67 protein-coding genes (1 of these 67 only partly in view) are annotated in these 55494 nt (G+C 62.8%); 26 read left to right on the top strand and 41 right to left on the bottom strand.

The features are described from left to right. Together rpsI and rplM are read right to left on the bottom strand one after the other, a co-directional pair. A protein-coding gene (gene rpsI, locus RM50_RS15860) for a 30S ribosomal protein S9 (RefSeq protein ID WP_043454698.1) crosses the window boundary here: on the bottom strand, positions 1-149 show its start. Its footprint begins 358 nt before the window's first position; only the first 149 of its 507 coding nucleotides appear in the window; the start codon lies at positions 147-149; its stop codon lies beyond the left edge, outside the window. A gap of 39 nt (positions 150-188) precedes the next feature. Next, positions 189-632: a 50S ribosomal protein L13 gene (rplM, locus tag RM50_RS15855; RefSeq protein ID WP_043454696.1), complete on the bottom strand. Its 444-nt coding sequence runs from the start codon at positions 630-632 to the stop codon at positions 189-191. A gap of 501 nt (positions 633-1133) precedes the next feature. Here rplM and RM50_RS15850 point away from each other — a divergent pair. From RM50_RS15850 to RM50_RS15755, 21 genes are all read left to right on the top strand, one after another. Continuing rightward, the gene (locus RM50_RS15850) at positions 1134-1595 is read left to right on the top strand and encodes a prepilin peptidase (protein WP_346421987.1); all 462 of its coding nucleotides are present in this window, start codon (positions 1134-1136) and stop codon (positions 1593-1595) included. A 279-nt stretch (positions 1596-1874) separates the two neighbouring features. Continuing rightward, entirely contained in the window at positions 1875-2075 is a 201-nt protein-coding gene (locus tag RM50_RS15845; RefSeq protein WP_043454690.1) for a Flp family type IVb pilin, read from the top strand. Between the two features lie 158 nt (positions 2076-2233). After that, on the top strand, positions 2234-2434 hold the full coding sequence (locus tag RM50_RS15840; protein ID WP_043454687.1) for a Flp family type IVb pilin: 201 nt from the start codon (positions 2234-2236) through the stop codon (positions 2432-2434). A gap of 73 nt (positions 2435-2507) precedes the next feature. Then, positions 2508-2903, top strand: coding sequence for a TadE/TadG family type IV pilus assembly protein (locus tag RM50_RS15835; protein WP_043454684.1), 396 nt, complete (start codon positions 2508-2510; stop codon positions 2901-2903). After that, a complete protein-coding gene (locus RM50_RS15830; protein WP_043454682.1) occupies positions 2888-3892 on the top strand; it encodes a pilus assembly protein TadG-related protein in 1005 nt (334 codons plus the stop codon). Before RM50_RS15835 ends, RM50_RS15830 begins: the two co-directional genes overlap by 16 nt. Positions 3893-3913: 21 nt before the next feature. Next, entirely contained in the window at positions 3914-4693 is a 780-nt protein-coding gene (cpaB, locus tag RM50_RS15825; protein ID WP_043454679.1) for a Flp pilus assembly protein CpaB, read from the top strand. Beyond that, positions 4690-5895: an AAA family ATPase gene (locus RM50_RS15820; protein ID WP_043454678.1), complete on the top strand. Its 1206-nt coding sequence runs from the start codon at positions 4690-4692 to the stop codon at positions 5893-5895. The genes cpaB (RM50_RS15825) and RM50_RS15820 overlap by 4 nt, the downstream gene beginning before the upstream one ends. Then, positions 5892-7367, top strand: a complete 1476-nt coding sequence (locus RM50_RS15815) for a CpaF family protein (protein ID WP_043454675.1) — start codon at positions 5892-5894, stop codon at positions 7365-7367. The genes RM50_RS15820 and RM50_RS15815 overlap by 4 nt, the downstream gene beginning before the upstream one ends. Positions 7368-7369: 2 nt before the next feature. Next, complete coding sequence (locus RM50_RS15810; RefSeq protein ID WP_043454672.1) at positions 7370-8320, top strand: type II secretion system F family protein; 951 nt, start codon at positions 7370-7372, stop codon at positions 8318-8320. Positions 8321-8329: 9 nt separating this feature from the next. Continuing rightward, positions 8330-9205, top strand: coding sequence for a type II secretion system F family protein (locus RM50_RS15805; protein WP_043454670.1), 876 nt, complete (start codon positions 8330-8332; stop codon positions 9203-9205). A 9-nt stretch (positions 9206-9214) separates the two neighbouring features. Then, the gene (locus RM50_RS21180; protein ID WP_082007106.1) at positions 9215-9430 is read left to right on the top strand and encodes a Flp family type IVb pilin; all 216 of its coding nucleotides are present in this window, start codon (positions 9215-9217) and stop codon (positions 9428-9430) included. Between the two features lie 163 nt (positions 9431-9593). Then, on the top strand, positions 9594-10433 hold the full coding sequence (locus RM50_RS20735; RefSeq protein WP_156133901.1) for a hypothetical protein: 840 nt from the start codon (positions 9594-9596) through the stop codon (positions 10431-10433). 181 nt (positions 10434-10614) lie between these two features. Next, positions 10615-10818 (top strand): Flp family type IVb pilin, encoded by a 204-nt coding sequence (locus RM50_RS15795; protein ID WP_043454665.1) that lies wholly within the window; start codon positions 10615-10617, stop codon positions 10816-10818. 88 nt (positions 10819-10906) lie between these two features. Further along, positions 10907-11281 (top strand): TadE/TadG family type IV pilus assembly protein, encoded by a 375-nt coding sequence (locus RM50_RS15790; protein WP_043454753.1) that lies wholly within the window; start codon positions 10907-10909, stop codon positions 11279-11281. Beyond that, positions 11269-12324 (top strand): TadE/TadG family type IV pilus assembly protein, encoded by a 1056-nt coding sequence (locus RM50_RS15785; RefSeq protein WP_240471975.1) that lies wholly within the window; start codon positions 11269-11271, stop codon positions 12322-12324. The genes RM50_RS15790 and RM50_RS15785 overlap by 13 nt, the downstream gene beginning before the upstream one ends. A gap of 38 nt (positions 12325-12362) precedes the next feature. Beyond that, complete coding sequence (gene cpaB / locus RM50_RS15780; protein ID WP_240471974.1) at positions 12363-13118, top strand: Flp pilus assembly protein CpaB; 756 nt, start codon at positions 12363-12365, stop codon at positions 13116-13118. After that, positions 13115-14311, top strand: coding sequence for an AAA family ATPase (locus RM50_RS15775; RefSeq protein WP_043454660.1), 1197 nt, complete (start codon positions 13115-13117; stop codon positions 14309-14311). Before cpaB (RM50_RS15780) ends, RM50_RS15775 begins: the two co-directional genes overlap by 4 nt. After that, positions 14311-15795 carry a CpaF family protein gene (locus RM50_RS15770; RefSeq protein ID WP_043454658.1) on the top strand — a complete coding sequence of 495 codons (1485 nt, stop codon included), beginning with the start codon at positions 14311-14313 and terminating at the stop codon, positions 15793-15795. The genes RM50_RS15775 and RM50_RS15770 overlap by 1 nt, the downstream gene beginning before the upstream one ends. Before the next feature lie 10 nt (positions 15796-15805). Continuing rightward, the gene (locus RM50_RS15765; protein ID WP_043454655.1) at positions 15806-16738 is read left to right on the top strand and encodes a type II secretion system F family protein; all 933 of its coding nucleotides are present in this window, start codon (positions 15806-15808) and stop codon (positions 16736-16738) included. 7 nt (positions 16739-16745) lie between these two features. Beyond that, complete coding sequence (locus RM50_RS15760) at positions 16746-17630, top strand: type II secretion system F family protein (protein ID WP_043454653.1); 885 nt, start codon at positions 16746-16748, stop codon at positions 17628-17630. Positions 17631-17723: 93 nt separating this feature from the next. Further along, positions 17724-18206, top strand: coding sequence for an Hpt domain-containing protein (locus RM50_RS15755; RefSeq protein ID WP_043454650.1), 483 nt, complete (start codon positions 17724-17726; stop codon positions 18204-18206). 3 nt (positions 18207-18209) lie between these two features. On the opposite strand, the gene RM50_RS15750 is transcribed toward RM50_RS15755, so the two are convergent. Further along, positions 18210-18983, bottom strand: coding sequence for a response regulator transcription factor (locus RM50_RS15750; protein ID WP_043454647.1), 774 nt, complete (start codon positions 18981-18983; stop codon positions 18210-18212). Positions 18984-19236: 253 nt separating this feature from the next. On the opposite strand from RM50_RS15750, the gene RM50_RS15745 reads away from it, so the two are divergent. Further along, complete coding sequence (locus tag RM50_RS15745) at positions 19237-20904, top strand: sensor histidine kinase (RefSeq protein WP_043454644.1); 1668 nt, start codon at positions 19237-19239, stop codon at positions 20902-20904. 47 nt (positions 20905-20951) lie between these two features. Here the strand turns inward: RM50_RS15745 and truA are convergent, their stop codons facing one another. The 8 genes from truA to RM50_RS15705 all read right to left on the bottom strand — a co-directional run bounded on the left by truA (position 20952) and on the right by RM50_RS15705 (position 26199). After that, entirely contained in the window at positions 20952-21866 is a 915-nt protein-coding gene (truA, locus tag RM50_RS15740) for a tRNA pseudouridine(38-40) synthase TruA (protein WP_043454642.1), read from the bottom strand. 32 nt (positions 21867-21898) lie between these two features. After that, positions 21899-22471, bottom strand: a complete 573-nt coding sequence (rplQ, locus tag RM50_RS15735; RefSeq protein WP_043454640.1) for a 50S ribosomal protein L17 — start codon at positions 22469-22471, stop codon at positions 21899-21901. Between the two features lie 68 nt (positions 22472-22539). Then, on the bottom strand, positions 22540-23550 hold the full coding sequence (locus RM50_RS15730; protein WP_009358719.1) for a DNA-directed RNA polymerase subunit alpha: 1011 nt from the start codon (positions 23548-23550) through the stop codon (positions 22540-22542). A 129-nt stretch (positions 23551-23679) separates the two neighbouring features. Further along, positions 23680-24081 carry a 30S ribosomal protein S11 gene (gene rpsK / locus RM50_RS15725; RefSeq protein ID WP_009358720.1) on the bottom strand — a complete coding sequence of 134 codons (402 nt, stop codon included), beginning with the start codon at positions 24079-24081 and terminating at the stop codon, positions 23680-23682. A gap of 53 nt (positions 24082-24134) precedes the next feature. Further along, the gene (rpsM, locus tag RM50_RS15720) at positions 24135-24509 is read right to left on the bottom strand and encodes a 30S ribosomal protein S13 (protein WP_003803743.1); all 375 of its coding nucleotides are present in this window, start codon (positions 24507-24509) and stop codon (positions 24135-24137) included. Positions 24510-24685: 176 nt separating this feature from the next. Beyond that, complete coding sequence (gene rpmJ / locus RM50_RS15715) at positions 24686-24799, bottom strand: 50S ribosomal protein L36 (protein WP_009358722.1); 114 nt, start codon at positions 24797-24799, stop codon at positions 24686-24688. A 71-nt stretch (positions 24800-24870) separates the two neighbouring features. After that, positions 24871-25092 (bottom strand): translation initiation factor IF-1, encoded by a 222-nt coding sequence (infA, locus tag RM50_RS15710; RefSeq protein ID WP_009358723.1) that lies wholly within the window; start codon positions 25090-25092, stop codon positions 24871-24873. A 171-nt stretch (positions 25093-25263) separates the two neighbouring features. Further along, complete coding sequence (locus RM50_RS15705) at positions 25264-26199, bottom strand: P1 family peptidase (protein ID WP_043454638.1); 936 nt, start codon at positions 26197-26199, stop codon at positions 25264-25266. Between the two features lie 216 nt (positions 26200-26415). Between RM50_RS15705 and RM50_RS15700 the strand changes: the two genes are divergently transcribed. The 3 genes from RM50_RS15700 to RM50_RS15690 all read left to right on the top strand — a co-directional run bounded on the left by RM50_RS15700 (position 26416) and on the right by RM50_RS15690 (position 29712). Then, positions 26416-27375, top strand: coding sequence for a carbohydrate ABC transporter permease (locus RM50_RS15700; RefSeq protein ID WP_205622284.1), 960 nt, complete (start codon positions 26416-26418; stop codon positions 27373-27375). Then, positions 27372-28289: a carbohydrate ABC transporter permease gene (locus RM50_RS15695; RefSeq protein WP_043454634.1), complete on the top strand. Its 918-nt coding sequence runs from the start codon at positions 27372-27374 to the stop codon at positions 28287-28289. The genes RM50_RS15700 and RM50_RS15695 overlap by 4 nt, the downstream gene beginning before the upstream one ends. A gap of 76 nt (positions 28290-28365) precedes the next feature. Then, positions 28366-29712 carry an ABC transporter substrate-binding protein gene (locus RM50_RS15690; RefSeq protein WP_043454632.1) on the top strand — a complete coding sequence of 449 codons (1347 nt, stop codon included), beginning with the start codon at positions 28366-28368 and terminating at the stop codon, positions 29710-29712. A gap of 89 nt (positions 29713-29801) precedes the next feature. Here the strand turns inward: RM50_RS15690 and map are convergent, their stop codons facing one another. The 23 genes from map to rpsJ form a co-directional block, all read right to left on the bottom strand. Continuing rightward, the gene (gene map / locus RM50_RS15685) at positions 29802-30629 is read right to left on the bottom strand and encodes a type I methionyl aminopeptidase (protein WP_043454629.1); all 828 of its coding nucleotides are present in this window, start codon (positions 30627-30629) and stop codon (positions 29802-29804) included. A 72-nt stretch (positions 30630-30701) separates the two neighbouring features. Next, positions 30702-31271, bottom strand: coding sequence for an adenylate kinase (locus RM50_RS15680; protein ID WP_205622286.1), 570 nt, complete (start codon positions 31269-31271; stop codon positions 30702-30704). 5 nt (positions 31272-31276) lie between these two features. Beyond that, positions 31277-32587 (bottom strand): preprotein translocase subunit SecY, encoded by a 1311-nt coding sequence (gene secY / locus RM50_RS15675; RefSeq protein ID WP_043454625.1) that lies wholly within the window; start codon positions 32585-32587, stop codon positions 31277-31279. 210 nt (positions 32588-32797) lie between these two features. Beyond that, on the bottom strand, positions 32798-33283 hold the full coding sequence (rplO, locus tag RM50_RS15670; RefSeq protein WP_013601817.1) for a 50S ribosomal protein L15: 486 nt from the start codon (positions 33281-33283) through the stop codon (positions 32798-32800). Continuing rightward, positions 33284-33490 carry a 50S ribosomal protein L30 gene (rpmD, locus tag RM50_RS15665; RefSeq protein WP_009358731.1) on the bottom strand — a complete coding sequence of 69 codons (207 nt, stop codon included), beginning with the start codon at positions 33488-33490 and terminating at the stop codon, positions 33284-33286. 2 nt (positions 33491-33492) lie between these two features. Continuing rightward, positions 33493-34209 carry a 30S ribosomal protein S5 gene (gene rpsE / locus RM50_RS15660; protein ID WP_043454622.1) on the bottom strand — a complete coding sequence of 239 codons (717 nt, stop codon included), beginning with the start codon at positions 34207-34209 and terminating at the stop codon, positions 33493-33495. Then, positions 34206-34589, bottom strand: coding sequence for a 50S ribosomal protein L18 (gene rplR / locus RM50_RS15655; protein WP_043454620.1), 384 nt, complete (start codon positions 34587-34589; stop codon positions 34206-34208). Before rplR ends, rpsE begins: the two co-directional genes overlap by 4 nt. 2 nt (positions 34590-34591) lie before the next feature. Continuing rightward, the gene (gene rplF / locus RM50_RS15650; protein ID WP_043454618.1) at positions 34592-35128 is read right to left on the bottom strand and encodes a 50S ribosomal protein L6; all 537 of its coding nucleotides are present in this window, start codon (positions 35126-35128) and stop codon (positions 34592-34594) included. Positions 35129-35146: 18 nt separating this feature from the next. Next, positions 35147-35545 (bottom strand): 30S ribosomal protein S8, encoded by a 399-nt coding sequence (rpsH, locus tag RM50_RS15645; RefSeq protein ID WP_043454616.1) that lies wholly within the window; start codon positions 35543-35545, stop codon positions 35147-35149. Positions 35546-35627: 82 nt separating this feature from the next. Beyond that, a complete protein-coding gene (gene rplE / locus RM50_RS15640) occupies positions 35628-36209 on the bottom strand; it encodes a 50S ribosomal protein L5 (RefSeq protein ID WP_043454613.1) in 582 nt (193 codons plus the stop codon). Beyond that, on the bottom strand, positions 36209-36571 hold the full coding sequence (gene rplX, locus RM50_RS15635; RefSeq protein WP_043454610.1) for a 50S ribosomal protein L24: 363 nt from the start codon (positions 36569-36571) through the stop codon (positions 36209-36211). Before rplX ends, rplE begins: the two co-directional genes overlap by 1 nt. Positions 36572-36574: 3 nt before the next feature. Then, positions 36575-36943, bottom strand: a complete 369-nt coding sequence (rplN, locus tag RM50_RS15630) for a 50S ribosomal protein L14 (RefSeq protein WP_003803789.1) — start codon at positions 36941-36943, stop codon at positions 36575-36577. A 912-nt stretch (positions 36944-37855) separates the two neighbouring features. Further along, on the bottom strand, positions 37856-38161 hold the full coding sequence (gene rpsQ / locus RM50_RS15625) for a 30S ribosomal protein S17 (RefSeq protein WP_043454607.1): 306 nt from the start codon (positions 38159-38161) through the stop codon (positions 37856-37858). Next, positions 38158-38487, bottom strand: coding sequence for a 50S ribosomal protein L29 (gene rpmC / locus RM50_RS21175; RefSeq protein WP_018769136.1), 330 nt, complete (start codon positions 38485-38487; stop codon positions 38158-38160). Before rpmC ends, rpsQ begins: the two co-directional genes overlap by 4 nt. A gap of 2 nt (positions 38488-38489) precedes the next feature. Next, entirely contained in the window at positions 38490-38906 is a 417-nt protein-coding gene (gene rplP / locus RM50_RS15615) for a 50S ribosomal protein L16 (protein WP_043454603.1), read from the bottom strand. Further along, the gene (gene rpsC / locus RM50_RS15610; protein WP_043454600.1) at positions 38907-39737 is read right to left on the bottom strand and encodes a 30S ribosomal protein S3; all 831 of its coding nucleotides are present in this window, start codon (positions 39735-39737) and stop codon (positions 38907-38909) included. Next, positions 39738-40103, bottom strand: a complete 366-nt coding sequence (gene rplV, locus RM50_RS15605; protein WP_009358304.1) for a 50S ribosomal protein L22 — start codon at positions 40101-40103, stop codon at positions 39738-39740. Between the two features lie 38 nt (positions 40104-40141). Further along, positions 40142-40423 (bottom strand): 30S ribosomal protein S19, encoded by a 282-nt coding sequence (rpsS, locus tag RM50_RS15600; protein WP_003803803.1) that lies wholly within the window; start codon positions 40421-40423, stop codon positions 40142-40144. A 12-nt stretch (positions 40424-40435) separates the two neighbouring features. After that, positions 40436-41275, bottom strand: a complete 840-nt coding sequence (gene rplB, locus RM50_RS15595) for a 50S ribosomal protein L2 (RefSeq protein WP_043454598.1) — start codon at positions 41273-41275, stop codon at positions 40436-40438. Between the two features lie 29 nt (positions 41276-41304). Beyond that, entirely contained in the window at positions 41305-41610 is a 306-nt protein-coding gene (gene rplW / locus RM50_RS15590) for a 50S ribosomal protein L23 (protein WP_011692807.1), read from the bottom strand. Beyond that, positions 41607-42227: a 50S ribosomal protein L4 gene (rplD, locus tag RM50_RS15585; RefSeq protein ID WP_043454595.1), complete on the bottom strand. Its 621-nt coding sequence runs from the start codon at positions 42225-42227 to the stop codon at positions 41607-41609. The genes rplW and rplD overlap by 4 nt, the downstream gene beginning before the upstream one ends. A 4-nt stretch (positions 42228-42231) precedes the next feature. Further along, positions 42232-42882 (bottom strand): 50S ribosomal protein L3, encoded by a 651-nt coding sequence (rplC, locus tag RM50_RS15580; RefSeq protein WP_043454592.1) that lies wholly within the window; start codon positions 42880-42882, stop codon positions 42232-42234. Positions 42883-42899: 17 nt separating this feature from the next. Continuing rightward, complete coding sequence (gene rpsJ / locus RM50_RS15575; RefSeq protein ID WP_003803825.1) at positions 42900-43208, bottom strand: 30S ribosomal protein S10; 309 nt, start codon at positions 43206-43208, stop codon at positions 42900-42902. A gap of 397 nt (positions 43209-43605) precedes the next feature. On the opposite strand from rpsJ, the gene RM50_RS15570 reads away from it, so the two are divergent. After that, on the top strand, positions 43606-45042 hold the full coding sequence (locus RM50_RS15570) for a GH1 family beta-glucosidase (RefSeq protein WP_043454588.1): 1437 nt from the start codon (positions 43606-43608) through the stop codon (positions 45040-45042). A gap of 26 nt (positions 45043-45068) precedes the next feature. On the opposite strand, the gene RM50_RS15565 is transcribed toward RM50_RS15570, so the two are convergent. From RM50_RS15565 to RM50_RS15540, 7 genes are all read right to left on the bottom strand, one after another. After that, positions 45069-46316 carry an Nramp family divalent metal transporter gene (locus tag RM50_RS15565; RefSeq protein WP_043454585.1) on the bottom strand — a complete coding sequence of 416 codons (1248 nt, stop codon included), beginning with the start codon at positions 46314-46316 and terminating at the stop codon, positions 45069-45071. A gap of 106 nt (positions 46317-46422) precedes the next feature. Then, a complete protein-coding gene (locus tag RM50_RS21170) occupies positions 46423-46548 on the bottom strand; it encodes a hypothetical protein (protein WP_276202738.1) in 126 nt (41 codons plus the stop codon). A 101-nt stretch (positions 46549-46649) separates the two neighbouring features. Further along, positions 46650-47840: an elongation factor Tu gene (tuf, locus tag RM50_RS15560; RefSeq protein ID WP_013601835.1), complete on the bottom strand. Its 1191-nt coding sequence runs from the start codon at positions 47838-47840 to the stop codon at positions 46650-46652. 256 nt (positions 47841-48096) lie between these two features. Continuing rightward, the gene (gene fusA / locus RM50_RS15555; protein ID WP_043454582.1) at positions 48097-50211 is read right to left on the bottom strand and encodes an elongation factor G; all 2115 of its coding nucleotides are present in this window, start codon (positions 50209-50211) and stop codon (positions 48097-48099) included. Positions 50212-50280: 69 nt separating this feature from the next. Further along, entirely contained in the window at positions 50281-50751 is a 471-nt protein-coding gene (gene rpsG, locus RM50_RS15550) for a 30S ribosomal protein S7 (protein ID WP_003803829.1), read from the bottom strand. A gap of 1 nt (position 50752) precedes the next feature. Then, the gene (rpsL, locus tag RM50_RS15545; protein WP_009358312.1) at positions 50753-51127 is read right to left on the bottom strand and encodes a 30S ribosomal protein S12; all 375 of its coding nucleotides are present in this window, start codon (positions 51125-51127) and stop codon (positions 50753-50755) included. Between the two features lie 384 nt (positions 51128-51511). Further along, positions 51512-55411 (bottom strand): DNA-directed RNA polymerase subunit beta', encoded by a 3900-nt coding sequence (locus tag RM50_RS15540; RefSeq protein ID WP_043454579.1) that lies wholly within the window; start codon positions 55409-55411, stop codon positions 51512-51514. Positions 55412-55494 lie beyond the last annotated feature (83 nt).

Here is a 55494-nt window from a genome sequence, read left to right as displayed (position 1 = left end):
TTCCGGCGGCCAACAGCTGCGCCGGCAACGGTCAGGGCCGGGCGCTCCTTCTTGGGAGCAGCTTCAGCAGCTGAGCTCTCAGAGGTGTAGCTGGTCAGGTTTTCCTCGGCCTCGGGGGCCTCGGTGGTCAGTTCTTCGTTCTGAGCCACGATTCTCCTTGTATTAAGTAAGTTGTTTGGTGGCCAGGACTACTGGGCGACCTGGGTGATTTCGAAAGTCTTGGGCTGCTGGGCGGCGTGCGGGTGCTCAGCACCGCGGTACACCTTCAGCTTGCCGAGCTGCTGGGCAGCCAGGGAGTTCTTGGGGAGCATGCCCTTGATGGCCTTCTCAACAGCGCGGACCGGGTTGGTTTCCAGCAGTTCCGCGTAGTTGACGGAGGTCAGGCCGCCCGGGTAGCCGGAGTGGCGGTATGCGCGCTTCTGCTCCAGCTTGGCGCCGGTCAGGGCTACCTTCTCGGCGTTGATGATGATGACAAAGTCGCCCATGTCCATGTGGGATGCGAAAGTGGCCTTGTGCTTGCCGCGCAGCAGGATTGCGGTCTGGCTTGCAAGACGACCAAGGACAACGTCGGTGGCGTCAATGACGTGCCACTGGCGGTTGATATCGCCGGGCTTCGGGGTGTACGTACGCACGGTGTTTGCCTCGTTCTTGTTCTGGCGTTCTTGTTTAGGTGTCACTAACTCGTGCACCTACTGTCTGCGCGCTACCGGAACAGAGGTGAGGGCTCCATGTAACCAGTCATCCTGAAGTTCCGAATGTGCACGTTGAGTAGTTATCCTGCAACCGGATTCTCAAGCGGGCACGCACCATCGGAACAGGACACGCACAACGACTACCAAGATTAGCGCGTCAGGTGGTCTGGGGTCAAAATGGGGGTAGCTGGAGGCCGCTGGGGCCTGAGCGGCCCATCTACGCAGGGGGATGCAGTGTTGTCAGCGGTGAACGGGGACTCCAGGAGCGTGCTCGTCCTAGTCATCGGCGCCGCGCTCCTAGGTGGCGCCCTATCACCCCTCGCGGAGATCCTGATCGCGAAACTGCTTCCGAGACTTGGCGAAGCGCCACGCCCAACGACACGAATTGCGACAGCGGGCCTCACCGCTGTCGCAAGTGTCGCCTTTGCGCTGCATTTTGGTATGTCCTCCAGCCTTCCTGCTTTTATTTTCCTCGCGATAATCGGGGTTCAACTCGCGCGGATTGATGTAGCACTCCACCTACTGCCCAATCCCCTGGTGCTGACCCTTCTCGCCGGCGGTCTTATATTGCTTTTACCGCCTGCACTCCTTGATAAGCAATCTGACCAATGGCTCCGAGCGGCCGTTGGAGCTGCTAGTTTGTTTGCCGCGTATCTGATTATGGGACTCATTTCCCCGGGCGGCATCGGTATGGGCGACGTAAAGCTGGCCGCACCGGTTGGGCTCTACTTGGGGTACCTAGGCTGGACACAGCTCCTCTACGGCGGCTTGCTGGGCTTTGTCCTCAACGGGGTGGTCACGGCGCTTGTCCTGCGCAGAAAGGGCCGCGAACAAGCCACGGAAGTGCCGCACGGCCCCTCAATGCTGGGCGCTTTGGCAGCCCTCGCACTCTTCACCCGCTAGGCATCGTCACCTCAACCCACCGGCGCTACCAAGGCTATCCAACGTCAGCCTCCAAGTAGCCAGCAGAATACCTACGTTCGCTTCTGAGTACTGGCAGCTGCTTTCGAGTACGTACTTTTGCCTCGCCTGCGAAAAGTCGAGTACCACTACGCATTGTTGGTCATTGGCGACAGTGACAATCTCTTCTTAGCGAAGTCCAGCCGCTAAGGAATTATGGGGGCAGCTGGAAATTCGTTGAAATATATATCAATTCCATTTCACCGAATTAAGGACATTAAAATGACTTCTCTTATGGTCTCGATGATGGCATTCGTTGCCGGCGTCAAGGATCGTTTCTCCTCGGAAAAGGGGGCGACGGCCACGGAGTACTCGCTGCTCGTAGCCTTCATTGCGCTAATCATCATCGTCGGTGTTACTGCCTTCGGCAGCGCCCTCAACACTTGGTTCACCAGCCTGGGAACCAAGGTGGGCACCTGGTAGGTGGCAGCCTCCCGAGTGCGCCGCGTCCTTGCAGTCCAGCGGGCGCGGCGCTCTCCGTGGCAGCGGATGAACCTTGAAGCTGCCTCCTTCAGTGATCGCCTGGGGTGATCAGCCGGCGCATTAGCGACCGTGCTAGGACAAGGAACTTAGGAACAAAAATGACTTCATTAATGGTCTCCGTGCTCGCTTTTGTTGCGGGTTGCAGGGAGCGCATCTCCTCGGAAAAGGGTGCAACAGCGACAGAGTACTCCCTGCTGGTGGCGTTCATAGCACTCATCATCATCGTCGGCGTCACCGCTTTCGGCTCAGCGCTCAACACCTGGTTCACCAGCCTGGGCACGACAGTCGGCACCTGGTAGCCAACCCAGCTTCCGGATGTGCCGCCCAACACCCGCGGCACATCCGGAATCGCAACCAACCTCGGGGGATCCGTTGAGAAAGATCCGCAAAGAAGACTCGGAACATAAAAGCCGGGGCGCCGTCGCCGTGGAGTTTGCGCTGGTGGCTCCCATCCTTCTGGCCCTCGTTGTAGGCATAGTTGAGTTCGCCAACGCCTACAACGCCCAGATATCCGTTACCCAGGCAGCTCGTGAAGCAGCCCGGACCATGGCAGTCAAGAACAACCAGACCGACGCGAAAGCTGCTGCAGTTGCTGGTGCACCGGGAGTCAACTCAGCGGCTTTCGCATATACCTTCAGCCCCGCAGCTTGTGCGGCCAACACCACGGCGAAGGTAACTATCACCTATACCTCCTCAACCTTGACCGGACTGTTTGGGAGTTCCGTAACCGTCACCGGAGTTGGAGCAATGCAATGCAACGGAACGTGAAGCCCTGCGAGAAGGAGCGGGGAGCTGCCGGCGTCCTCGTTGCGGTGATGATGGTTGTTCTCATCGGCGCCGGCGCACTAGCGGTCGACACCGGGCAAATCTATGCCGAAAGGGCCCAGCTGCAGAATGCTGCTGACGCTGGGGCACTTGGGGGAGCAAACCTTTGCTTCAAGGGCGGCTGCAGTCAGGCGGACGTAAACGCACTGGCCGCGAACTTGGCTAACAGCAACTCAAACGACGGCAAATCCACTGTTGAGTCCGTTGACCTATCAGTCGCAGGCCAGGTTTCCGTCACAACTTCTACCAAGGATGGAACTACAAACGCTGGCTTCCTGAGCAAGATGTTCGCCAGCGCCCTGAACTCACCACCTGCGAAAGTAGGGGCCACGGCAACTGCGAAGTGGTATTACCCCAAAAAGGGAGTAACAGTGCTCCCTTTGACCTTCGCTTCATGCGAGTTCAAGGACGACGGGGCAGCGCACAAAATCTTTATCCAGGGTGGGGCCCTGGACTGCAATGGGCTTAACCCCTCGAATCAGATCATCCCGGGCGGTTTCGCCTGGCTTGCACCTGACGGCGGAACGGGTTGCACCGTTACAGCCGAAGTTGGGCAGTGGAGCATGACAAGCGCAGGCGCCGCAGTTCCAAACAGTTGCATCGATCTCTTCAACCCATCCCTCAATCCGACGCTAGCGAATTCAACTGTCGCACTGCCTGTCTACAAGTACACCTGCGCCGGCATGCCCGCGGCTCAGTTCGGGACCTGTAACGGCAGTTCGGTGCAGTACTACATCGAGAAGTGGGCTGGTTTCAAGCTGCAGGCTTGGAACCTCAGCGGCCAGGCAAAGTACGACCCGACCAATGTCTTCACGGGCAGTGAAAAGGGCCTCTATGGAACCTTTGTCGGTTACAGCGCAGATCCAAGCATCTTCTCTGAGTACACGACAACGCCTAATGGCAACGTCATTGTCCCAACACTGATCAAGTAGAAAGAACCAAAGGGGAAGAAAGTGAAAGCACGCCTACTGGGAGGCATTGCCGCGCTGCTCGTCGCGATAATCGGCACATTCCTTCTGATCACCTACGTACAAAGCGCGGATGCCCGTGCAATGGCGGGAACCGAGACCTCGGAAGTGTTTGTGGTCCAGGCTGCCGTCCCAGCGGGGACAGCGGTCAGCGACCTGGGCGGGTCAGTCGTTAAGAAACCGCTTCCGAAGTCGACAATCACCGCAGATAGTGTCACTGACTTGAATTCGCTGGGGACAAAAGTCACTTCGGTCGCCCTGGTTCCCGGGGAGCAGCTGCTTTCGAGCCGGATGGTCGAAAAAGAGTCGTTTCTTGGCCCATCAAGGGTTGCCGTTCCGGACGGCATGCAGGAGATCTCGCTGAAGCTCCCTATCGAGCGGGTGGTTGGCGGCAAGATCACGGCAGGTGACACAGTCGGTATCTTCGTTTCTCTTACCGAGACTTCCACCAACGGGGCCGGCCAGGCTGCTACCCAATCCGCAGGTACTCAACTTACCTTTCACAAAGTACTGGTCACGGCTGCCCAGTTGAGTAACGGCAGCCCCGCCCAACAGGATTCGACGCAAAAGTCGGATGGATCCCTGAACTCGGGAAGCAATGCCCAGAGCGACGGAAACTACCTGATTACAGTGGCCCGAAATTCAGTTGACGCGGAACGCCTGGTTTACGCAGCGGAGTTCGGCAAGATCTATCTGTCGAAGGAGCCGACAGGCGCTACTGAGGGCAACGCCGGTGTAGTTGACAAGACGAAGGTTTTCAAATGAGCCGCTTCGTACTCATCACACCGAGCACGGATTTCGAACGAAGGGTCCGTATGGCCACGGCAGGTATGCCGGGTTCCCTTCAGTACTTTCAAGCCGACTATCTCCCCCAGGGGCCGGAGGAAGTCCTGGGACAGCTCCTCGGGGAACCGCCGGAAGTCTTCATCCTCGGTCCGGGCCTGCCTGCCGACGACGCTCTGAAGTTCGCCGCAGTAATGGACCTGCAGTACCCGGAGATCAGTATGATCCTCGTTGCCGGCGAATCGTCAGACGTCGCAATACAGGCCATGAGGGCAGGTATTCGTGACCTGCTGGATCCAGCCGCAGATGTGGACCACATCCGCATCATCGTTGAGCGGGCCAGCCTGGCCTCGGCTGGCCGCCGGCGGGGCCTGGCGCCAAGCAGCTCCGAACATCATGAGCACGCCGCGGGCGGACGAATCATAGCGGTGATATCCCCGAAGGGCGGGGTGGGGAAGACGACAGTCGCTACTAACATCGCCGTCGGACTCGGCAAGATCGCACCGATGGGCGTGGTGATCGTGGACCTTGATCTCCAGTTTGGAGACGTGGCGAGCGGCCTGATGCTGGAACCTGAGCACACCATCACCGACGCAGTGGTGGGAGCCGCAAGTCAGGACTCGATGGTCCTGAAGACGTATCTGACAGTTCATCCTGCCGGGATATACGCACTGTGTGCGCCAAAAAATCCAGTCGAGATGGACAGGATCAGTGGAGAAAACGTTAGCCACCTCCTCTCCCAGCTACGGCAGGAATTCCAGTACGTCGTCGTGGACACTGCACCAGGACTCGGCGAACATGTGCTCGCCACTCTGGAACTAGCTTCCGATGCCGTCTGGATTTGCGGGATGGACGTGCCGAGCATCAGGGGTCTGCGAACGGGGAACCAGATCCTCTCCGAGCTCAATCTTCTCCCGGAAGGACGTCACGTCGTTCTCAATATGGCGGATCGCAGGAGCGGCCTGACCCTTCAGGATGTTGAAGCAACCATTGGAGCGCCCGTTGACGTAGTCCTTCCAAGATCCAAATCGCTTCCGTTTTCAACCAACAAGGGTGTGCCAGTCCTCCAGGACGGGAGCCGGGATTCGGCCGCCAAAGGCTTAAGGCTCCTGGTGGAGCGGTTCAAGCCAAATTGGGAAGCAAGACCACATAAGAAGTTGCACCGAAGGGCGGTAGTTCAGTGAACCTTTCACGCAGGCTCGAAAAGATGAGGGGCACGGAGCCGGAACTGTCAACGGCGGAGCCGGAGCAGGCTAATCCGTTCGCACACCATGCTGCCGTCCCGGAACCGGCAACGTTGGGACGAATCCACGAGGCCAAGTCGGCTGAGGCGGCTGTAGTTGTTGAGCTCGCACCAACAGCAGCTGTTGCCAGCAGCGCTCTCAGCTCGCTTAAGGAACGCGCCAGTCAGTCGCTGTATGAGCGCCTGGGCGCACGCATCACAGACTCATCGCTTGAGGAAAGCGAACTTCACCAGTACGTGAAAGATGAGTTGAAGAGCGTGGTGGATGAAGAACAGGTCCCGCTGACGTCGGCAGAGCGGCAGCGGCTGATCCGGGAAATCATCGATGACGTTCTTGGACACGGCCCGATCCAGCGCTTTCTGGACGACCCGAGCATTACGGAAGTCATGGTCAACCGCTTCGACCAGGTCTACATTGAACGCGCCGGGAAGTTGACGCTCACCGATACCAAGTTCGCCTCGGACGAAGCGTTGCGCCGCGTGATTGAACGCATTGTGTCGAAGGTGGGCCGGCGTATTGACGAGTCATCACCTCTCGTGGATGCTCGGCTGGCTGACGGTTCCCGCGTCAATGCGATCATTCCACCGTTGGCTGTTAATGGACCAGCCCTGACCATCAGGAAGTTTGGCGGGGATGCCCTTACCGTTGACAAGCTAATCGCCTTCGGGAGCCTTTCTCCGGAAATGGCTGAACTCCTCCAAGCTTGTGTCCTGGCACGAATGAACATCATCGTTTCCGGCGGCACGGGGACCGGCAAGACGACGCTGCTCAATGCACTTTCGTCTTTCATCCCTGCTTCTGACCGCATCGTCACTATTGAGGACGCCGTCGAGCTGCAACTCCAGCAGGACCACGTTGTCCGCCTCGAGAGCCGGCCCGCAAACATTGAGGGCAAGGGGGAAATAGCCATCAGAGACCTGGTGAGGAATTCCCTCCGCATGCGTCCTGACCGCATAGTTGTCGGCGAAGTCCGCGGCGGCGAGTGCCTGGACATGCTCCAAGCCATGAACACTGGGCACGACGGGTCCCTCTCCACTGTTCACGCGAATTCACCGCGCGATGCCATTGCGCGACTGGAGACGTTGGTTCTGATGGCGGGAATGGACCTGCCGCTGCGAGCCGTAAGGGAGCAAGTGGCATCTGCCGTGAACCTCATCGTCCACATCTCGAGGCTCCGCGATGGCACCCGACGGGTTACCCATATAACCGAGGTCCAAGGCATGGAAGGGGACATCGTCACGCTTCAGGACGCTTTCGTCTTCGACTACGCAGCCGGCATTGATGCCAGCGGGAGGTTCCTGGGGAAGCCCATTCCTACCGGCGTCCGTCCCCGCTTTACTGACCGCTTCCACGAACTCGGCATCCGCGTTTCGCCACACATTTTCGGTGCTGACACCATAAGGGGCAGGTAGTCATGGCCGGCGAGGTTCCCGTGACTCTCTTCATGGTGGGACTCTTTCTGGTCTACGTGTCCTTGGGTCTACTATTCACATTTGTTTGGAAGGGCAAGTCAGGCGTACCGCTGTCACGGCGGCGTCCCGACGTCGTCGACCATTCCTCCAGCCTCACCCGACTCACGAACCAGGCTGTTGGCGCGCTCAACCGCGGTTTAAAGAAGCGCCCTACAAGCGTCTTCAGCAGGGAAAAGCTGGAACAGGCAGGTCTCAACAAGGAGCCCGGCGACTACTTGCTTATGGCTGGAGCCATCACGTTGGTTGCGGCAGTGTCCGCCTTCTTCCTGGGTGGCCTGGGCATGAGCATACTTGCCCTCATCCTGACACCGTTCATCCTGTATCTCGTCCTGAACCTATTGATCGCAAGGCGCCGAAAAGCATTTGACGCGGAAGTCCCGGACACACTGCAAATGTTTTCGGGTGGTCTCCGTGCCGGCCACAGCCTGCTGAGGGCGATTGATGCAGCCGCTCAGGAAAACCAGGGGCCGATGGCGGAAGAACTCAGCAGAATTGTCAATGAGACGAGAATTGGCCGCGACCTTGGCGAATCCATGGCTGATGTTTCCCGCAGAACTGCCAGCGAAGACTTCTACTGGATTGCTCAGGCCATCGAGATCCACCGCGAAGTGGGTGGCGACTTGGCTGAGGTACTGGACCACGTGGGCGAAACCATTCGGGACCGCAACCAGGTCAAGGGCCAAGTTCGCGCCCTCAGTGCCGAGGGCCGCATCTCCGCAATGGTTCTCATGGCCCTTCCAATCCTCATGTTCATCGGGCTGGTGACGTTCAACCCAACCTACTCACGAGTCTTCACAACGACGTTCATCGGTTTCGTGATGTTGGCCGCCGCTGTTGCTCTCCTCTCCGTCGGCGGCCTATGGCTTAGCCGTATCATCAAGCCGAAGTACTAGGGGTGAAAAATGCAACCCATCGCATTAGCCGCAATATTGGCCATCGTCGTACCCATTTCCGGAATGGTCTGGCTGTCCTTCACCGGAGATCGGGCAGGTCTGCGACGGATCAAAGCCAACCTTGGCGGTCGTCCCGGTCAGGCTTCCCAGTCGCTAAACGTCACCCAACAGCTTGCCGACTTTTCCCGGCGCATCACGCCCAAAGGATACGAGGCGTGGCTCGATAAACAACTGTCGGGGGCAGGGCGCCCCAAACAATGGCCGCTTGCCCGGCTCCTGATGGTGAAGCCTATGCTGGCCTTCGGGGGCGCACTCCTGGGCCTTCTGGTCTTCATGGGAGCACCCTCAGCGGGCAGGTTCGCGATCGCCATTGTCATAGTGGCGCTGGCCTATTTCCTGCCCGACATCCTCCTGCGGAACTTCGCCCAAAAGCGTCGGGAAGCGATCCGGTTGGAGCTGCCAAATGCGCTCGACCAGATGCTGATTTCGGTTCAGGCAGGGCTTGGCTTTGAAACCGCTATGGGAAGAGCTGGAGAGAATGGCAGGGGGCCCCTGGCCGACGAACTTATCAGGACACTCCAGGACATTCAGGTAGGGCGATCCCGTAAGGAGGCCTATCTCGCCCTGTCCGAACGAGTGGATGTTCCTGCCGTGAGGACCTTCGTCCGGGCCGTGGTCCAGGCGGACACCTACGGCATTGCCATCGCCGGCGTCTTAAAGGCACAAGCGAAGGACATGCGCGTAAAACGCCGGCAGCTTGCGGAAGAACATGCCATGAAGATGCCGGTGAAAATGCTCTTCCCGCTGATTTTCTTCATCCTTCCGACACTTTTCATCATTCTGCTCGGACCAGCTGTCCTTCAGATCATGGCAGTTTTCTCCTAGGAGCTGGACATGTTGAATCGTATTCAGGACTTTCTAAGCCGAAGGGCCCTCTCTCTGCGAGCGCTGGTAACAGACCAACGCGGAGCAACCGCTACCGAATACGGAATATTGGTTGCATTCCTGGCTATGGCTCTGGTCATCGGCGTCGCTGCCTTTGGGCAAGCCTTAAACCTTCATTACCAGAACCTAGCCACCACGCTAAGTTCTGCGCTGGGAATCCCATAATCAGCTCCTCCTAAAGCGCTCCGGCGCCACAAAGACCGGACCCCCTCGGCACCCAGAACCGAGGGGGTCCTTTGGTTGAAGATCACAGAATCCCAGCCGACCCTGAAAGCGAGCGGCTGGCAGCCGCCGGTCCATCGACCGCCGGCGTTCTTTGGAGGAAGAGATGAAGGTTGGCAGATTCGTCGTGGCACTCGTTGTATCCAGCGCCTTGAGCGGCTGCCTAGCCCAGGGGGCGCCCGAGCGGATTCGCCCGCCGGAGAAGCCTCGTTCTTCAGAAACCTCCTCAGTGTCCCAGGCCCCGCTGCCTCTGCAGGGATCCTCCGGAACATTCCATATCCGCGACAATAACGGCCGCACCTTCGACCTCGCGTATGACTACGAACCCTCGCGGATAAAGACCCGTCCAGTGGACTTTGGCAGCTCCGAATTCACAGAGGTACAAGTCGAGGCGGCTTACAGGATGAAAATACTGAACACGTCAGAAACCCAAACCCTGTCCTTCCAACCAACCTCTGTTTGGGAGGCGACGTTCGGACTTTATGCGCTTTGGGAGTCACCGAATACGCTTTGCGACGGCCTTCTTGGGCCGGGTCGAAAAGGTGACTGGTGCGGGGTGGAACTAGCTCACTTCCACATCGAACAGGAAGTCCTTCCGGGCACCTCATTGCAGCTCACACCGCACCCCGGGTTTTCGGACTCCTACCCCGTGCAAGGTGGGACAGTCGCGGTTGACCCCTCCCACCTGCCAGGAATCAGGAATGCTTTGGCTCGGCCCGACAACATTGCCATCACATACCAGGGCAAGGACGGCGGCCGCTTCATTAACTCCTGCTATCGGGAAGCCAACCAAAGGTACAACCCACAGCATGCGGCAGAACTGCGGGACTGGGATCTCCTGGTGGCCGCACGCGACGGCGTGTGCCGCGCGTTCATGGACAAGAGCATCTTCCCAGGCATGTCCACCTCCGCAGATCCGGATGGCGGGTACACGTACCTCGACTAAACCGACTGGTCCGGACTCAGTGTAGGCATAGAAAAGACGCAGTGAAAGCGCAGGAAACGTACAAGGGGTAAAGGCTTTGCGCAGGATGCTGCAAGATCCGGTAAATGTCGCATCAAGCGTTGCTAACTTCGATTCAGTGCTGGTGCAGGGCCAGCCAAATCCGTCTCGCTCAGGAGTCAAAATGCTTTCTCTCTACACCAACATCATGATCCGCCTTCGCAGCGAAAAGGGCGCAACCGCCGTTGAGTACGGCATCATGGTCGCCCTTATTGCTGTTGTCATCATCGTCGCTGTCAGCACGCTCGGCGGCCAGCTCGGAACCCTCTTTACCGGTGTCACCACCGACATCGCGCACCCCACCGCCACTGCCGTTCCCACCAGCTAGCTTCAGCTGCCCGCCGTTCCGGACCCCATATCGAAACGGCGGCAAACCGCCCGGCAGAAACAGGCAAACCAAAGAGGAGGTGCAGCAGGTGAAACGCGACTCGGAACGGGGCGCAGCCGCCGTCGAATTCGCGATCCTGCTGCCCCTCCTCTTGATGCTTGTCCTGGGCACGATCGAGTTCGGTCGTGCCTACAACGCCCAAATCACGCTCACTAACGCCGCCCGCGACGGCGTCCGGGTCATGGCCATCAATAACGATCCCACCGCTGCAAAGACAGCCGCCAAGAATGCAGCGGCATCGGTAAGCAGCAGCATCCCCACCTCGGACATCACCCTCAGTACCGCTACGTGCAGCACGGGGAACCAGGTAACCCTCACCATCAAGTACACGCTGTCCACCATCACCGGCATCGCCGGCCCGTTCCCGATGACAGGCAAAGGAGTCATGCTGTGCGGTGGCTGAGGGGAAACACGGGGACGAGAAGCGGGCAGCACGGCGAGCGCGGCGCCATAAGTGTCATCGTCGCCGTTCTGATGCTGACGCTCCTTGGATTCGTCGCTATCGCCGTCGACGTCGGCGTCATCTATTCGGAACGCGCACAGCTCCAAAACGGCGCCGACGCCTCCGCGATTGCCCTCGCTCAAAAGTGCGCCCGGAGCGCTACAGACCCGATGTGTTCGACCACGTCCACGCTCGCAGCCACCTTGGCCAACCAAAACGCCTTGGACGGCATGAGCAATGTCAACAACATCCAGTTGGACACGACGGCAAGGACTGTCTCGGTCACCACAGCAGCAAAGCAAACAGGTGCACCCGAAAACTCCGTCTCCCTCTTCTTCGCGGGAGTTCTCGGTATCCCTTCAAAGCAAGTGGGCGCCAAGGCATCGGCGGTTTGGGGCAGCCCCAAGGCCGGCCGTACCGCTTTCCCTCTTGCCTTTTCCATCTGCCAAGTCAAAGGCTACGTCGACGGCGCAATGCAGCTCCTTCAGGACCACGGCCAAAACGCCAATGCTTCATGCAATTACGGCCCCTCGGGGGCTGCAGTGTCAGGGGGCTACGGCTGGCTGGTCCAGGACGCGGGAAAATGCGGCGGCACCATCGACCTGGCTGTGAGCGAGGGCGGCAGCGACCCCGGCAACAATGCGCCAGGCAACTGCGATGCCACGCTCAACAAGTGGGGGGCGGACATCACAGCCGGACGTAAAGTCATTGTGCTGCTCCCGGTCTTCAACAAGATCACCGGCACCGGGTCCGGGGCAGTCTACAGCCTGATTTCCTTCGCAGCTTTCGACGTCACGGGCTGGAGATTCAGTGGCGGTACCGGCCTCCCCTACGAATTTCAAAGCGCCAAGTCCACGACCACCGGCGTCACCACAGCAACCCAATGCACCGGAAACTGTCGCGGCGTCATCGGCAAATTCGTCACCTACGTCTCCCTCGCCGACGGCTACACCCTTGGCCCTGTTGACCCCTACGGCGCCACCATCGTCCGCCTTGGCCTTTAGCACTACCCCTCCAGCACTACCTTGACCAGGAGAAAACCGTGAAATCTCGCATGCTTGCCGGCACGGCCGCCGTTGCCCTGGCGCTTGTGGGAGCCCTCCTCATCATCGTGTACGCCAACGGCGCTGATGCCCGGGCGATGGCCAGCACCAACCCGAAGAAGGTGCTGGTGGTCCAGAAAGCCATCCCCGCAGGAACGCCGGTAAACGACATGGCCGCCTCCCTTGTTATCGAGGACGTCCCCGCCGCCGGTGTAGCCGCCACCGCACTCACTTCCCTGGACGGGAAGGGCGGGACCGTCGCCGCAGTGGACCTCGTCCCCGGCGAACAACTTCTCGCCGAACGCCTCGTCGCCCCGCAGGACGCCAAAACCACCGGCGGCGTCAAAGTGCCCGCAGGCCTCCAGGAAGTCACCTTCGAGCTGGAACCGAAGCGCGTCGTAGGCGGGCGGATTGAAGCCGGTGACCACGTGGGCATCGCCCTGATCTTCGCGGCGGGGGCAGACAAGACCAAAGCAGGCGACCCCACCACCCAGCTCACGATCCGCAAGGCCCTGGTCACCGCCGTTCAGCGCGCCCCGCAGGCAACGCCAAGCGCCAAGCCCACTGACGGCACCAATCCGCAGGACACCACGCTCCCCGAGGGGTCACTTATGGTAACCGTGGCCGTCAGCGACGTCGACGCCAACAAGATCATCTTCACCTCCATCAACGGCGAACTTTGGCTTACCAAGGAGCCCCTGGACGCAACCGACAGCGGTCCCGCAACAGCCAGGAAGGACACGGTGTACAAGTGAGCCGCTTCGTCCTCCTCTCCCCCAACGCCGAGTTCGACCAGAAGCTGCGCGCCGCCGTCGCCCACGGACTGCGCGGCACCGTCCAGACCATCGCGAGCGACATCCTCCCGGCAGGCCCGGCCGAACTGTTCGCCCTCCTCAACCAGGAACAGCCCGAGGTCCTCATCATCGGCCCGGACGTCCCCTACGAAGAGGCATTGCGGTTCGCCAAGGTCTTCGACGTCCAGCTCCCAGGTCTCAGCCTGGTCCTGGTCAGCGACGTGCAGCCGGAGTTCCTCCTGCACGCCATGCGCGCCGGCATCCGCGACATCCTCAGCCCGCAGGCGGACGCCGCCGAAATCCGGGTGCTGCTGGAGCGCGCCTGCCAGTCCTTCGCCACCAGGCACCGAGGCCCCGAATCACAGCAGGCGGAAGCAAACAGCAAGGGCCTGGTCATCGGCGTCTTCTCCCCCAAGGGCGGCGTGGGCAAAACCACCCTGGCCACCAACATCGCCATCGGCCTGGGTCAGATCGCACCCATGAGCGTGGTCATCGTGGACCTTGACCTGCAGTTCGGCGATGTCGCCTCGGGCCTGTACCTCAACCCCGAACACACCGTCACGGACGCCGTCACCCCCGCCGCCGCCCAGGACTCGCTGGTCCTCAAGGCCTTCCTCACGGTGCACCCCGCCGGCATCTACGCCCTCTGCGCCCCGCCCAACCCCGTGGACGCAGACCACATCACCCCGGACCAGGTCAGCCGGCTGCTCGAACAGCTCGCCCAGGAGTTCCAGTACGTGGTAATCGACACTGCCCCGGGCATGCCCGAAATCGGCCTCGCGGCCATGGAGCAGTGCACGGATGTGGTGTGGGTCAGCGCCATGGACATCCCCAGCCTGCGCGGACTCCGCTCCGGACTGGAAGTCCTCCGCCAGCTCGAAATCATGCCCGAATCCCGCCACGTGGTCCTCAACATGGCGGACGCGAAAGCAGGCCTCAACGTCCAGGACGTCGAATCCACCATCGGCGCACCCGTGGACGTCAGCGTCCCCCGCTCCCGCGCGGTGGCCCTGTCCACCAACCGCGGCATCCCTGTCCTGCAGGAATCGAAGAAAGACCCCGCCGTCAAGAGCCTCCGCCAGCTGGTGGAGCGCTTCAACCCGGCCTGGCGCACACAGACTCAGCGGAAGCTTCACCGAAGGGTGGTTATCTGATGAAACTCTCCGAACGCATCAACGCGGTCCAGGACCGCAACCAGGGAGCGGGCGCGGGCACTGCGCTGCTGGAACCGCCCCGCCCCGCAGCTTCGCCGGCCCCGGCGGACAGTGCGGAAGGGCACCTTCCCGCGCATGCCGCCGTCGTGCATTCAACGCACGACGCCGGCACAGCGCAGGTGCCCAGCTCACCAAGGGTGGACGTCTTCGCAGCCATGAAGGACAGGGCGGCCACGGCCCTTTTCGAGCGGATGGGCACCCGCTTCAACGACGCCGCCGTCAGCGAACAGGAACTGCGGAGCACCGCCAAGGAGGAACTCACCCGCATCATCGACGCCGAGCAGGTGCCGCTGACCCCGGAGGAGCGCACCCGCCTGGTCCGCGACGTTGCCGACGACGTGCTGGGCTACGGCCCCCTCCAGCGACTGCTGGACGATCCCGCCGTCACCGAAATCATGGTGAACCGGATGGACCAGATCTATGTCGAGCGCAAGGGCAAACTCACCCTCACCGAGTCCCGTTTCAGCTCAGAGGAACACCTGCGCAAGGTCATCGAGCGGATCGTATCCAAGGTGGGCCGCCGCATCGACGAGTCCTCGCCCCTGGTGGACGCCCGCCTCGAGGACGGTTCGCGCGTCAACGCCGTCATCCCGCCGCTGGCCGTGGGCGGCTCCTCCCTGACCATCCGTAAATTCAGCAAGACGCCGCTCACGGTCCGCAACCTCATCGACTTCGGAACGCTCACACCCGAGATGGCCGAACTGCTCAACGCCTGTGTCAAGGCAAAACTGAACATCATCGTTTCCGGCGGTACGGGCACGGGCAAGACCACCCTCCTGAATGTCCTGTCCTCGTTCCTTCCGCACGATGAACGCATCGTCACCATCGAGGACGCCGTGGAACTGCAGATCCAGCAGGAACACGTGGTCCGGCTGGAGAGCCGCCCGCCCAACACCGAAGGCAAGGGCGAGGTCACCATCCGCGAACTCCTCCGCAACTCCCTCCGCATGCGCCCGGACCGCATCGTGGTGGGTGAGGTCCGTGGCGGCGAATCGCTGGACATGCTGCAGGCCATGAACACCGGCCACGACGGCTCCCTCTCCACGGTGCACTCCAACTCGCCCCGCGATGCGGTGGCCCGACTGGAAACCCTGGTGCTGATGGCCGGCATGGACCTGCCACTGCGCGCCATCCGCGAACAGATCGCCTCCGCCGTGAACCTCATCGTCCAGATCTCCCGGCTCCGCGACGGCTCGCGGCGCATCACCCACGTCACCGAGGTCCAGGGCATGGAAGGCGACATCGTGACCCTCCAGGACGCCTTCGTCTTCGACTACTCCGCCGGCGTGGACGCCCAGGGCCGTTTCCTGGGCAGGCCGGTGGCCACGGGCATCCGGCCCCGGTTCATCGACCGGTTCGAGGACCTGGGCATCCACGTGTCCCCGGCCGTCTTCGCCGGGCCGCTGTCGCCGGGCACCAAGTAGGGAGGCGGCCATGATCATCGCCATCGGAAGCGTCATCCTGCTGGCAGCCATCTGCCTGCTGGGCGTGGCCGTGCTCCTGCCCAGCGCGCCCTCGGTGCCGCTGGACCGCCGTCGTCCGTTTGAGCCCGAGCCGCCGTCCTCCATTTCCCGCCTGGCAACGTCGGGGGTCCGCTCTTTGGAGCGCCTTCTCGCCGGGCGAACCGTCAAGCTCTTCTCCCGGGCCGAGCTGGAGAACGCCGGCCTTCGCCTCAGCCAGGCGGAATTCTTCCTCCTGGTGGGAATCGGCGCGTGCGTGGGCATGCTCGTGGGCCTGGTGACCGTCGGTCCCGTGGTGGGGCTGCTCCTCGCCCTGCTGGCGCCCTTCGTGGGCAAACTCGTCCTTGGCTTCCTGGCCGGCAAGCGGCGTGCCGCCTTCGACAGCCAGCTCGGCGACACCCTGCAGCTGCTCTCCGGCGGCCTCCGGGCCGGGCACAGCATCCTGCGTGCCATCGACGCCGCCGCCACCGAATCCCAGAAACCGACGTCGGAGGAGATGCGGCGGGTGATCACCGAGACCAGCCTGGGCCGTGACCTGCTGGCCGCCCTGAATGACACCGCCGACCGGATGAAGAACGAGGATTTCGTCTGGATCTCGCAGGCCATCCAGATCAACCGGGAAGTGGGCGGCAACCTGGCGGAGGTACTGGACCAGGTCAACGAGACCATCCGCGAGCGCGCCGAAATCAAAGGCCACATCAAGGCTTTGGCGGCGGAAGGCAAGTTCTCGGCCTACATCCTGATCGCCATGCCGTTCGGCATCGTGGCCATGCTGCTGGCCGTGAGCCCCAGCTACATGAACTCGATGTTCACCCATCCCCTGGGCTGGGTGATGATCGGGGCCTCGTTTGTCCTGATGACCATTGGCGCGCTGTGGATGCGCAAGATCATCGACCTGAAGTTCTGAGGCCCCGATGAACCTGATCGTCCTCCTGTCCGTTCTGCTGGTCTGCACCCCTGTTGCGGCGCTGGCCTGGTCCATCCTCACCGTGGACAAGCAGGGCCGTGCAGCCGTCTCCGACCTGCTCTCCCGCGGCGCGCCGCCCGTTGCCGCCGCACCGGCATCCAAGCCGGGCCTGCTGGAAGGCATCGGCAGGCGGCTGACTCCCCCGGCCTACGTCGCTTTCCTCGACCGGCTGCTTGCCCTCGCCGGCCGGCCCGCCTCCATGCCGCTGGGCAAGGTCCTGGGGTCAAAACTGGGTATTGGCCTGGCAGGTGTGGCCATTGGCCTGTACCTCACCTCCATCGGAAGCTCCCCGCTGATGAAGCTCGCCGGGCTCTTTGTCCTGGTCCTCGGCTACTTCATCCCTGACCTTCTCCTCTACAGCAAGGGCCAGGAACGGCAAAAGGCCATGCAGCTGGAACTGGCCAACACGCTGGACCAGATGCTCATCTCCGTGGAGGCCGGGTTGGGCTTCGAGGGCGCCATGGCCCGGGCCGGAGAGAACGGCAAGGGACCGCTCGCGGAAGAACTGGTCCGAACCCTGCAGGACATGCAGGTGGGGCGCAGCCGCCGGGAGTCCTACATTGCCCTCGCCGAGAGAACCAACATCCCTGAACTGCGCAGCTTTGTGCAGGCCGTGGTGCAGGCCGACACCTACGGGATCGCCATCAGCCGGGTCCTGCGGGTCCAGGCCAAGGTGATGCGGGTCAAGCGGCGCCAGCGGGCCGAGGAAAAGGCCATGAAACTGCCCGTCATGATCCTTTTCCCGCTGCTGTTTTTTATCTTTCCGGTCCTCTTCATTGCCATTCTGGGACCGGCCGTCATCAATACAGTGGTGACCTTCAGCGGCCAGTAAGGATACTCAGTACGGCGGCAAGGTTGCCTCAAGGTTTACACAGAATGAGAAGAAATAGGACACCGAAGGATTTCCAGGAAGTAGCCTTGAACAATGAAAAGTCCCGATCCCGGTTCCGGCGGAAAGAGCCCCGCTGCGGACTCCCCGCTGTCCGGGGTCGCGTCGCCCGCCGCGTCCGTTCCGCCTGCCGGCTCGGCCCCCTCACTGGAAGCAGCCGCTCTCTTGCCGTTGATTGATGCCGCAGTCCTGGAAGAACTCGAAGACGAACTGGCTGGATCGGGCCTGGCCCAGCGCTTCGCCCGGGACTACGCCGCCATGTGGGACCTGCGGCTGGCCCGGCTCGGATCCGCGGTGGAAAGCCAGGATGAGGCCTCAGCCCTGGACGCGGTGATCAGCCTCAAGATCAGCTCCGCGATGGTGGGCGGGGTACGGCTCGCCAGGCTCGCCGAACTCCTGGAAGGCCTGATCCGGAGGGGCGACTTCGTCCAGGGCCAGGCCCTGATGGCTGGTGTGGCCCTGGACGGGGCCCGCACCGTATCGGAACTGCAGTCCACCTACATCCTGGAGAACGGCTAGCAGTCAGGCATCGTCCGGCCGCCGCGGCGCCAGCCGGTAGCCCACCCCGCGCACGGTCTGCAGCCAGCGCGGCGCCAACTGGTCTTCCTTGAGCTTGCGGCGCAGGTTGCCCACATGCACCTCGACGGCCCGCTCGTCCGCCTCACTGATATACGTGTCCCGGTCGTAGAAGTCGCCCCGTACGGCCCGGACCAGGTCAGCCCTGGTACACACGGCACCGCCGCCCTTCAACAGCACATGGAGCAGGTCGAACTCGCTGCGCGTCAGGCCCAGCGGCTCGCCTTTGATTTCAACGGTGCGCGTCCGGTGGTTCAGCAGCAGGCCGTTATGCTGCAGCACCCCGGGCTCCACCGGGGCGGGAGTAGGCGCCTCCCCCCACTGCGCCGGCTTCTGCCCTGTCACTTCATGCCGGGGCCGCCGCATCATCGCCGCCACCCGCGCCCGGAGTTCCCGGGGCCGGAAAGGTTTGGCGATGTAGTCGTCCGCCCCTGCATTCAAAGCACTCAGCAGGTCCGGTTCCTCGGTCCGGCCGGTCAGCATCACCACGTAGGCATTGCTGAAATTCCGGATCCGGCGGAGAACCTCAAACCCGTCAATGTCGGGCAGGCCGATGTCGAGCGTGACAACGTTGGCCTGCTTGCTGCGGACCACTTCAACCCCGGCCCGTCCATCAACAGCCGTATGCACTTCGAAGCCAGCCTGGGTGAGCACACCTTCGAGAAGGTTGCGCACATCCGCATCGTCTTCGATTACTACAGCTACACCAAGATCGTCCATTGCTATCCCTGCGCCAGGCGGAGATGGCCCCCCATTGGCCCAGCGCCAATGCCATTCCCGCTCCAACCATTTATACGCTACTAGTAAGCCGGGCTGATGACATCCGAATCAGCACCGAAAATTGAAAAGTCAATTATTATGACAAGACATGTGCATTATCCAGAGGAAAGGGCGGATGCCAAGGTAACTGGGGGGAAATCAATGCACCTTGGCGCGCCCGCTTTCCATGTGTAAAGGGGTACGAGTCAGAACCATGGCTGAGCCGTTGTTCCACCGGGGACCCGGCCGCATCTTCCGCCGGCTGGGCACCCGCGCCCAAGTGGCGCTGTGCCAACTCCCCCTCACCGTGATCGTGGCTGCGATCACGGCGGCCACGCCTTTCGCCTGGCCCTCCCTGCTGGACAGCCCCCTGTACGTGGCGGGGATCGTCCTCCACGGGATACTGTTCCTCGGCTGCTTCCTGGTCCCGTGGGAGCGGCTGGCGCACCGCCCGTACCTGCTCATCCCGGTGCTGGATTTCGCCGCCATCGGCTTCCTGCGCAACGGCGCAGCACCCCTCCTGCCGGGTCTGGCGGTGCTCGTCATCTTCCCGGTCATCTGGCTTTCGGCCTCCGGGATGCTGGCCCGCAGCAGCCTGGTCCTCAGCTTCGTTGGGCCGCTCCTGATCATGCTTCCCACCGCAGTGGCACACTTCCCGGCCCTCAAGGCCTCGGACATCACCAGCGCCGTCCTCTTCCCCGTGATGATGCTTGCGGTGTCGCTGGCCATCCGTTTCGCCAGTGTGAGCCTGCGCCAGCAGCAGGCCGAACTGGCGGACAAGGACCGCGAACTCCGGGACCTGCTGGCAGCGAGCCGGGAACGGGAAAAGCTGCTGGAGACGGTCCTGGACGCCACCGACGTGGGGATTGCCGCCGTCGACCGCTCCGGACACTTCCTGGTGTCCAACAGCCGCCAGCGCAACTTCCGCCGCGCCACCGGCGCGGACGACGCCCTCCCCGGCCAGGGCCACCAGCTGATCTTTGGCCAGGACCGCCGCACCCTGCTTCCGCAGGACCGCCGGCCCATCAACCGGGCCATGGCAGGCGAGTCCTTCGCCGACTACCTGGTGTGGGCCGGTGAAGGGCCGGACCAGCGTGCCGTCTCCACGGCGGCCCGCCCTTTGGTCAGTGAGGACGGACGCCTCACCGGCGCCGTGGTGGTCTACACCGACGTCACCGGCTGGGTGGAGTCCCTGGCGGCGAACCAGGAACTGGTGTCCAACGTGTCGCACGAATTCAAGAACCCGCTGAACTCGATCCTCGGCAACGTGGACCTGGTGCTGGACGAAGCTGACGGCCTTCCGCCGCGCGTGGCCCAGCGCCTCGCGGTGGTCCAGCGGAACGCCGAACGGCTGCTGGACCTGGTGGCCGACCTGACGGCCTCTGCCTCCACTTCGCTGAACGTCCATCCCAAGCGGACGGACCTGGCCAGCCTCGTGGAGACCAGCATCAGCTCCGCCCAGGCCTCGGCTCAGCGCTCCCACGTGGAGATCGCCGCCGACGTCCCCTCGCCGCTGTGGGCTTATGCGGATCCGCTCCGCATCGGCCAGGTGCTGGACAACCTGGTCTCCAACGCCATCAAGTACTCCCCCGACGGCGGCCAGGTCAGCATCAGTGCCACGGCGGACCGGCAGTGGGTCCGCCTCAGCGTCCGGGACACGGGGATGGGCATGACCGCGGAGGACGCGGCCCGGGTGTTCAACCGCTTCTTCCGGACGGAATCAGCGCAGAAGGCCGCCATTCCGGGTGCAGGGCTCGGGCTTTCCATCACGCGGATGATCGTGGAGCGGCATGGGGGCAGCATCCAGTGCGAGAGCGGAGCGGGCCAGGGCAGTACCTTCACGGTGATCCTGCCGGCAGAAGGTCCCCCGCCGGCGTTCTAGTTCATCGGCTGCTGGGTAGATGCCGTTTTGACGCCTGAAAACGGCAGCTACGGAGCAATCGATGGGGGCTGGTGCTCCCGTAGTGCCCGGGTCTGCTCCGCGCGGGCCAGCAGCTCGCTGTCTGACGGGTAGGCCACTTCCTCCAGCACGAGTGGGTGCGGCGCCGCAAGCACCGATTTCGCGTCCCGCTTCTGCAGCAGGAGCCGCTCGTACAGCCAGCCCGGGGGCACGGTCCCCTCCCCCACATACAGCGCCGACCCGATCAGGGCCCGCACCATGTTGTGGCAGAAGGCATCCGCCTGGACGGTGGCCACGATGGCCCCGTCCTCGCCGCGCCGGAACTCGAAGCGCTGCAGTTCCCGGACGGTGGTGGCGCCCTCGCGGGGCTTGCAGAAAGACAGGAAGTTCTGCAGGCCCAGCAGCTGCGAGGCGCCCTTGTTGAGGAGGTCGACGTCAAGCGCGTTCTTGTGCCACAGCGTGAAGTACCGCTCCAGCGGGTCCCACAGCGCCGGTCCATCCGCAATCCGGTAGCTGTACCGGCGCCAAAGGGCGGAGAACCGGGCGTCAAAGCCTTCGGGAGCCAGCGAGGCAGCGTGGATCTCCACGGCGCCGGGCAGGTCCCCGAGCGCCCGGTTCAGCGCCCCGCGGAGCCGACGCAGCATGGCGACGGCGGGATCAAGTTCGTGCCCGCGCGGCATTGACTGCCACTCGGCTTCAGTAAGGTCCAGGTGGACCACCTGGCCGCGGGCATGTACACCGGCGTCGGTGCGGCCGGCGACGGTGACCCGGACCTGGCGGCGGACCAGGAGGGCGATCGCCTCTTCCAGGACGCCCTGGACGGTGCGCAGGCCAGGCTGCACTGCCCACCCGCTGAACGGGCCGCCGTCGTAGGAAAGATCGAGCCGGATACGCAAAAACCCGCCGCCCCCTGGAACGGGGGCCGCGGGTTTTTGGTGGTTCACAGACCTAAGTCTATAAGAATCCGGTCAGCGAATTACTTCGCTTCCTTCTCCTCGGCAGCCGGAGCGTCGGCAGCTTCCTCAGCGGCCGGAGCCTCTTCGGTTGCAGCTTCTTTAGCAGCAGGTGCCTCTTCGGTTGCAGCAGCTTCCTCAGCGGCCGGAGCCTCTTCAGCGGGAGCTTCCTCGGCGGCCGGAGCAGCCTTGGCAGCAGCCTGCGTAGCCTCGGCTACGACGGCCTGCTTGGCGGAAACCGGCTCGAGGACCAGTTCGATGACAGCCATGGGGGCGTTGTCGCCCTTGCGGTTGCCGATCTTGGTGATGCGGGTGTAGCCGCCGTCGCGGTTCTCCACGGCCTGGGCGATGTCGGTGAACAGCTCGTGGACGACGCCCTTGTTGCTGATCAGGCCGAGAACGCGGCGGCGGGAAGCGAGGTCGCCACGCTTGGCGAAGGTGACCAGGCGCTCTGCGTACGGCTTCAGGCGCTTGGCCTTGGTCACCGTGGTGGTGATCCGCTTGTGCTCGAACAGGGATGCTGCCAGGTTCGCGAGCATGAGGCGCTCGTGAGCCGGGCCGCCTCCGAGGCGCGGACCCTTAGTGGGGGTAGGCATAATTGTTTCTCCTCATGTGGAAGCCGTGGGCCGCACTCCATGGTGCTGCCCGCCGGCCAAGGTCTGGTTTAGAGTTCGTCGTCGCCGAAGGCGGCGTCGTCCTCTTCGATTGCTGCGGCGCGTGCTGCGAGGTCAAAACCGGGAGGCGAATCCTTGAGGGAAAGGCCCAGTTCAACCAGCTTTGCCTTGACCTCGTCAATGGACTTGGCACCGAAGTTGCGGATGTCCATCAGGTCAGCCTCGGAGCGTGCAACGAGTTCACCCACGGTGTGGATGCCCTCACGCTTGAGGCAGTTGTAGGAACGGACGGTGAGGTCCAGATCCTCGATCGGCAGTGCCATGTCGGCTGCCAGGGCAGCGTCGGTGGGCGACGGGCCGATCTCGATACCTTCAGCTGCGGTGTTCAGCTCACGGGCCAGACCGAACAGTTCCACCAGGGTGGTGCCTGCGGAAGCAACGGCATCGCGCGGGGCGATGGCCTGCTTGGTCTCGACGTCGACAATCAGCTTGTCGAAGTCGGTGCGCTGCTCAACACGGGTTGCTTCCACGCGGAAAGTAACCTTCAGCACCGGCGAGTAGATGGAGTCGACCGGGATGCGGCCGATCTCTGCGTCGCCGGACTTGTTCTGAGCTGCCGAAACGTAGCCGCGGCCGCGCTCGATGGTCAGTTCGAGTTCGAACTTGCCCTTCGAGTTCAGCGTGGCGATGTGCAGATCCGGGTTGTGGAATTCGACGCCGGCCGGCGGAGCGATGTCCGCGGCGGTGACGACTCCGGGGCCCTGCTTGCGCAGGTAAGCCACGACAGGCTCGTCGTGCTCGGAGGAAACCGACAGGTTCTTGATGTTCAGGATGATCTCGGTGACATCTTCCTTGACACCCGGAACCGTGGTGAACTCGTGCAGCACACCATCGATCCGGATGCTGGTTACGGCAGCACCGGGGATGGAGGAGAGCAGGGTACGGCGGAGGGAGTTTCCGAGGGTGTAGCCGAAGCCCGGTTCCAGCGGTTCAATGACGAAACGCGAACGGTTTTCGGACACGACCTCTTCGGAGAGGGTGGGGCGCTGTGCAATGAGCACTTAGGTTTCCTTTCGGCGAGCATCCGCTATATGACGCAACACAGGTGGTGGAAATTCGGTCTGAAGACTTAACGCGCTGGGCTTGCCCGGACCATCACTGGTCCGGGCAAGCTCCTGCTGCGGAAAGAATTAGACGCGGCGGCGCTTCGGCGGGCGGCAGCCGTTGTGGGCTGCGGGGGTGACGTCCTGGATGGAGCCAACCTCGAGGCCAGCGGCCTGCAGCGAACGGATTGCGGTCTCGCGTCCGGAACCCGGGCCCTTGACGAATACGTCTACCTTGCGCATGCCGTGCTCCTGCGCACGCTTGGCAGCGGCTTCAGCAGCCATCTGGGCAGCGAACGGGGTGGACTTGCGCGAGCCCTTGAAGCCAACCTCACCCGAGGAAGCCCAGGAGATAACAGCACCGGTGGGATCCGTGATGGAAACGATGGTGTTGTTAAAGGTGCTCTTGATGTGCGCCTGGCCAAGCGCGATATTCTTCTTGTCCTTCTTACGCGGCTTGCGAACCGCGCCACGAGTCTTCGGGGGCATTTTTTCTCCTACAGAAAGTTATTGGGGAAGTCCGTAAATCCCGGGCGGGGATTTTAACGGGCCTTCTTCTTGCCGGCGACGGTACGCTTCGGGCCCTTGCGGGTACGTGCGTTGGTCTTCGTACGCTGACCGCGTACGGGCAGGCCCTTGCGGTGGCGCAGGCCTTCGTAGCTGCCGATTTCCACCTTGCGGCGGATATCTGCTGCCACTTCGCGGCGAAGGTCACCCTCAACCTTGTAGTTGCCTTCAATGTAGTCACGCAGCTCAACCAGCTGGGCGTCAGTCAGGTCCTTGACGCGAACGTCAGCGCTGATGCCCGTGGCAGCCAGGGTTTCGTGTGCACGGGTCTTGCCCACGCCGTAGATGTAAGTAAGCGCAATTTCCAGCCGCTTTTCGCGGGGAATGTCTACGCCAGCGAGACGAGCCATAGTGGCAGTACTCCTTGATAAACCGGAGGTCGTAGGCAGTACACCCGCACGTTCCGTGCGGCCCCAGCCTCCGACCGGGGGTTAGCTGTCCGGGCTCCATACGTCCCAGATCAGCTTGTGCTGCCTTTATTTACTTGCGTGGGTTAGCAACCCAGGATTTCCTTCAGGGAAGGAAATTAGCCCTGGCGCTGCTTGTGGCGCGGGTTCTCGCAGATCACCATGACCCGGCCATTACGGCGGATCACTTTGCACTTTTCGCAGATCTGCTTGACGCTCGGCTTGACCTTCATGGCATTCCTTTGCGTGTAGCAGTGTGGTCAACTGGAGCAGCAATCAGCGTGCGCTGACGCCGCCCAGCAATTTACTTGTAGCGGTAGACGATACGACCACGGGTGAGGTCGTACGGGCTCAGCTCCACCACTACGCGGTCCTCGGGGAGGATTCGGATGTAGTGCTGACGCATCTTTCCAGAGATGTGTGCCAGGACGATGTGCTTGTTGGTGAGCTCAACGCGAAACATCGCATTAGGCAGCGCCTCGGTCACAACGCCTTCGATCTCAATGACCCCGTCCTTCTTGGCCATACCCTCCGCTAACTGTTGTTGCCGCAGCCCCGCCGGATTGCACCGGGCATGACCACGAACGTTTTTGTTGGATCGATTGCCTACCCCAGGCCCAAAAGGGCGTGGCAGTCCAGACAACCAACAAACAACACTACCCTGTTGGGCGGTAAAAGTTAAATCGGCCATAGTAGCCTACGCGGTGCGGTACGCACCATATTCGCCGGCCGGAGTGCTGATGCCTTCCGCGCTGGCAACGCCGTCCAGGATCGCCAGACGCACGACGTCGGCTGCCGCGCTTTGGAGCGTGATGAGGCTGACCTGCCGGGCAGCGTCGTCGGAGCGGTCGAGTGCGACTGCCTGCGTAGACAAACAAAAAACGGTATCCCCATCGGCAAGTGTGTGGGAAGGATTCAGGGCCCGGGCAATGCCGGCGTGCGAAGCAGCGGCAGTCCTTTGACATTCGGCCACATCAAGAACGGCGTTGGTGGCCACCACGACAAGAGTGGTGTTGAAGGGCGGCGGATCAGTGTTCTCCACGAAGAACTGCAATGTTGGCTCGAACGGAAGTCCGAGTGCGTTGACGATGGCCAGCGCTCCGACCACCACTCCGTTCCCAAGGGTGATCGAGGCTGTGCCTACGCCCCCTTTGTACTGTCCCCGTCCGATGAGTGCGCCGGTGCCTGCGCCGACGTTGCCGCGTCCGACGTCGTGCCCTTCCTTGGATGCCGCCGCGGCGGCGGCTGCAGCGTAGCCCATGTCCGGCGTCGGGCGTGCGGAGAAGTCGCCGCCCCGGCCCAGGTCGAAGATGGCGGCGGCGGGGACGATCGGCACCACTCCCCCGGGCACGGCAAAGCCGCGGCCGTTCTCCTCGCACCAGCGCTGGGTGCCCGCGGCGGACGCGAGCCCGTACGCGCTTCCGCCCGTGAGGACCACGGCGTCCACGGCGCTGACCAGCGTGGTGGGGTCCAGGGCATCCGTTTCGTGGGTGGCCGGGCCACCGCCCTGGACGTCCACCGAACCCGTGGTGCCCGGCGGCGGCAGGACCACTGTTACCCCGCTGAGCCAGCCATCGGTGTCTTTCTGGACGTGGCCCACGCGGATGCCCGGGACGTCGGTAATGGTTCCCATGCCCCTATTCTCCCCTCAGCCGGGCGTGCCCCTGCCGCAGCAGCGAACTTTGTGCGAGACTGCATCCAACACAGCGTTAACGGGCGACGAAGCCTTGGATAACAGTCCCCTGGCAAGGGCATATGCGGGTTTCAGCCCTCTGACGGTCTGGTGTAGTAGTCCCTAGATCCAGCCAGGGCCGGCCACGAGCAGGCTCCCAACCCGGGAGAGACACGCATGACCCGTCAACTCGCCCCGCATCCTTCCGTCAAACCTAAACGGCCGCCGGGCCAGGACGGGAAGGTACCCAGGCGGCGGTGGACCGCAAGGACGCGCCGCGACTTCTTCGTTTTCCTCGCCATGGCGTTGCCGAACCTCGTGCTCATCGCCGTCTTCACCTACCGTCCGCTGTTCAGCAATATCTACTACTCCACGCTGGACTGGACCCTCGGCTCGCCCACCGCAACCGTGGTGGGCCTGGCCAACTACGCCACCTTCTTCAACAGCAACGATGCCCCGAAGGTGCTGGGCACCACCGCTGTCTTCACGCTGGTGACCGTGGGCGGTTCGATGATCCTGGGGTTGCTGGTGGCGCTGGCGCTCAACGCGAAAGTACGCGGAACCACGTTCGCCCGCTCCGCCGTCTTCGCACCGTACGTGCTCTCCGGGGTCGGTGTGGGCCTGGTGTGGCTGTTCATTTTCGACCCCGGCTACGGCGTCCTGGCATGGCTGCTGCGGGGCATCGGCCAGCAGAGCCCGCAGTGGATCAACGATCCCCAGCTCTCACTGGTCATGGTGATCCTGGTGTACGTCTGGAAGAACCTGGGCTACTGCGCGGTGGTGTATCTCGCCGGGCTGCAGTCTCTTCCGCAGGAGGTCATGGAAGCGGCGTCGCTCGACGGCGCCAACGGGTTCCGCCGCTTCGTCAGCATTTCGCTGCCGCTGCTGTCCCCCACCACGTTCTTCCTCCTGATCACCACAATGCTCAGTTCCCTGCAGGCCTTCGACCTGATCCGGATCATGACACCGCTGGGCACGGGCACCAGCACCCTGATCTACGAGGCCTACCTCCAGGCCTTCGGCGCCTACAACAGGGCCGGCTACTCGGCAGCCATTTCCGTGGTCCTGTTCGCCATCCTCCTGGTGATCACCGTGCTTCAGCTGCGGTTCGTTGAACGAAAGGTGCACTACTCGTGACCTCCCTGTCCCCGGTGAATCCGGACCCCGCCGCAACCACCGCCGCACCGGAACCGGCCCTTCGACGCGACCACCCGTTCTCCCGCCGGAACCTGGTCCGGACCGTGATGGGCGGCTACCTGCCGCTGCTCGTCGCCACCCTGGTGGTGTTCCTGCCGCTGCTGTGGATGGTGCTGAGCTCCTTCAAACAGTCCGGCGAAATCGTCACGACAGACCTGAAGATCCTTCCGGAAAGCCTGAACCTGGAGAACTACCGGACCGCCATGACCACGGTGCCGTTTGGACAGTTCTTCCTGAACAGCACCATCGTCACCCTGTCCGGGGCCACCATCAAGGTGCTGCTGGCGATCCTGACGGCGTATGCCCTGGTCTTTGTCCGCTTCCCGTTCCGGAACTTCATTTTCCTGCTGATCCTGGTGGCCCTCATGGTGCCGCCGCAGGTGTCCATCCTGCCCAACTTCATCCTGATCGCGGGCATTGGCGGAAAGAACACCCTGTGGGGCATCATCCTCCCGGGCCTGGGGACCGCCTTCGGCACCTTCCTGCTCCGCCAGCACTTCCGGACCCTCCCGGCGTCCATCCTCGAGTCGGCGGAAGTGGATGGTGCCGGGCATTGGCGCCGGTTGTGGCAGATCGTGGTCCCGGTCTCCGTCCCGTCCATCGCCACCGTGGCACTGGTGACCATCGTGACCGAATGGAACGACTACATCTGGCCGCTCATCATCACGGACCGGCCGGAAACCATGACCCTGCCCGTGGGCCTCACCCTGCTGCAGAACAACGAAAGCAACGCCGCCGGCTGGGGTGTCCTCATGGCCGGGGCCGTCCTGGTCATCGTGCCGATCCTGATTATCTTCGCCGCCCTGCAGCGCTACATCGTCGCGGGCCTCACCCAGGGCAGCGTGACCGGCTAAGCCGCCGGCCGCCGTCGTACTTCACACCTTGCAGTACATTCCGACCTTCCACTGGCAACAACCGAAAGGAACCGTCATGACACACCTGGACCGGAGGCATTTCCTGGGCCTGGCAGGGGTAACCGCCTCTGCCGCCGCACTGGCCGCATGCGGCGGCCCCTCAACGAGCGGCGGGGGCCAGGCGACCTCCCAGGCCGCCGAGATCGACTTCAACGGCGTGAAGCCGGCGGCCAAGATCGACTTCTGGTCCAGCCACCCCGGGCAGTCGCAGGACGTGGAGAAAAGCCTGATCGACAAATTCCACGCCAAGAACCCCGACATCACAGTCAACCTGGTCACCGCGGGCGCGAACTACGAGGAAATCGCGCAGAAGTTCCAGACCGCGCAGGCGGCCAAGTCCGGCCTGCCCGGCGTCGTGGTGCTCTCCGACGTCTGGTGGTTCCGCTACTACACCAACGGCAGCATCATCCCCGTGGACAGCCTGACCAAGAAGCTCGACATGAAGATGGACGACTTCCAGCAGTCACTGGTCAACGACTACAAGTACGACGGCAAGCAGTGGGCACTCCCCTACGGCCGGTCGACGCCGCTGTTCTACTACAACAAGGACCACTTCGCGGCGGCTGGGCTTCCGGACCGGGCACCGAAGACCTGGGACGAGTTCGCCGGCTGGGCGCCCAAGCTGAAGGCTAGCTCCGGCGCCCAGTACGCGTACATCTATCCGGCCCTGGCCGGATACGCGGGGTGGACGCTGCAGAACATGCTGTGGGGCTGGGGCGGCGGCTGGTCCAAGGAATGGGATATCACCTGCGACTCCACTGATTCCGTGGCAGCGCTGCAGTGGGCGCAGGATTCGATCTACAAGGACAAGTGGGCCGGTGTCTCGTCCAAGGAGGCCGCCGATGACTTCTCGGCCGGGTTGACCTCCACCACCATCTCTTCGACGGGTTCACTGCTGGGGATCCTGAAGTCCGCCAAGTTCAACGTGGGCGTGGGCTTCCTGCCGGGCGGACCGAAGGCGCAGTCCAACGTGTGCCCCACCGGCGGCGCAGGGCTCGGCATTCCCAGCGGGATCACCAAGGAGGAACAGCTTGCCGCCGGGATGTTCCTGGACTTCGTCACCCAGCCGGAAAGCACGGCCGAGTTCTCGGCAGCCACCGGTTACATGCCCACCCGCAAGTCCGCGGACATGGCAGCCGTCCTGGCCAAGACTCCGCAGATCAAGACGGCCATGGACCAGCTGGCGGTCACGAAGGTCCAGGACAACGCGCGCGTCTTCCTCCCCGGCGCCGACCAGGAGATGGCCAAGGCAGCGGCGAAGATCCTGACCCAGCAGGGCGACGTCAAGTCGACCATGACCGACCTGAAGAACACGCTGCAGTCCATCTACGACCGGGACGTGAAACCCAAGCTGAAGTCGTAGCGGGGCATTCGACGCGTAAAAGCCCTGGCGACCCCTGTATCCAGGAGTCGCCAGGGCTTTTGCGTGTCGCAGGCGAACGTGCGCGTCCCTTACGGGATCGGCACCGGGGTGACGCCGAGGGGCACCAGGTGCTCCGCGCCGCCGTCGGGCGCCGACAGCACCCAAATGCCTTTTTCGTGGACGGCCACGGAGTGCTCCCACTGGCAGGAACGCTTCCCGTCGGTGGTCACCACGGTCCAGTCGTCCTCCAGGACAGCGGTCTCGATGCCGCCGCGGACCAGCATGGGCTCGATGGCGAGGCAGAGGCCGGGCCTGATCTTGGGGCCGCGGTGGTTGGTGCGGTAGTTCAGGACGTCAGGGGCCATGTGCATTTCGGAGCCAATGCCGTGGCCCACGTAGTCCTCCAGGATGCCCAGCGGCCTTCCGGGGACGGAGGAGACGTAGTCATCGATGGCGGCGCCGATGTCACCCACGTGCTTGCCGGTGGCCAGGGCTGCGATTCCCCGCCACATGGCTGCCTGCGTAACGTCGGAGAGCCGCTGGTCCTCGGGATCCGCCGTTCCCACAATCACGGTGCGGGCGGAATCGGAGTGCCAGCCATTGACGATCGCGCCGCCGTCGATCGAGATGATGTCGCCGTCCTGCAGGACCCTGCTGCCCGGGATGCCGTGCACCACTTCCTCGTTGACGGACGTGCAGATGGTGGCCGGGAAGCCGTGGTAGCCCAGGAAGTTGGACTTGGCGCCCGCGTCGTTCAGGACGGCGGCGAAGACGTCATCCAGGTGCTTGGTGGTAACCCCCGGCACGGCGGCGGCAACGGCGGCGTCCAGTGCACGGCTGAGCACCAGGCCGGCCTCGTGCATGGTGCGCATCTGGGCGTTGTTCTTGTATTCGATGCGGGGCTGGCCGAAGGCCATGGTGTTTCCTTTCAAATGGCTGAGGCTCCTCCCGGATTCCGGGAGGAGCCTCGATAAACCGGGCGCCTGAGGTCAGGCTGCCTGTGCGGCCTTGATGGCCTGCATCACGCGGTTGGTTACTTCGTCAATGGGACCGATCCCGTCGACCTGGGTGAGGATGCCGCGCTCGGCGTACTTCGCCACCACGGCTTCAGTCTGCTCGTGGTACAGGTCCAGGCGGTGGCGGATGACGGCTTCGTTGTCGTCGCTCCGGCCCGTTTCCTTGGCCCGGCCCAGGAGGCGGTGCACCAGTTCTTCATCGTCGGCGGTCAGCTGGAGGACCACGTCGAGCTTCTCGTCGCCGTCGGCGAGGATCTCGTCAAGGTAGTCCACCTGCGCGGTGGTGCGCGGGTAGCCGTCCAGCAGGAAGCCGTTCTCGACGTCGGATTCGTTCAGCCGGTCGCGGACCATCTTGTTGGTCACGCTGTCCGGGACGAAGTCACCGTTGTCCATGTACTTCTTTGCCTCGATGCCGAGCGGGGTTTCGCCCTTCACGTTGGCCCGGAAGATGTCGCCGGTGGAGATGGCCACAACGCCGAGGCGTTCTGAGATCCGCTCCGCCTGCGTTCCTTTTCCGGAACCGGGAGGTCCAATAATCAGCATTCTCGTCATCGCAAAAGCCCTTCGTAGTGACGTTGTTGTAGCTGCGCATCAATCTGCTTGACGGTCTCCAGGCCAACGCCCACCATGATCAGGATCGAGGTGCCACCGAACGGGAAGTTCTGGTTTGCGTTGATCAGCACCAGTGCCACCAGCGGGATCAGCGCCACGAAGCCCAGGTACAGGGCGCCGGGGAGGGTGATCCGTGAGAGCACGTACTGCAGGTAATCAGCGGTCGGCCTGCCGGCGCGGATACCTGGAATGAAGCCGCCGTACTTCTTCATGTTGTCTGAGACTTCTTCAGGGTTGAAGGTAATCGCGACGTAGAAGTAGGTGAAGAACACGATCAGGACGAAGTAAACCGCCATATAGATCGGGTGGTCACCGCGGGTCAGGTTGTTGTTGATCCACTCAACCCACGGCTGCATGGGCTCACCGTTCCGGGGCTGGTTGAACTGCGCGATCAACCCGGGAATGTAGAGCATGGAGGAAGCGAAGATCACCGGAATGACACCGGCCATGTTCACCTTGATGGGGATGTAGGTGCTGGTGCCGCCCACGGTACGCCGGCCAATCATCCGCTTGGCGTACTGCACCGGAACGCGCCGCTGCGACTGTTCCACGAAGACTACGAGCGCCACGGTCAGCAGGCCCACCACCAGGACGAGGAAGAACGTTCCCGGTCCCTGCGAGGTCCAGATGGCACCCAGCGAGGTGGGGAACTGGGCCGCGATGGACGTGAAGATGAGCAGCGACATGCCGTTACCCACGCCCTTCTCGGTGACGAGTTCGCCCATCCACATGATCAGGCCGGTTCCGGCCGTGAGGGTGATGATGATCAGGATCGTGGTGATGATGCTGCTGTTGGGAATGATCGGCAGCTGGCAGCCGGGAAGCAGCTGCCCGGAGCGGGCCAGGGACACCAGGGTGGTCGCGTTCAGCAGGCCGAGCGCAATGGTGAGGTAGCGGGTGTACTGGGTCAGCTTGGACTGGCCCGACGCTCCCTCGTCGTAGAGCTCCTGGAACCGGGGAATGACCACCCGGAGCAGCTGCACGATGATGCTGGCCGTGATGTAGGGCATGATGCCCAGGGCGAAAATCGACACCTGGAGCAACGCGCCGCCGCTGAAGAGGTTAACGAGCTGGTACAGCCCGCCGGCCGTCTGACCGTTCTGCAAGCATTGCTGGACATTCTGGTAGTTCACACCTGGCGAGGGAATGAAAGCACCCAAGCGGAAGATGGTGATGATTCCCAGCGTGAACAACAACTTGCGTCGCAGATCAGGCGTGCGAAAGGCCCGGCCAAATGCGCTAAGCAAGCGTCCTCCTGTGGTGTCAATAAGGGTGGGGTGACGGAATGTGATAAATCCCGACAACCGAGTCTAACGGTTGGATGCGCCATGCGAACAATCCGTCCCTGCCCGCATGCGCCGGATGGCGGGAATTAGTCGCCCGGCGGATGTGAAAAACTCCCGGTATCCGGGGCCGAAGCCCGCGGATACCGGGAGTTCAACAGCTGGCGCCGTCCCTTACAGGGCGGTGGTGCTTCCGCCTGCTGCAGCGATCTTTTCAGCGGCGCTGGCCGAGAATGCGTGGGCGGTGACGTCAACCTTGACGGTGATGTCGCCGGTGCCCAGCACCTTGACGGGCTGGTTCTTGCGAACGGCACCCTTTTCGACCAGGTTCTCCACGGTGACTGCGCCACCTTCCGGGAACAGCTCGTTGAGCTTGTCCAGGTTTACAACCTGGAACTCAACCCGGAACGGGTTCTTGAAGCCGCGCAGCTTCGGCAGGCGCATGTGCAGCGGCAGCTGGCCGCCGGCAAAGCCAGCCTTCACCTGGTAGCGGGCAGCAGTACCCTTGGTACCGCGGCCGGCGGTCTTACCCTTGGATGCCTCACCACGACCAACACGGGTCTTGGCGGTCTTGGCACCCGGAGCGGGACGCAGGTGGTGAACCTTCAGGGCGTTCTGCTTCTCAGCAGCCTGTGCCTTATCAGCAGTGTTCTCTGCCATTTACTTCGCCTCCTCTACCTTTACCAGGTGCGGAACCGTGTTGAGCATTCCAACGGTCACGGCGTCGGCGGTGCGGACAACGGTGTGTCCGATCCGCTTCAGGCCGAGGGACCGCAGGGTGTCGCGCTGGTTCTGCTTGCCGCCAATGGCGGACTTGATCTGAGTGATTTCCAACTGAGCGTCGGAGGGGACCAGGTTCTTAGCCATGACTAAACACCTGCCTTCGGAGCCAGGAGGGCCTTCACCAGTGCCGGCGGAGCGATCTCGTCCAGCGGCAGGCCGCGGCGTGCTGCCACGGATGCCGGCTCTTCGAGGCGCTTCAGGGCATCAACGGTCGCGTGCACGATGTTGATGGCGTTGGAGGAACCGAGCGACTTGGAGAGGATGTCGTGGATGCCCACGCACTCCAGTACTGCACGGACCGGACCACCGGCGATAACACCGGTACCGGCGGAAGCCGGACGCAGCATTACGACGCCGGCAGCGGCTTCACCCTGAACGCGGTGCGGGATGGTGTTGCCAACGCGGGGGACGCGGAAGAAGGACTTCTTGGCCTCTTCAACGCCCTTGGCGATAGCAGCGGGAACTTCCTTGGCCTTGCCGTAGCCCACGCCGACCATGCCGTTACCGTCACCAACGACGACGAGTGCGGTGAAGCTGAAGCGACGACCACCCTTGACGACCTTGGAAACGCGGTTGATGGTGACAACGCGCTCTACGAACTGGTTCTTTTCGGCTTCACGGCCACCGTCGCGGCCGCCACGGCCACCGCGGTCGCCGCGGCCCTGGCCGCGGTCGCCACGCTCGCCGCGACGGGCGCCACCACGGCGGTCCTCGGCAGCGGGGGCAGTGGTCTCAGCAGCTGCGGCTTCGGGAGCCTTCTGATCTGCAGACACAGTGTCCTTTTCCTTGTTTGCTTCGGTCACAGTGACAGCCCACCTTCGCGTGCACCGTCGGCGACGGCGGCAATCCGGCCGTGGTACTTGTTACCACCACGGTCGAACACGACAGCCTCGACGCCGGCAGCCTTGGCACGTTCGGCAACGAGCTCGCCGACGCGCTTGGCCTTGGCAGTCTTGTCACCGTCGAATGCACGGAGGTCGGCTTCCAGAGTGGACGCGCTTGCTACGGTCTGGCCAATGCTGTCATCGACAACCTGGACAAATACGTGGCGTGCGGAGCGGTTGACCACCAGGCGGGGGCGGGCAGCCGTACCGGCAATGCGCTTGCGGATACGAAGCTGGCGGCGGCTGCGGGCAGCAGCCTTGCTCTTGTTCGCACGCTTCTTGTTAATGGAGATGGCCATGGTTACTTACCAGCCTTTCCGACCTTGCGGCGGATGACTTCGCCGGCGTAACGGATGCCCTTGCCCTTGTAGGGGTCAGGCTTCCGCAGCTTACGAATGTTGGCAGCAACTTCGCCGACCTGCTGCTTGTTGATTCCTGAGACAGAGAGCTTGGTCGGTCCCTCTACTGCAAAGGTGATGCCGGCCGGAGCCGAAACGTTGACCGGGTGGCTGTAGCCCAGAGCGAACTCGAGGTCAGATCCCTTGGCCTGAACGCGGTAACCGGTACCGACGATTTCAAGCTTCTTCTCGTAGCCTGCGGTAACGCCCTGGATCATGTTGGCGATCAGGGTGCGGGTCAGGCCGTGGAGCGAACGGGAGGCGCGCTCGTCGTTCGGGCGGGTGACGGTCAGGGTGTTGTCTTCCAGGGCAACCTCGATGGGGCTGGCCACAGTGTGGCTCAGCTCGCCCTTGGAACCCTTGACGCTGACGACAGAGCCGTCAACCTTGACCTCAACGCCGGCAGGAACGGTGATGGGGAGACGTCCAATACGTGACATTATTCTCTTCCTTTCCCGTTACCAGACGTACGCGAGGACTTCGCCGCCCACGCCCTTCTTGCCGGCCTGCTTGTCAGTCAGGAGGCCGGAAGAGGTGGACAGGATTGCGATACCCAGGCCACCGAGCACGTGAGGCAGGTTGGTGGACTTCGCGTAAACGCGGAGACCCGGCTTGGAGATGCGGCGTACGCCGGCGATGGAACGCTCGCGGTTCGGACCGAACTTGAGTTCGAGGGTCAGCTTCTTGCCAACCTCGGCGTCCTCTTCCTTCCAGCCGGCGATGAAACCTTCGGCTTTGAGGATGTCGGCAACGCGTGCCTTGAGCTTGCTGTAAGGCATAGACACGGTGTCGTGGTATGCCGAGTTTGCGTTACGCAGGCGCGTAAGCATATCTGCGACAGGATCTGTCATTGTCATGTGGGCTCATGCCCTTCCTCGTAACGGTTTCCGCCGTCCCGCCCTTTGCGGTGCGGAGCGGCCGGACCTTTTACGTAGTTAATTAAGCTTCGGTTTTGAACGGGAAACCAAGCGCCTTGAGCAGCGCGCGGCCTTCGTCGTCGGTCTTGGCGGTGGTCACGACCGTGATGTCCATACCGCGGACGCGGTCGATCTTGTCCTGGTCGATTTCGTGGAACATAACCTGCTCGGTCAGACCGAAGGTGTAGTTGCCGTTGCCATCGAACTGCTTGCCGCTAAGGCCGCGGAAGTCGCGGATACGGGGCAGTGCCAGGGTGACCAGGCGGTCCACGAATTCCCACATGCGGTCGCCACGCAGGGTTGCGTGTGCACCGATGGGCATGCCTTCGCGCAGCTTGAACTGTGCGATCGACTTGCGGGCCTTGGTAACCTGCGGCTTCTGGCCGGTGATCTGGGTGAGGTCGCGGACAGCGCCGTCGATCAGCTTGGAGTCCTTGGCGGCATCTCCAACACCCATGTTCACAACAACCTTCACCAGGCGGGGAACCTGGTTGACGTTGGCGTACTTGAACTCATCCTGGAGCTGGCCCTTGATGGTTTCGGCGTACTTGGTCTTCAGACGGGGAACGATCTTCGTTGCCGGAGTCTCGATGGTCTCAGTCATTAGATGTCCTTCCCGGTGCTCTTGGACACGCGGATACGGACGGTCTTCTTGACGCCGTTCTTCTCCACAGTGTCGAGGCGGAAGCCCACGCGGGTCGGCTTCTTGGTCGACGGGTCAACCAGGGCCACGTTGGAAATGTGGATCGGGGCCTCTACGACCTCGATGCCGCCGGTCTTGGTGCCGCGCTGCGACTGTCCAACCCGGGTGTGCTTGGTAACGCGGTTGATGCCCTCAACCAGCACGCGGTTGGTGTCGGTGAAGACGCGCAGAACCTTGCCCTGCTTGCCACGGTCGCCGCCGCGCTCAGCCTTGGCGCCAGTGATGACCTGAACCAGGTCACCCTTCTTGATCTTTGCAGCCATGGACTAGAGCACCTCCGGAGCCAGAGAAACGATCTTCATGAACTTCTTGTCACGCAGTTCACGACCAACCGGTCCGAAGATACGGGTACCGCGGGGGTCACCGTCGTTCTTCAGGATCACAGCTGCGTTCTCGTCAAACTTGATGTAGGAACCGTCCGCACGGCGGCGTTCCTTCTTGGTACGGACGATGACGGCCTTGACCACATCGCCCTTCTTTACGTTGCCGCCCGGGATTGCATCCTTGACGGTGGCGACAATGACGTCACCGATGCCTGCGTAGCGACGGCCGGATCCACCGAGAACGCGAATGGTAAGGATTTCCTTAGCACCCGTGTTGTCGGCGACCTTGAGTCGCGACTCCTGCTGAATCACTATTTACTCCTTGCGTCGCGCCGGTTCTCAGGCCGTGATCTTGCTACGGAATGAGCCTTGCGGAACGGTTGATCGGGGTGTCTCTTGACCTGCCTGGATTTTGCCAGACCAGGCCTAAACGCCCGTGCCAGAAGCAGTTGCTCCCATTCGGTCCGGGACGGATCCCGGGCGCACAGGGGCACTATGCTGTGGCACGCTTGTTTACGAGGTTGATGATGGCGCGCGAAAGGCGCCATACAAACTCAATATCCTAGCACGTTTTCGGCCAGTCCCCATATCACCACCGTCCCTGCCCCGCAAGCACCGTCCCTGCCCCGCAAGACGGACGACGGCGTCACGTACGGCAGGCTCTCGGCCCGCCAGCACAACGCCTCATCACCTCCTGCAGCAAAACAACCAACGCCCCATCACCTCATGGCGCCCGGCGACGGGAAGTGATGGGGCGTCGCCGTAAATGCGGCGATAGGTGATGGGGCGTTCAGGCGGGACGGACGACGGCGTCACGTACGGCAGGCTCCCGGCCCGCCAGGGTTGCCGCTCCCCCGCCAGCACAACGCCCCTTCACCTCCTGCAGCAAAACCACCAACGCCCCATCACCTCCTGCAGCAAAACAACCAACGCCCCATCACCTCATGGCGCCCGGCGACGGGAAGTGATGGGGCGTCGCCGAAAAAGCGGTGATAAGTGATGGGGCGTCGCCGAAAATGCGGCGATAAGTGATGGGCGTTTAGGCGGGACGGACGACGGCGTCACGCACGGCAGGCTCCCGGGCCGCCAGGGGTGCCGCTCCCCCGCCAGGCCGGGCGCCGCCGTCGTCCGCTGCCGCCAATAGCTGCCCAACGTGACGCCAGTGTTAAACGAGGAAGCCCCCGCTCCGGAAGGGAGCAGGGGCTTCCAGCGAAGCAGCAGGTGCTACTTGGCCTTTTCGAGGATTTCCACGAGCCGCCAGTTCTTGGTGGCGGACAGCGGACGGGTCTCGGCGATGACAACGAGGTCGCCGATGCCGGCGGTGTTCTCTTCGTCGTGTGCCTTGACCTTCGAGGTGCGGCGGATGACCTTGCCGTACAGTGCGTGCTTCACGCGGTCCTCAACCTCGACAACGATGGTCTTTTCCATCTTGTCGGAGACCACGTAGCCGCGACGGGTCTTGCGGTAACCGCGCTGCCCAGCCTTGGCTTCGGTAGCAGTTTCGGTCACGTTCTGGTCCTTTTCACTCACTTGGCGTCCTCCTCGGTCTCAGCCTTTTCAGCCTTGTCGGCCTTCTTGGTTGAAGCCTTCTTGGACTTCTTCTCTTCCTTGGCTTCCACAACCGGTGCGGCAACCTCGGCACGAATGCCCAGCTCGCGTTCGCGGAGAACGGTGTAGATGCGGGCAATGTCCTTCTTGACTGCGCGCAGGCGACCGTGGTTCTCCAGCTGTCCGGTGGCGGACTGGAAACGCAGGTTGAACAGCTCTTCCTTGGCCTTGCGGAGTTCTTCAACGAGACGCTCGTTGTCGAAACCGTCCAGCTGTGCGGGAGCCAGATCCTTGGATCCTACTGCCATTTCTATTCACCACCTTCGCGACGCACGATGCGTGCCTTCAACGGCAGCTTGTGGATTGCCAGGCGCAGGGCCTCGCGAGCTACCTCTTCATTGACACCGGAGAGTTCGAACAGAACCCGGCCCGGCTTGACGTTGGCGACCCACCATTCCGGCGAACCCTTACCGGAACCCATGCGGGTTTCGGCAGGCTTCTTGGTCAGCGGACGGTCCGGGTAGATGTTGATCCAGACCTTACCGCCACGCTTGATGTGGCGGGTCATGGCGATACGAGCGGACTCGATCTGACGGTTGGTGACGTATGCCGGGCTCAGGGCCTGGATGCCGTACTCACCGAAGGAGACCTGGGTGCCGCCCGTAGCAGCGCCGGAACGACCCGGGTGGTGCTGCTTACGGTGCTTTACTCGACGTGGGATAAGCATTTAAGCCTGTCCTCCTTCTGCAGCAGCAGGTGCTGCTTCAACTGCCGGTGCTTCGGCAGCAGGAGCTGCGTCAGCGGCCGGGCGGTCGTTGCGACGGCGGCGGTCACCGCGGTCAGCGCCACCCGGGCGGCCCGGGCGCTCGCCACGGCCACCGCGGGACGGTGCAGCAGCAGCCTGTGCGGCCAGTTCCTTGGCGGTGACGTCACCCTTGTAGATCCAGACCTTCACGCCGATGCGGCCGAAGGTGGTCTTGGCTTCGTAGAAGCCGTAGTCGATGTTCGCGCGGAGGGTGTGCAGGGGCACACGGCCTTCGCGGTAGAACTCCGAGCGGGACATTTCAGCGCCACCCAGGCGGCCCGAGCAGGCGATACGGATGCCCTTGGCACCTGCACGCTGTGCGGACTGCATGGCCTTCTTCATCGCACGGCGGAATGCCACGCGGGAAGTCAGCTGCTCTGCAACGCCCTGGGCAACCAGCTGGGCTTCCATCTCGGGGTTCTTGACCTCGAGGATGTTCAGCTGGACCTGCTTGCCGGTGAGCTTTTCGAGCTCGCCGCGGATGCGGTCTGCTTCTGCTCCACGGCGGCCGATGACGATGCCGGGACGGGCCGTGTGGATGTCCACGCGGACACGGTCACGGGTGCGCTCGATCTCGACCTTGGCGATGCCGGCGCGCTCCATGCCCGTGGACATGAGCTGGCGGATGCGGATGTCTTCGCGAACGAAGTCCTTGTAACGCTGGCCTGCCTTGGTGCTGTCAGCGAACCAGTGCGATACGTGATCGGTGGTGATGCCGAGTCGGAACCCGTGCGGGTTTACTTTCTGTCCCACTTAGCGAGCCTCCTCTTTCTCCGGGGTAGCGACTACCACGGTGATGTGGCTGGTGCGCTTCTTGATCTGAAATGCACGACCCTGGGCACGCGGCTGGAACCGCTTCATGGTCGGGCCTTCATCAACAAACGCTTCGCTGATGATGAGGTCGCCTTCGTCAAACGCCACGCCGTCGCGGTCCGCGAGGACCCGGGCGTTGGAGATTGCTGACTGAACTACCTTGAATACCGGCTCCGAAGCTGCCTGCGGGGCAAACTTCAGAATTGCCAGAGCCTCATTCGCTTGCAATCCACGAACAAGGTTGACGACGCGCCGGGCCTTCATAGGCGTTACGCGGATGTGGCGCGCAATTGCCTTGGCTTCCATTGCTTTCCTTCTCTCGTCTTTGACGTAAACGCAGGCGCCTAGCGGCGCTTGCCCTTACGGTCGTCCTTGACATGGCCGCGGAATGTCCGCGTGGGAGCGAATTCGCCGAGCTTGTGCCCGACCATCGACTCAGTGACAAACACCGGGATGTGCTTGCGTCCGTCGTGTACGGCGATCGTGTGTCCGAGCATGTCGGGGATGATCATCGAACGGCGGGACCAGGTCTTGATGACGTTCTTGGTGCCCTTTTCGTTTTCCCTGGCTACCTTCACAAAGAGGTGCTGGTCAACGAAAGGACCTTTTTTCAGGCTGCGTGGCATGTGTCCAGGCTCCTATCGCTTGTTCTTGCCAGTACGACGGCGACGAACAATAAGCTTGTCGCTCTCTTTGTTGGGGCGGCGGGTGCGGCCTTCACGCTTACCGTTCGGGTTGACGGGGTTACGTCCACCGGAGGTCTTACCCTCACCACCACCGTGCGGGTGGTCAACCGGGTTCATGGCGACACCACGGACGGTCGGGCGGACGCCCTTCCACCGCATACGGCCGGCCTTGCCCCAGTTGATGTTCGACTGCTCGGCGTTGCCAACCTCGCCGACGGTTGCGCGACAGCGCACGTCAACGTTGCGGATTTCGCCGGAAGGCAGACGCAGCTGGGCGAAGCGGCCTTCCTTGGCGACAAGCTGGATGGAGGCACCGGCGGAGCGGCCCATCTTGGCGCCGCCACCCGGACGCAGTTCAACTGCGTGGATAACGGTGCCTACGGGGATGTTGCGCAGGGGCAGGTTGTTGCCAGGCTTGATGTCAGCGTTGGCACCTGCTTCCACGAAGTCACCCTGGGACAGCTTGTTCGGGGCGATGATGTAACGCTTGGTGCCATCAACGTAGTGCAGGAGGGCGATGCGCGCCGTACGGTTCGGATCGTACTCAATTTCTGCAACGCGGGCGTCAACGCCGTCCTTGTCGTGGCGACGGAAGTCGATCAGACGGTACTGGCGCTTGTGTCCGCCACCCTTGTGACGGGTGGTGATCTTACCGGTGTTGTTACGGCCGCCCTTCTTGGGCAGCGGACGTACCAACGACTTTTCCGGCGTCGACCGCGTAATTTCGATGAAGTCCGCTACGCTCGAGCCACGACGGCCCGGGGTAGTCGGCTTGTACTTACGGATTCCCATAATTTATTTCCTCGTTAAAGTGGTCTCCGCTACGCGAGCGGACCGCCGAAGATGTCGATGGTGCCTTCTTTGAGGGTGACAATCGCACGCTTGGTGTTCTTGCGGGTACCCCATCCGAATTTGGTGCGCTTGCGCTTACCGGCACGGTTGATGGTGTTGATCGATTCGACCTTGACGGAGAAGATCTTCTCCACGGCCAGCTTGATCTCGGTCTTGTTCGAACGGGGGTCCACCAGGAAGGTGTACTTGCCCTCGTCGATCAGGCCGTAGCTCTTTTCCGACACGACGGGTGCAAGCACGACGTCGCGGGGATCCTTGATGGTGGCTGCACTCACTTGGCATCCTCCTCGTTCTTTGCTGCCTTGGCGGCAACGAATGCGTCGTAAGCAGCCTTGGTGAAGACAACGTCATCGGAAACGAGAACGTCGTAGGTGTTCAGCTGGTCTGCGTACAGAACGTGAACGCCGGCGAGGTTGCGCACGGACAGTGCAGCAACGTCGTTGTCCCGCTCGATGACGACCAGCAGGTTCTTGCGCTCGGAAACGCCGCGAAGCGTCGCCAGGGCGGTCTTCGACGACGGCTTGTCGCCTGCAACCAGCTCGGAGACAACGTGGATGCGGCCGTTGCGGGCCCGGTCAGACAGTGCGCCGCGCAGTGCAGCAGCAATCATCTTCTTGGGGGTCCGCTGGCTGTAGTCACGCGGGGTGGGACCGTGGACAATGCCACCGCCGGTCATGTGCGGAGCACGGATGGAACCCTGACGGGCGCGGCCGGTGCCCTTCTGCTTGAACGGCTTGCGTCCTGCACCGGAAACTTCGGCGCGGGTCTTGGTCTTGTGGGTTCCCTGGCGGGCAGCAGCGAGCTGGGCAACGACAACCTGGTGCAGCAGCGGCACGTTGGTCTGAACGTCGAAGATCTCTGCAGGCAGGTCAACCTGGACAGTGTTAGCCATTGAACTAGGCTCCCTTCACGGCGGTACGTACGAAGACGACCTGGCCGCGGGCACCGGGAACGGCACCCTTGATCAGGAGCAGCGACTTCTCGACGTCAACCGCGTGAACGGTGAGGTTCAGCGTGGTGTGACGAACGGCGCCCATGCGGCCGGCCATTCTCATGCCCTTGAAGACGCGGCTCGGGGTGGATGCGCCACCGATTGAACCGGGCTTACGGTGGTTCTTGTGGGCACCGTGGGAGGCGCCAACGCCGTGGAAGCCGTGACGCTTCATAACACCGGCGAAGCCCTTGCCCTTGGTGGTGCCGATGACGTCGATCTTCTGGCCGGCTTCGAAGAGCTCTACGGAGAGCTCCTGGCCCAGCTCGTACTCGGCAGCATCTGCGGTACGGAGTTCGACGACGTGGCGGCGAGGCGTGACGCCTGCCTTCTCAAAGTGACCAGCCAGCGGCTTGGTGACCTTGCGGGGATCGATCTGGCCGTAGCCGATCTGAACGGCGACGTAGCCATCGGTCTCAGCGTTGCGCAGCTGGGTGATGACGTTCGAGTCTGCCTGGACCACAGTGACGGGGATGAGCTTGTTGTTCTCGTCCCAGACCTGGGTCATGCCGAGCTTCGTGCCCAGCAGGCCCTTTACGTTACGGGTTGCGGTCATAGTTTCTCAGCACCTCCCTACAGCTTGATTTCGATGTTCACGTCAGCCGGCAGGTCGAGACGCATGAGCGAGTCGACGGCCTTCGGCGTGGGATCGATGATGTCGATAAGACGCTTGTGCGTGCGCATTTCGAAGTGCTCGCGGCTGTCCTTGTACTTGTGCGGAGAGCGGATCACGCAGTACACGTTCTTCTCCGTCGGCAGCGGCACGGGGCCGACTACCGTTGCGCCTGCGCGCGTGACCGTCTCAACGATCTTCCGTGCTGAAACGTCAATGACCTCGTGGTCGTATGACTTCAGCCGGATGCGGATTTTTTGTCCCGCCATGTCGCCTGACTCTCTTTCAGTCTGTGCTTCCCCGGTTTAGGGCTGCCCTGTTCACTTACTCGTTGTATGGCTGCCGAAGCATTTGAGGTCGTAACCACCATCCGCCGCACAAACTGAATCCGGATAAATCCGGGTTCCTCACCTTGCCGGCGTAACCGACCCCCGCGGTCGGGCGTGTCGCGCTGGGCGCACATATAAATCCGCAGTTCCATGGGGGTGGGTTATGTTTGGTCTTCAGCTTGGACCCTGCACCCGGCATTATCCGGATCGGGACGCGAAGAAGCGCTTGAACAACTCATCTAGTATGCCGGAAATCCGCGGCAGATGCGAATCGGCCCCCGTGCCCGGCCTCCAGGGGGCATTGCCGCGGACGGGGACCCGGCTGGATGATAGGGGAATGACCCTGGAGAGCACCGAATCGGTGACTGAACTGGCCCGACGCGTGCCGCCGTCGTTCACGCTTGGCGTCGCGGCAGCGGCATTCCAGATCGAAGGCGCCCTCAAGGCAGGGGGCCGTGGACCGTCAGGGTGGGACGCCTTCGCCGAGAAGCCGGGGGCCATCCTGGACGGCCACTCCCCTGCGGTGGCGTGCGACCACTACAACAGGCTGCCCGAGGACGTGGCGCTGCTGAAGGAGCTGGGCGTTGACTCCTACCGGTTCTCCCTGTCCTGGCCACGCATCCAACCCGGCGGACAGGGTGCCTTCAATGCTGAGGGCCTGGACTTTTACGACCGCCTGATCGACCAGCTCCTCGAGGCCGGCATCTCCCCCATGGCCACCCTCTACCACTGGGACACTCCCCTGCCGCTGGAACACCGGGGCGGCTGGCTCAACAGGGAAACGGCTGAACGGTTCGGCGACTATGCCAGGGCGGCGGGCGAACGGTTTGGCGACCGGGTGGCGCAGTGGGTGACCCTCAACGAGCCGGTATCGGTCACCTTGAACGGGTATGCACTGGGGGTGCACGCCCCGGGCCGCCGGCTGATGTTCGACGCCCTTCCCGCGGTCCACCACCAACTGCTGGCGCACGGGCTCGGCGTGCAGGCGCTGCGGTCCGCCGGCGTCAAGGGCGGGGTTGGCCTGACCAACCTGCATTCACCGGTAAGGCCCGCCAGCCGCAGGATCGGCGACCGGCTGGTGGCTCATCTCTACGACCTGCTGGCGAACAGGGTCTATGCCGATCCCGTGCTGCTGGGCCGGTATCCGTCATTGCCGCTGTACGCCAAGCCCTGGCTGCGTTCCATCGGCAAGGTCTCCGACGCCGACCTCCGGACCATCCACCAGCCGCTGGACTTCTACGGCCTCAACTACTACTTCCCCGTCAAGGTTGCCCTGGGACCGGGCATCACCCCGCTGCCGGCTGACATGCACAAGGAACTTGCGAAGCTGCCCTTCCATGAGGAGGGCTATCCGGAGTACGGCAGCACTGGGTTCGGCTGGCCGGTGGCCCCCGGGCATTTGGGGGTGCTGCTGCAGGAGATGCGGGACCGGTACGGCCAGGCCCTCCCGCCGGTGTACATCACCGAGGGTGGCGCCAGCTTTCCCGAGCCCGACAGCGTGTCGGAGACCCTGGAGGACGCCGACCGCGTGGAGTACCTGGCGTCCCACCTCGGAGCTGCCCTTGAGGCCACCGCGCCCGGCGGTATAGCCGAGGGCGTGGACCTGCGCGGCTACTACGTGTGGACGCTGATGGACAACTTTGAGTGGGCTGCCGGCTACTCGCAGCGCTTCGGGCTGGTGCACGTGGACTTTGACACCCTGGAACGGACACCCAAGCGCTCCTTCTACTGGTACCGGGAGCTTTCCGGCGCCCGCCGTCGCGGCCAGGAGTAGGCGGCGCCCAGCCGGCAGCCGGGCTGTCAGCCGCCGAGCAGCGTCAGGAAAATCAGGACGCAGTTCAGGCCCACTATCAGCGTGGCGCTGGTCCAGCCCGCGATCCGCAGCGGCTTCGAGTCGGCGTGGATTCCCATCACCTTCCGGCTGCCGGTCAGCCTGATGAGAGGAATGAGCGCAAAGGGAATGCCGAAACTCAGCAGGACCTGGCTAAGGACCAGCGCCAGCGTGGGTTCAATACCCGCGCCCAGGACCACCAGTGCCGGGACCAGGGTAACGGTCCTGCGGACCAGCAGCGGCACCCGCAGCTTGAGGAGTCCGCCCATGATGGTGGCACCGGCGTAGCAGCCCACCGAGGTGGACGCGAGCCCCGAGGCCAGCAGGCCGATGGCAAAGACGACGCCGATAACCGGCCCGAGTGCCGAGGTCACGGCAGCGTGGGCGCCGGCGATGGTGTCCGTCCCCTCCACGCCGCGGAGGCTGGAGGCAGCCAGCAGCAGCATGGCGATGTTGACGATACCGGCCAGCAGCAGGGCACCTGCGACATCCACGCGGGTTGCCCGGATGAGCCGCGTCCTGACCAGCGGGTCCGGGGAGAAACCGTGGCGGTCCCGGGCGAGGGCCGAGTGCAGGTAGATGGCATGCGGCATGACCGTGGCTCCCAGCATGCTGGCGGCGAGCAGGACGGTGTCCGTTCCCTCAAACCGCGGGACAAGCCCGGCAAGTGCGCTGCCGCCGTCGGGCGGATTGACGAAAAGGCCTGAGACGAAGCCGACGGCGATAACCCCCAGCAAGGTCAGGATGGCAAGCTCGAAGGCCTTCTGGCTGCGGTGGGACTGCAATGACAGCAACAGCATGGAAGCCAGCCCGATGATCACTCCGCCCTGGAGCAGAGGCAGGCCGAACAGCAGGTTGAGCGCCACTGCCCCGCCGATCACTTCGGCCATGTCGGTGGCACCGGCCACCACTTCCGCCTGCACCCAGTAGGCACGGCGGCCGCGGGTCCCCAGGCGCTGACCCAGGATCTCCGGCAGGCTCATTCCGGTGGCGAGGCCGAGTTTGGCCGACTGGTACTGGATCAGGACGGCCATGGCATTGGCGGCTACCAGGACCCACACCAGCAGGTAGCCGAAGCTTGCGCCGGCGGTCAGGTTGGCAGCGACGTTGCCGGGATCCACGTACGCGATGGCGGCAACGAATGCCGGACCCAGCAGCAGGAGGCGCGACCAGATGCCCGGAGTGGCGGGTTTCGCCGTCATGGTTGAAGCAGCCATCAGATGTCCTCGTCGTTGCGGGCGTCAGTACAACGAGGATAGCGCAGATTTAGGTATACCGAAAAGTAGGAGTAAGGACTGCCTGCAAGCCGGCTGCGGTGCCGGGCTACTGGTTCTTGTTGGCCCGGTTGATCCGCTTCGCCCGGTCAATCTCGTGCCGGAAGTTCTTCCTGGCCCAGACCACTCCGGCTACAACAGCAACCGCAATGATGAGGAAAATAAGCCATCCCATGATGCTCTCCTTTCAGTGCTGCAACAGTATCAGGGGGCCGTTAACGAAAAAGGACAGCCCCGCTGCTTTCGCAGCGGGGCTGTCCTTCAGTTCAGCAAGTACTACTTGATGATCTTGGTGACACGTCCCGAACCAACGGTGCGGCCGCCTTCGCGGATAGCGAAGCCGAGGCCCTCTTCCATAGCGATCGGCTGGATGAGCGCAACGGTCATCTCAGTGTTGTCGCCGGGCATAACCATTTCCGTGCCCTCGGGCAGGGTGATAACGCCGGTTACGTCCGTGGTACGGAAGTAGAACTGCGGGCGGTAGTTGGAGTAGAACGGGTTGTGACGTCCGCCTTCGTCCTTGGACAGGATGTAGACGTTGGCCTCGAAGTCGGTGTGCGGGGTGATGGAACCCGGCTTGACGACAACCTGGCCACGCTCGACATCGTCGCGCTTCAGACCGCGGAGCAGGAGACCACAGTTCTCGCCGGCCCATGCTTCGTCGAGCTGCTTGTGGAACATCTCGATACCGGTAACCGTGGTCTTCTGGACCGGGCGGATGCCGACGATCTCAACCTCGGAGTTGATGGCGAGGGTTCCACGCTCGGCGCGGCCCGTAACAACGGTGCCACGACCGGTGATCGTGAAGACGTCTTCGATCGGCATCAGGAACGGCTTGTCGCGGTCACGTACGGGGTCCGGAACGGACTCGTCGACAGCAGCCATCAGGTCCTCAACGGACTTGACCCACTCGGGATCGCCTTCCAGGGCCTTCAGGCCGGAAACGCGGACGACCGGTGCGTTGTCGCCATCGAAGCCCTGCGAGCTCAGGAGCTCACGAACTTCCATTTCGACGAGGTCGAGGAGTTCCTCGTCCTCAACCATGTCAGCCTTGTTCAGCGCGACCAGCAGGTAGGGAACGCCAACCTGGCGGGCGAGCAGAACGTGCTCGCGGGTCTGGGCCATCGGGCCGTCAGTAGCAGCAACCACCAGGATAGCGCCGTCCATCTGGGCAGCACCGGTGATCATGTTCTTGATGTAGTCAGCGTGGCCGGGGGCGTCAACGTGTGCGTAGTGACGCTTCTCGGTCTGGTACTCCACGTGGGAGATGTTGATGGTAATACCGCGCTGACGCTCTTCGGGTGCAGAGTCGATCGACGCGAAGTCACGCTTCTCGTTGAGATCCGGGTACTTGTCGTACAGCACCTTGGAAATGGCGGCCGTCAGCGTCGTCTTACCGTGGTCAACGTGACCAATGGTGCCGATGTTGACGTGCGGCTTAGTCCGCTCGAACTTTGCCTTTGCCACAGGTTCCTCCTAGAACGTTTTCAAATAACTTGCCCTCCAGCCGCGCTTATCGCGGTAGAACTCAGGCAAGTCTACTTGGGGGCTTTGGATTGGTGAAATTGCAGATTCAGGAACTAATACTAATCCCCTGAGCCTGTTCGTGCAGGGGCCGGAACCGGCTGCCGGATTACTCCGGCCGGCCCGGCCACCTGCACCGGCCGGGCTGTCCTATGGCGGACCGCCCAGCCGGGGTGTTCGCTTTGAAAGTCCGGAAGGACTACTCGCCGCGGGACTTCTGAATGATCTCGTCGGCAACAGCCTTCGGGACCTCGGCGTAGCTGTTGAACGTCATGGAGTACACAGCGCGGCCCTGGGTCTTGGAGCGCAGGTCGCCGATGTAGCCGAACATGCCGGACAGCGGCACGTGGGCACGGACAACCTTCACACCGGCTGCGTCTTCCATGGACTGCATCTGGCCACGGCGGGAGTTGAGGTCGCCGATCACGTCACCCATGTATTCCTCAGGCGTACGTACTTCGACATCCATCAGCGGTTCCAGCAGGACAGGGTTCGCCTTGCGCGCGGCTTCCTTGAAAGCCATGCGGCCGGCGATCTTGAACGCCATTTCCGAGGAGTCAACATCGTGGTACGCGCCGTCAAGCAGCGTGGCCTTGATGCCGACAACCGGGTAACCGGCCAGGACGCCGTCGTTCAGCGCGTCCTGGATACCAGCGTCAACAGACGGGATGTATTCGCGCGGAACGCGGCCACCGGTGACCTTGTTCTCGAACTCGTACAGCTCGCCCTCGGCGGTGTCCAGCGGCTCGATGGCAATCTGGACCTTTGCGAACTGGCCCGAACCACCGGTCTGCTTCTTGTGCGTGTAGTCGTGCTTCTCGACTGCGCGCTTGATGGTCTCGCGGTAAGCAACCTGCGGCTTACCCACGTTGGCCTCAACCTTGAATTCGCGGCGCATGCGGTCCACCAGGATGTCCAGGTGGAGCTCGCCCATGCCGGCGATGATGGTCTGGCCGGTGTCTTCGTTGAGGGACACCTGGAAGGTGGGGTCCTCTGCGGAGAGCTTCTGGATGGCCGTGGAGAGCTTCTCCTGGTCACCCTTGGTGTTCGGCTCGATGGCCACGGAGATCACGGGCTCGGGGAAGCTCATGGACTCCAGGACGATCTGGTTGTTGGAATCACACAGGGTGTCGCCCGTGGTGGTGTCCTTCAGGCCGATGGCTGCGTAGATGTGGCCAGCAGTGGCTGCCTCAACCGGCATTTCCTTGTTGGCGTGCATCTGGAACAGCTTGCCGATGCGCTCACGCTTGCCCTTGGTGGAGTTGACCACCTGGGCACCGGATTCCACGTGACCGGAGTACACGCGGATGAAGGTGAGCTGACCGAAGAACGGGTGTGCCGCAATCTTGAACGCCAGGGCCGAGAACGGCTCGTCGGCGGAAGGCTTGCGGGTCAGTTCCTTCTCTTCGTCCTTGGGATCGTGGCCGATCATCGGAGGAACGTCGAGCGGGTTCGGCAGGTAGTCCACCACTGCGTCGAGCATGGGCTGGACACCGCGGTTCTTGAAGGCGGAGCCACAGAACACCGGGTACAGCTCGGAGTTGATGGTCATCTTGCGGATGCCGGCCTTGAGCTCGTCGATGGTGAGCTCTTCGCCTTCCAGGTACTTCTCCATAAGTTCCTCGGAGGACTCTGCAACGGTCTCGACGAGCGCTGCGCGGTACTCTTCGGCCTTCTCCTGGAGGTCCGCGGGGATCTCCTGGATTTCGTACTTGGCACCCATGGTCACGTCGCCCTTGGCGTCGCCCGGCCAAACCAGGGCACGCATGTAGAGCAGGTCGACGACGCCGATGAAGTCGTTCTCGGCACCGATGGGCAGCTGCATGACCAGCGGCTTGGCGCCGAGGCGGCTGATGATGGTGTCTACGGTGAAGTAGAAGTCAGCACCGAGCTTGTCCATCTTGTTGACGAAGCAGATGCGGGGAACGTTGTACTTGTCAGCCTGGCGCCAAACGGTCTCGGACTGCGGCTCAACGCCTTCCTTGCCATCGAAGACAGCAACTGCACCGTCGAGGACGCGCAGGGAGCGCTCAACCTCAACCGTGAAGTCCACGTGGCCGGGGGTGTCGATGATGTTGATCTGGTTGTTTTCCCAGAAGCAGGTCACGGCGGCAGACGTGATGGTGATGCCGCGTTCCTTTTCCTGTTCCATCCAGTCAGTGGTCGAAGCGCCGTCGTGCGTTTCGCCGATCTTGTGGTTCACACCCGTGTAGAACAGGATGCGCTCGGTGGTAGTGGTCTTGCCGGCATCGATGTGGGCCATGATGCCGATGTTGCGGACCTTGCTAAGGTCGGTAAGCACGTCCTGTGCCACGGGGTCTCCTTTTGGGATGGACTACACGTTTGCCGCCGGCTCGGTTGAGCCGGCGGCGTCCGGGGAGTATTACCAGCGGTAGTGTGCGAAGGCCTTGTTGGACTCGGCCATCTTGTGGGTGTCTTCGCGACGCTTCACAGCGGCACCGAGACCGTTGGACGCATCCAGGATTTCGTTCTGGAGGCGCTCGGTCATCGTCTTTTCGCGGCGGGCCTTGGAGTAGCCAACCAGCCACCGCAGGGCGAGTGCGGTGGAGCGGCCCGGCTTGACCTCAACCGGAACCTGGTAGGTGGCGCCACCGACACGGCGGGAGCGGACCTCGAGGGAAGGCTTGACGTTGTCCATGGCCTTCTTGAGGGCTGCAACGGGGTCGCCGCCGGACTTGGCGCGGGCGCCTTCGAGTGCACCGTAGACAATGCGCTCTGCCGTGGACTTCTTGCCGTCAACGAGCACCTTGTTGATGAGCTGGGTTACCAGCGGGGAACCGTATACCGGATCCGAAACGAGCGGCCGCTTGGGGGCCGGACCCTTGCGAGGCATATTACTTCTTCTCCATCTTTGCGCCGTAGCGGCTGCGGGCCTGCTTACGGTTCTTCACACCCTGGGTATCGAGGGCGCCACGGACGATCTTGTAGCGGACACCCGGGAGGTCCTTAACACGACCACCGCGAACGAGCACAATGGAGTGCTCCTGCAGGTTGTGGCCAACACCGGGGATGTAGGCGGTAACTTCCACGCCGCCGTTGAGGCGCACACGTGCCACCTTACGCAGAGCCGAGTTCGGCTTCTTCGGGGTGGTGGTGTAGACGCGGGTGCAAACACCGCGGCGCATGGGGCTGCCCTTAAGCGCGGGAGCCTTGGTCTTTGAGACCTTAGGCGTGCGGCCCTTGCGGACCAGCTGGTTAATCGTAGGCACTCTCGTGTTCTCCGTTTTATCCGGAGTGGCTGTTTCCCGCCACTCTCTTGTTGCGATGCCCCGCCGCCCGGGCCACGAAGATGATCTCCAAGGCGGCGAAGGCGAAGCCTTAATAGTCGGATCACATGCCGGGGACCGGTTCAGGACCAATGTTCCCTAGGCATGCAAAAATGTGGCATACGTTGCACAAGAACCCTGCAAACCGGAAACGTCGCTCTGGTCAGGCCTTACAGCCATGACCGGCGCTCTCATCCACTGCCACAATAACAATTGGTAACAAGTCTAGCATGGACAGGCTCCATGCCTTAATCGACGGGGTTAAACGGGGATGGTCCCGCACCAAGCGGTGCGGGACCATCCCTTCGTCAGGCGTGAACCGGGTGGTTACCGGAAGTCGTTGCCCAGGTCGTAGTCATCCAGCGGGATGGCGTGGAACTCGGGAGCTCCGTCCCCGCCCAGGGTGTCGTACGAGAAGTCACTGAAAGCGCTGGGGCCGGTGAACAGGTTGGCCTTTGCTTCCTCAGTGGGCTCCACGGTGACCTCGGTGTAGCGCGGGAGGCCCGTGCCGGCCGGGATCAGCTTACCGATGATCACGTTCTCCTTGAGGCCCAGCAGCGGATCGCTCTTGCCTTCCATGGCCGCCTGCGTCAGGACGCGGGTGGTCTCCTGGAAGGAAGCTGCGGACAGCCAGGACTCGGTGGCCAGCGATGCCTTGGTGATGCCCATGAGCTCGGGACGTCCGGAAGCCGGAGTCTTGCCCTCGGACACAACGCGGCGGTTCGCTTCCTCGAACCGGCTGCGTTCGGCGAGCTCGCCGGGCAGCAGGTCCGATTCACCGGACTCGATGACCGTGACGCGGCGCAGCATCTGGCGGACGATAACCTCGACGTGCTTGTCGTGGATACCAATGCCCTGGCTGCGGTACACGCCCTGGACTTCGTCCACCAGGAACTTCTGTGCCGCACGCGGACCCATAATGCGCAGGACCTGCTTGGGGTCCACCGGGCCGTTGATCAGCTTCTGGCCGACGGAAACGTGGTCCCCGTCCTCGATCAGCAGGCGTGAACGGCGCAGCACCGGGTAGGCGATCTCTTCCGAGCCGTCATCCGGGGTTATGACCAGGCGCATCTGGCGCTCGGACTCTTCGATGGTGATGCGGCCGGCTGCTTCAGCAATCGGGGCAACACCCTTCGGAGTACGGGCTTCGAAGAGCTCCTGGATACGGGGCAGACCCTGGGTGATGTCGTCGCCACCGCCGGCGGACACAGCGCCACCGGTGTGGAACGTACGCATGGTCAGCTGGGTACCGGGCTCACCGATGGACTGTGCGGCGATGATGCCGACGGCCTCGCCGATGTCAACGGTCTTGCCGGTGGCCAGCGAACGGCCGTAGCACAGGGCGCAGGTGCCAACGCTGGACTCACAGGTGAGGACGGAGCGGACCTTGACCTCGGTAATGCCTGCCTTGAAGAGCTCGGCGATGACCACGTCGCCGCAGTCGGTGCCGGCGGCTGCGAGGACGTTGCCCTCGGAGTCGACGACGTCGACGGCCAGCGTCCGTGCGTAGGCGCTGTTTTCGACGTTCTCGTCCAGGACCAGCTCACCGTTGGAGTCGGCGACGGCGATGGGCGTGACCAGGCCGCGCTCGGTGCCGCAGTCCTCTTCGCGGACGATGACGTCCTGCGAGACGTCCACCAGACGACGGGTCAGGTAACCCGAGTTGGCGGTACGCAGAGCGGTATCGGCCAGGCCCTTACGGGCACCGTGCGTGGCGATGAAGTATTCCAGCACCGACAGGCCCTCGCGGTAGGAGGACTTGATGGGACGCGGGATAATCTCACCCTTCGGGTTGGCCACCAGGCCACGGATACCCGCGATCTGGCGGACCTGCATCCAGTTACCACGAGCACCGGAGGACACCATGCGGTTGATGGTGTTCATCGGGGACAGGCTTTCACGCATCACCGAGGCGATGTCGTTGGTGGCCTTGTTCCAGATCTCGATGAGTTCCTGGCGGCGCTCGTCGTCGTCGATCAGGCCCTTGTCGTACTGGCCCTGGATCTTGGCGGCGCGCTCTTCGTACCCGGCAAGGATTTCCGGCTTGGCGGCCGGGACCTCGATGTCGGAGATGGCGACGGTGACGCCCGAGCGGGTGGCCCAGTAGAAGCCGGCATCCTTCAGGTTGTCCAGCGTGGCAGCCGTGACGACCTTCGGGTAGCGCTCGGCGAGGTCGTTGACGATGCGGGACAGTTCGCCCTTGTCGGCAACGGCTTCAACCCAGGGGTAGTCCTCGGGCAGGGTCTCGTTGAAGAGGACCTGGCCCAGTGAGGTCTGGACGAGGGCCGGCTGACCCGGCTCCCAGCCTTCCGGAGCTTCCCAGCCGGCGTACGGCACGAAGCCTTCGAGGCGGATCTTGACCTGCGAGTTCAGGTGCAGCTCGCGGGCGTCGAACGCCATGATGGCCTCGGAGACCGAACCGAAGATGCGGCCTTCACCGGCTGAACCCTTGCGCTTGGTGGTCAAGTGGTACAGGCCGATGATCATGTCCTGCGAAGGCAGGGTGACCGGGCGTCCGTCGGAGGGCTTCAGGATGTTGTTCGAGGACAGCATCAGGATGCGGGCCTCAGCCTGCGCCTCGGGGCTCAGCGGCAGGTGGACTGCCATCTGGTCGCCGTCGAAGTCGGCGTTGAACGCACCACAAACCAGCGGGTGGAGCTGGATGGCCTTGCCTTCAACAAGCTGCGGCTCGAACGCCTGGATGCCCAGGCGGTGCAGGGTAGGTGCACGGTTGAGCAGCACCGGGTGTTCGGTGATGATCTCTTCGAGCACGTCCCAGACCTGCGGGCGGTAGCGCTCCACCATCCGCTTGGCCGACTTGATGTTCTGGGCGTGGTTGAGGTCAACCAGGCGCTTCATCACGAACGGCTTGAAGAGCTCCAGGGCCATCTGCTTGGGCAGTCCGCACTGGTGCAGCTTCAACTGCGGGCCGACGACGATGACCGAACGGCCGGAGTAGTCGACGCGCTTGCCGAGGAGGTTCTGGCGGAAACGGCCCTGCTTGCCCTTGAGCATGTCGCTCAGGGACTTCAGCGGACGGTTGCCCGGCCCGGTGACCGGACGGCCGCGGCGGCCGTTGTCGAAGAGGCTGTCAACAGCTTCCTGAAGCATGCGCTTCTCGTTGTTGACGATGATCTCCGGAGCACCCAGGTCAAGCAGGCGCTTGAGGCGGTTGTTGCGGTTGATCACGCGGCGGTACAGGTCGTTGAGGTCGGAGGTCGCGAAGCGGCCACCGTCCAGCTGGACCATGGGGCGCAGTTCCGGCGGGATCACCGGGACGGCGTCAAGGACCATGCCAAGCGGGCTGTTGTTGGTGGTCAGGAATGCGTTGACCACCTTGAGGCGCTTGAGGGCGCGGGTCTTGCGCTGGCCCTTGCCGTTGGCGATGACATCGCGCAGCGCCTCGGACTCGGCCTGCATGTCGAAGTTCTCAAGGCGCTTCTTGATGGCTTCGGCACCCATGGAGCCTTCGAAGTACATGCCGTAGCGGTCACGCAGTTCGCGGTAGAGGCCTTCGTCACCCTCGAGGTCGGCGACCTTCAGGTTCTTGAAGCGGTCCCAGACCTGCTCGAGGCGCTCGATGTCGGCGTCGGCGCGCTTGCGCACGTTGGCCATCTGGCGGTCGGCGGAGTCGCGGGCCTTCTTCTTGTCGGCAGCCTTGGCGCCTTCGCCCTCGAGGCGGGCGATTTCGCCTTCGAGGTCCCGGGCGATCGCGGCGATGTCGGCGTCGCGGTTGTCGATCAGCTGCTTCTTCTCGATGTCGTGCTCAACCTGCAGGTTGGGCAGTTCCTCGTGGCGGGCAGCCTCGTCGACGCTGGTGATCATGTAGGCAGCGAAGTAGATGACCTTTTCCAGGTCCTTCGGTGCCAGGTCAAGGAGGTAGCCCAGGCGGGAGGGAACACCCTTGAAGTACCAGATGTGCGTGACGGGGGCGGCCAGTTCGATGTGGCCCATGCGCTCACGGCGGACCTTGGCGCGGGTGACTTCGACGCCACAGCGCTCACAGATGATGCCCTTGAAGCGCACGCGCTTGTACTTGCCGCAGTAGCATTCCCAGTCGCGGGACGGGCCGAAGATCTTCTCGCAGAAGAGGCCGTCCTTCTCAGGCTTGAGCGTGCGGTAGTTGATGGTTTCCGGCTTCTTAACCTCGCCGTACGACCAGCCGCGGATGTCTTCCGCGGTGGCGAGGCCGATCTGCATGAGGCCGAAGGAGGATTCGCTGGACATATGGTCCCTGTTCTCTCTTGTTCTCTAAATTCTGAAGTCTTAGGTGCGGGATGAGGGAGGAGGCGTTCGACGGCGGGTGCGCA

Source organism: Pseudarthrobacter phenanthrenivorans (assembly GCF_000813845.1).
GTDB lineage: Bacteria > Actinomycetota > Actinomycetes > Actinomycetales > Micrococcaceae > Arthrobacter > Arthrobacter phenanthrenivorans_B.
Note: the sequence above shows the minus strand (reverse complement) of the source record. Positions and strands in the feature narration are given on the sequence as shown.

Bases quoted from the DNA above. Each gene is read 5' to 3' on its own strand.
- RM50_RS15850 (WP_346421987.1), top strand. From the start codon at position 1,134: ATGTCCTCCAGCCTTCCTGCTTTTATTTTCCTCGCGATAATCGGGGTT.
- RM50_RS15845 (WP_043454690.1), top strand. From the start codon at position 1,875: ATGACTTCTCTTATGGTCTCGATGATGGCATTCGTTGCCGGCGTCAAG.
- RM50_RS15840 (WP_043454687.1), top strand. From the start codon at position 2,234: ATGACTTCATTAATGGTCTCCGTGCTCGCTTTTGTTGCGGGTTGCAGG.
- RM50_RS15830 (WP_043454682.1), top strand. From the start codon at position 2,888: ATGCAACGGAACGTGAAGCCCTGCGAGAAGGAGCGGGGAGCTGCCGGC.
- RM50_RS15820 (WP_043454678.1), top strand. From the start codon at position 4,690: ATGAGCCGCTTCGTACTCATCACACCGAGCACGGATTTCGAACGAAGG.
- RM50_RS15810 (WP_043454672.1), top strand. From the start codon at position 7,370: ATGGCCGGCGAGGTTCCCGTGACTCTCTTCATGGTGGGACTCTTTCTG.
- RM50_RS15805 (WP_043454670.1), top strand. From the start codon at position 8,330: ATGCAACCCATCGCATTAGCCGCAATATTGGCCATCGTCGTACCCATT.
- RM50_RS21180 (WP_082007106.1), top strand. From the start codon at position 9,215: ATGTTGAATCGTATTCAGGACTTTCTAAGCCGAAGGGCCCTCTCTCTG.
- RM50_RS20735 (WP_156133901.1), top strand. From the start codon at position 9,594: ATGAAGGTTGGCAGATTCGTCGTGGCACTCGTTGTATCCAGCGCCTTG.
- RM50_RS15795 (WP_043454665.1), top strand. From the start codon at position 10,615: ATGCTTTCTCTCTACACCAACATCATGATCCGCCTTCGCAGCGAAAAG.
- RM50_RS15770 (WP_043454658.1), top strand. From the start codon at position 14,311: ATGAAACTCTCCGAACGCATCAACGCGGTCCAGGACCGCAACCAGGGA.
- RM50_RS15765 (WP_043454655.1), top strand. From the start codon at position 15,806: ATGATCATCGCCATCGGAAGCGTCATCCTGCTGGCAGCCATCTGCCTG.
- RM50_RS15760 (WP_043454653.1), top strand. From the start codon at position 16,746: ATGAACCTGATCGTCCTCCTGTCCGTTCTGCTGGTCTGCACCCCTGTT.
- RM50_RS15755 (WP_043454650.1), top strand. From the start codon at position 17,724: ATGAAAAGTCCCGATCCCGGTTCCGGCGGAAAGAGCCCCGCTGCGGAC.
- RM50_RS15750 (WP_043454647.1), bottom strand. From the start codon at position 18,983: ATGGACGATCTTGGTGTAGCTGTAGTAATCGAAGACGATGCGGATGTG.
- RM50_RS15745 (WP_043454644.1), top strand. From the start codon at position 19,237: ATGGCTGAGCCGTTGTTCCACCGGGGACCCGGCCGCATCTTCCGCCGG.
- rplQ (WP_043454640.1), bottom strand. From the start codon at position 22,471: ATGCCTACCCCCACTAAGGGTCCGCGCCTCGGAGGCGGCCCGGCTCAC.
- rpsK (WP_009358720.1), bottom strand. From the start codon at position 24,081: ATGCCCCCGAAGACTCGTGGCGCGGTTCGCAAGCCGCGTAAGAAGGAC.
- rpsM (WP_003803743.1), bottom strand. From the start codon at position 24,509: ATGGCTCGTCTCGCTGGCGTAGACATTCCCCGCGAAAAGCGGCTGGAA.
- rpmJ (WP_009358722.1), bottom strand. From the start codon at position 24,799: ATGAAGGTCAAGCCGAGCGTCAAGCAGATCTGCGAAAAGTGCAAAGTG.
- infA (WP_009358723.1), bottom strand. From the start codon at position 25,092: ATGGCCAAGAAGGACGGGGTCATTGAGATCGAAGGCGTTGTGACCGAG.
- RM50_RS15705 (WP_043454638.1), bottom strand. From the start codon at position 26,199: ATGGGAACCATTACCGACGTCCCGGGCATCCGCGTGGGCCACGTCCAG.
- RM50_RS15700 (WP_205622284.1), top strand. From the start codon at position 26,416: ATGACCCGTCAACTCGCCCCGCATCCTTCCGTCAAACCTAAACGGCCG.
- RM50_RS15690 (WP_043454632.1), top strand. From the start codon at position 28,366: ATGACACACCTGGACCGGAGGCATTTCCTGGGCCTGGCAGGGGTAACC.
- map (WP_043454629.1), bottom strand. From the start codon at position 30,629: ATGGCCTTCGGCCAGCCCCGCATCGAATACAAGAACAACGCCCAGATG.
- RM50_RS15680 (WP_205622286.1), bottom strand. From the start codon at position 31,271: ATGCTGATTATTGGACCTCCCGGTTCCGGAAAAGGAACGCAGGCGGAG.
- rplO (WP_013601817.1), bottom strand. From the start codon at position 33,283: ATGGCAGAGAACACTGCTGATAAGGCACAGGCTGCTGAGAAGCAGAAC.
- rpmD (WP_009358731.1), bottom strand. From the start codon at position 33,490: ATGGCTAAGAACCTGGTCCCCTCCGACGCTCAGTTGGAAATCACTCAG.
- rplR (WP_043454620.1), bottom strand. From the start codon at position 34,589: ATGGCCATCTCCATTAACAAGAAGCGTGCGAACAAGAGCAAGGCTGCT.
- rplF (WP_043454618.1), bottom strand. From the start codon at position 35,128: ATGTCACGTATTGGACGTCTCCCCATCACCGTTCCTGCCGGCGTTGAG.
- rpsH (WP_043454616.1), bottom strand. From the start codon at position 35,545: ATGACAATGACAGATCCTGTCGCAGATATGCTTACGCGCCTGCGTAAC.
- rplE (WP_043454613.1), bottom strand. From the start codon at position 36,209: ATGACTGAGACCATCGAGACTCCGGCAACGAAGATCGTTCCCCGTCTG.
- rplX (WP_043454610.1), bottom strand. From the start codon at position 36,571: ATGGCTGCAAAGATCAAGAAGGGTGACCTGGTTCAGGTCATCACTGGC.
- rpmC (WP_018769136.1), bottom strand. From the start codon at position 38,487: ATGGCAGTAGGATCCAAGGATCTGGCTCCCGCACAGCTGGACGGTTTC.
- rplP (WP_043454603.1), bottom strand. From the start codon at position 38,906: ATGCTTATCCCACGTCGAGTAAAGCACCGTAAGCAGCACCACCCGGGT.
- rplV (WP_009358304.1), bottom strand. From the start codon at position 40,103: ATGGAAGCCAAGGCAATTGCGCGCCACATCCGCGTAACGCCTATGAAG.
- rpsS (WP_003803803.1), bottom strand. From the start codon at position 40,423: ATGCCACGCAGCCTGAAAAAAGGTCCTTTCGTTGACCAGCACCTCTTT.
- rplB (WP_043454598.1), bottom strand. From the start codon at position 41,275: ATGGGAATCCGTAAGTACAAGCCGACTACCCCGGGCCGTCGTGGCTCG.
- rplD (WP_043454595.1), bottom strand. From the start codon at position 42,227: ATGGCTAACACTGTCCAGGTTGACCTGCCTGCAGAGATCTTCGACGTT.
- rplC (WP_043454592.1), bottom strand. From the start codon at position 42,882: ATGACCGCAACCCGTAACGTAAAGGGCCTGCTGGGCACGAAGCTCGGC.
- rpsJ (WP_003803825.1), bottom strand. From the start codon at position 43,208: ATGGCGGGACAAAAAATCCGCATCCGGCTGAAGTCATACGACCACGAG.
- RM50_RS15570 (WP_043454588.1), top strand. From the start codon at position 43,606: ATGACCCTGGAGAGCACCGAATCGGTGACTGAACTGGCCCGACGCGTG.
- RM50_RS15565 (WP_043454585.1), bottom strand. From the start codon at position 46,316: ATGGCTGCTTCAACCATGACGGCGAAACCCGCCACTCCGGGCATCTGG.
- RM50_RS21170 (WP_276202738.1), bottom strand. From the start codon at position 46,548: ATGGGATGGCTTATTTTCCTCATCATTGCGGTTGCTGTTGTAGCCGGA.
- rpsG (WP_003803829.1), bottom strand. From the start codon at position 50,751: ATGCCTCGCAAGGGTCCGGCCCCCAAGCGGCCGCTCGTTTCGGATCCG.
- RM50_RS15540 (WP_043454579.1), bottom strand. From the start codon at position 55,411: ATGTCCAGCGAATCCTCCTTCGGCCTCATGCAGATCGGCCTCGCCACC.